The organism is Cupriavidus numazuensis (genome assembly GCF_905397435.1).
In the GTDB taxonomy this organism is placed as follows: domain Bacteria; phylum Pseudomonadota; class Gammaproteobacteria; order Burkholderiales; family Burkholderiaceae; genus Cupriavidus; species Cupriavidus numazuensis.
Map to the genome: position 1 here is coordinate 57,672 of NZ_CAJPVI010000030.1, position 55,333 is coordinate 113,004.

The following is a 55,333-nucleotide window of genomic DNA, read 5'->3' on the forward strand; positions in this document are numbered from 1 at the left end:
GCACTGCAGAAGACTTTCGGCCAAGCCGTGGTGGTCGAGAACAAAGCCGGCGCAGGCGGCCTTATAGGTGTAAGCGCAGCTGCCAAGTCACCTGCGGACGGCTACACACTGGTGATCGGATCGACCGGCCCATTCTCGGTCAGCGCGAGCCTGCTGCAAAGGATTCCATTCGACCCCGTAAAGGACTTCGTGCCGATCGCAAGGCTGGCGCAGATGCCAAGCTACCTCGTGGTCAATGCCAACGTGCCCGTGTCGACGGTCACCGAGTTTCTCGCCCTGGTCCGTTCGAAGCCCGGACGCTTCACGTATGCGTCAACCGGCAATGGCTTGTCACAGCATACCAACATGGAGTTGCTGAAGAGCATGGCCAATCTGTCTATATTGCCAGTGACCTACCGTGGCAGTGCGCCAGCAATCAGCGATTTGCTTGGGCATCAGGTCGACATGATGATCGAACTGGGCCCGCAAGTAATCCCGCACATCCGCGCCGGAAAATTGAAGGTACTGGCGACCACGAGTGCGACGCGTACCGAACTGCTGCCGAAAGTTCCGACTTTGGCAGAGAGCGGCGTTCCGGGATTCGAAGCCTACACCTGGTTTGCGCTCTATGCACCCGCAGGTACGCCACAGGCTATTGTGTCCAAGGTGCATGAAGCGCTGACCAAGGAATTCGATGGGCCTGAAATCCGAACTCGTTTAAGCGCCATCGGTGCGGAAGTTGCGCTGACATCGCCTACGGAGTTGGCTGCATTTCAGGCGGCCGAGACCAAGAAGTGGGCCGCAGTAATCCGGCAGGCTGGCATCAAACCTGAATGAGTTAGGGGAGGGACGAATGCCTGGGCCGCTTCATGGATTGAAGGTTGTCGAAATCGCCGCCATCGGGCCCGCGCCGTTCTGCGGGATGCTCTTGGCTGACATGGGTGCTGAGGTCGTGCGCGTCGATCGCAAAGGCGAAAAGCACCGCGCCAGTTCGGGCGATGCCGATGTGCTGCAGCGAGGCAGGCGGTCCATCGTGCTGGACTTGAAGCGTCCCAGCGCTGTGGATATCGTGCTGCAATTGGTCGAGCGCAGTGATGTGCTGATCGAAGGATTCCGTCCCGAGGTGATGGAGCGCTTGGGGCTCGGTCCCGACATCTGCCTTGCGCGGCAGCCAAAGCTTGTGTATGGGCGGATGAGCGGCTGGGGCCAGAGCGGCCCACTGGCACAAGCAGCGGGTCATGACATCAACTACCTCGCGCTCTCGGGAGCTTTACATGCGCTGGGTGAAGCAGACCGTCCCCCCACACCGCCACTGAACTTGGTCTCGGACTTCGGCGGAGGTGGGATGATGCTGGCGTTTGGGCTGATCTGCGCGGTCTGGGAGGCAATTCGCAGCGGCCGCGGTCAGGTGGTCGATGCGGCCATGAGCGACGGGAGCGCCTTGCTCATGGCCATGCTCTACGGATACGTGGCCATGGACCGCTGGGATCCCCAGTGTCGCGGAGTCAACTTTCTTGATGGGAGTGCTCCTTTTTACGGTGTCTATCGTTGCGCGGACGGGCGTTTCATCGCTGTTGGCTCAATTGAGCCGCAGTTCTACGCAAAGCTGCTCGCCGTGTGTGGGCTCTCGGCCGATCGGGAGTTCGAGGCACAATGGGACGCTGCGCGCTGGCCGCGCCTTAAAGGCAAGCTGGGTGAAGTATTCCTTCAGCGTACCCGGGACGAGTGGGTCCAAGCCTTCGCCCACGAGGACGCATGCGTCAGCCCAGTGCTGGACATGCGCGAGGCCCCTGCCCACCCGCACCATATTGAGCGACAGAGTTTCGTCAACTCTGATGGCTTGATACAGCCTGCCCCTGCCCCGCGCTTCTTGCGCACCCCCGCTGCTATTCCAGCGAAGCCCACCCCGCAGGGTGCGCAGGCGGATGAGGTTCTTGCTAGCCTCGGATTGGACGCAGAGCGAATCCAGACTCTCCGCGCGGAAGGGGTTGTTGCATAGCGCAATTTCAGCGCCGCCCGCGGGTGAGCGTCGAGCGTTGCTGATGAGCCGCCAGATTGGAAGGCGGCGGCTAGGCCATCGCGAGCGTAGGCCATGCACAACAGGCAACGTTGGCCTCGATCGTCGGCGGGTTCTCATCGAATTCGGGAGCAACTGATGCGGTGGACCGGACGACGGACTAGCAGAAAGGCACTTGCAGGGTTGGCTGCTTCCGGTGTCAAAAGCGCGCCCCTTCGCGACGGGCTCGCCGCGCCTCAATGGCGGGGCCAAGATGCTCTTGGCAACTGTCCGGACGGATCGCTCGCTAAAGACCTTCCGTTCCAGCTCGTACGGCCAAAAGTGCTGCAAAGTGTCGTTGGATGCGCATCGAGGAAGGTCGCAGAGCCGGCGGCCTATTGTTATCGAATGCGTATTCTAGAAAGCGGGGCGCAGAGATGGCGCTCAGCTCCTGCCCAGCCAGGTTGCGCCAGGCCAGCGGCCATCTTGAATCATGGCTTGGGTGAGCGCGGTCAGTTCGTTTGCTACCGCGCGTACAGCCAAGGAGTTGCGCCGCATCATCGATACGGCAAGTCCCGTGCGGCGCTGCAATTCTTCGCCCGCGATCGGTGTGGCTTTCAGGCTTCCGCTGTCAACTGCAGATGCGACGCTACCCATCGGCAACACCGCAAATCCGAGCCCCTGCTCCGCCATGGCTTTCTGAACGCGGGTGTCATTCGTCTCCGCGACGACATTAAGCTTGATGCCCCGGGCTTCGCTAGCGTGGTCAAGTATCAAACGCAAGCCACGGTAGAAGACCGGCAGGATCAGCGGCAGAGTTACGAGGCACTGCAAACCAATCGGAGCCTTGCCGAGGTCTTCCGAGCGAGGGCCTCCGACCAAACAGAGCTGTTCGACGAACAACGGTTGCATGTCGAGCTGGCTGGATGTCTTGTAATCCGTGAGCATGGCAAGTCCCACCTCGCCATTTTCCAGCCACTCCCGCAATCGGTCAGAATAGCCAGTGTAGATGCGCAACATCAGTTCCGGATGGCTGGCTCGCAGCGCTGCCACCAGAGGGGCTGCAATCAGTTCGCTCTGGCTGGTGAGAAGACCGAGATCTACCGTGCCACGGACAGCTCCAGGGCTTGCGACCACGATTTCTGTGCGGGCACCGTCAATTTCGCGCAAGGCACGCCGGGCGCGTTCGATGAGTCGGCTCCCGGCGTCCGTCAGTTCCATGCCGCGCGGCGTGCGTTCGAACAGCGGAGTTCCCAAGTCCTCTTCCAGCATCCGCAGCTGACGGGAGAGCGCGGGCTGTGCCAGGTGCAGCGTTTCAGACGCACGCGTAATGCTTCCGGTGTCGGCGATTGCCAGGAAGGCACGCAGCTGTTTGATGTCCAACTCAGGTCTCCTTGCCGCGAAGCTTTGCCGGGCGCATGGCGGTGATTTTACCAGTTCCGGTGCGGTATCGCCGCCGCAACTTGCGGCCCAAAGCAGAACATTCGAATACCAAATTGGAGGCCCCCTTTAATGAAACGCCGCACTTTCATCGCTGCCGCATGCGTTCCAGCTTTTGCTACACGCGCCAACGCGAATTTGTATCCAAGCCGACCGATTAAACTTGTTGTTCCAACTTCCGCTGGCGGCATTGCAGACTTCATTGCACGGAGCGCGGGCGAGGTCATGGCCCGTAGCCTTGGACAACCCTTTGTACTGGATAACCGTCCGGGTGGTGCCTCGACCCTGGCAGCCAATATCGTCGCGCATGCCAATGCTGACGGCTATACCCTGCTGATGGGTACTGAGTTCAACATGGCAACGGCCGCCTTGTTGCGCAAGGACATCGCGTATGACCCCCGGAAGGATTTGCTCCCAATTGGAGTACTCGCTAAGTTTCCGCTGGGGCTTATTGTCAATGCAAAACTCCCGGTGCGTTCGGTGCGAGAGTTGGTGAACTACCTGCGCGCGCGACCAGGCGCGGTGAATTATGCTTCCGCGGGCGCAGGCACTGCCTACCATTTAGCGGCCGAAATGTTCAAGGCGCAGAATGACGTGCAGATAGTACACGTACCGTATGCCGGCGGCGCACCGATGGCGACATCGTTAATCCGGCGTGACACCGAGGTGGCATTTGCCGCGCTCAATACGTATCTGCCCTTTATACGCTCCGGGGAACTGCGGGTGCTTGCCATTGCCAACGAAAGACGGATTCCTCTACTCCCGGATGTGCCTACGTTTGCGGAGGCTGGTTTCCCTGCTTTCGATGCAAGCATGCACTTGGGGCTTGCATCGCCGAGCGGAGTCGCACCCGACATCATCCATCGACTTCACGCGGCGTTAGCCAAAGTCTGGGCGGATGAGACATATCGCACTCGGATGGCGACTTACGGAATCGAGACACCAGCACCCCACACGCCGACGGAGTATGCCGAAAGACTGGCTGCGGAGGCGCGGCGCTGGCAAGGGTTGATAGCCAAGAACAAGATACGAATGGAATGAGAAGGCACCGGAACTGGAACGGCCTTCAACACCTTACGCCTATTACCGCAGTGGCACGACCAAGGCGTGATCATCAGGCACCTGGAGCTGCCATTCCGGGAAATACACCTCTGTCGAGTCAGTCCGGTTCACACGTCGACCATTCCAGCGGAGAAGCAAACCGCGTGAGGCTCGCAGTAGGTCACGCACTTGCACGGCCAGGCGTCAGCGCTGTCAGCGCCGGCCATCCGGCCGCGTCCACCAGCAAGGACCACCGGTCGCCTTGCGCCATTCTGAGTGCTCAGGGTTTCACATCTCCAAGGTAACGGCGACACAGAGCGCTGAAGCGCGAGCGCCATGCCGAATCTGTATAGGAGACCTCGCATCTTTCTATTGGACGCGACTGCTCGCCGGCGGCACGATTCCCCCGTAAATAGAAAAGTAAATCTGCAGGAGACACGTCCATGAACTTCCAGAAAGCCGCCAGCCTGGCAGGACGATTCGCATGCCAGCGTTAACCTTCGTGCAAGCGACCGGGGAGCGCAAGATCGTCGAAGCGCTTGTTGGCGAATCGGCCATGCATGCTGCCCGCCGCAACCTCGTTCCCGGCATCGTCGCAGATTGTGGCGGCGAGCTGGCATGCGCCACCTGTCATGTCGTTGTGGACGAACGGTGGCTCTCAGCACTCACGCCGCGGAGCGCCAGTGAAGATGAAATGCTCGAATGCACAGCCGAGGTTCCAACCTCTTGTAGTCGGCTGGCTTGCCAGGTTCGAATTTCTCTCGAGCTGGAGGGCCTTATTCTTCACATCCCGCGCTCGCAGAAATGAACGTCGCGAGCCTTCCGCTGTATCGGGCCATCGTTACGGTGGTGGCTACGCCATTGCTGAGAGCCGATAGAGCTCCGCAGTTGCAGTAATACCGCTGGCGGCTCCACGCCAGGTCCCATTGTCAAACTTCCCTACAAGTGTCCGCATGACCGACAACCTTTCTCTTGTTCCGGCGCGCTTTGACGTCGCTACAGACCGCGAGTACCGCATGCTAATCGACGGCGAATGGCTGCCTTCGGCAAGTGGTGAAACTTTTCGTTGTGTTGACCCCTATGAGAATCGTGAGTGGGGTCACGTACCTGCTGCGGGTGCGGCGGATGTCGACAGCGCTGTACGGGCCGCGCGGCGAGCGTTCGATTCCGACGGTTGGCCAAAGACGCCGCCGGCGCAACGAGCCGCGTTGCTTCGCCGACTCGCGGATCTGATCGAGCAGAATGCCGATGAGCTTGCACGCATCCAGATTCACGAGAACGGAAAGCTGATCGGTGAGATGAGCCGCGGCACTTTCATGCTCGGAGCTCACGCGCGGTACGTCGCAGGATTGGTCGAGAACCTGCATGGCCAGACCATCGATACCGGCTTTCCGAACATGAGCACGAGCACCGTGCGAGAGCCTGTGGGCGTCGTAGCGGCCGTGACGCCATGGAACACGCCTTTGGGCCTGCTTGCTTGGAAGCTCTTTCCTGCGCTCGGTGCCGGTTGCACGTTGGTTATCAAGCCATCGGAGGTGACCCCCACATCCACGCTACGCCTTGCAGAGCTCTGTATGGAGGCGGGCTATCCCAAGGGTGTCGTCAATGTCGTGACGGGCTTTGGCCAAACAGCTGGTGCCGCACTCGTTGCACATCCGGGTGTGGACAAGATCGCGTTCACAGGCTCGACGCAGGGTGGGCGAGCCATGCTGCGAGCGGCCGCGGACCGGGTCGGGCGCGTGACGCTCGAGCTTGGAGGAAAGTCCCCAAACATTGTCTTCGCGGATGCTGACCTTGACAACGCCGTGCACGGTGCGATGGCGGGCATTTTCGCGGCCACTGGCCAAACGTGCATGGGAGGGTCACGGCTCCTGGTGGAGGACTCCATTTACGACGAGTTCACGAGCAGGCTCGCGGTAGCCGCTGACTCCTTGCGCCTAGGTGACCCGCTTGACCCAAAGACCGAAGTTGGTCCCGTTGCCTGCCGAACGCAACTGATTAAAGTGCTTGAATACGTCGACATCGGCAAGTCCGAGGGAGCGCGCTTGCTGGCGGGTGGAGTGCGTGACGAAGGACTGGCAACAAGCCAAGGGTTTTTCGTCCGGCCGACGGTGTTTGTCGACGTAGAGAATCGATCGCGACTCGCACAGGAAGAGATCTTTGGTCCCGTCGTCGCGGCGATCCGATTCAAGAGCGAAGACGAAGCATTGGCACTCGCGAACGACGTTGATTTCGGACTCGCAGCCGCCGTCTGGACCCGTGACATGGCCCGTGCGCAGCGGATGGCGCACCAGCTACGCGCCGGAACCGTATGGGTCAACACCTACCGCATGGTCCATCACACGATGCCATTCGGAGGCTTCAAACAAAGTGGCTTGGGGCGTGAGTTGGGCCCCCATGCCCTCGACGAATACACCGAAACCAAGTCGATCTGGGTCGATCTGGGCAATCGGCAGACCTTCGGCCGTCGCTGAGGCGGTTCAACAAATCAAGGAGATAACTATGAGCGCCATCATTGATGCCGCCGCGCGAATTCCTAACCTCGCAAGTCAAGAGACCTTCGTTGCTGGGGTACCGCATGATGCATTCGATGCCGTCCGAGCTATGCCAGGGCTTTACTGGCAACCTGCGGAACGTGGCACGCTCAACGGAGGGTTTTGGGCTGTCACGCGAGCCAAGGACATCGTCGCCATCGAAAAGGACCCGGAGACGTTCACTTCGACGCTTGGACCGTGGTACCCGCTGACCGGCAAAAATCCGGAGAATATTCTCTGGAACGACCCGCCGAAGCACGGCGAATTGCGCCGCGCAGTGGCAAAGGCGTTTGGTCCACGCGTGGTAGCGAACTTCGACGATTGGGTGCGGCCGATTGTGGTAGAGACGCTGCAGGCGTACGTCGAGAAGGGTGGTGGCGACTTCGTGCCGGATGTCGCAGCGATGATTCCCTCACGGGTGATGGCTCGGGTCATCGGAGTGCCTCGCCAAGATGAGCTCCGCGTCGTGAAGTGGACATTCGATGTCTTCGCTGCCATGCAGGTTCCAGATGACGGGAAGACATTCTGGGCTGTGAACAATCCGATTCGAGACTACATGTGGGAACTGCGCGCGGCGAAGCTGCGTGAGCCCGCCGATGACATGGCCACGGCCTTAGCCCAAGCGAATGAACGGGGCGAACTGACTGAAGCCGAGTACCGTTCATTTACCAGCGTGCTGCTGCTAGCTGGCTTCGAGACCACGCACACCGTCATGGCACAGGCGATGCGCATGATCGTCGAAGATGCAGACGTTGCGCGAATGGCAGACGAAGCTGTCGCCGACGGAAAGACTGATGCTCTTGTCGATGAGTTCCTGCGCTACATCACACCGGCCATGAACATGGGCCGTGTTGCCACGCGAGATCTGGAGTTTGGCAACACGAAGATTCGAAAGGGCGACCTGATGCAGCTGTACTTCATCGCAGCCAACCGCGACCCGGAACTCTTTGGAGAGCCGCATCGCTTCAATCCGTCGCGCCCTGAGCGGAACCACATGGCCTTCGGGGGTGGCTGCCACACCTGCCTCGGAGGGCCACTCGCAAAGCTTGAGCTGCGCATCCTGTTCGAGGAAATGCACAAGCGAAGAATCCGATTGCGGCTCGCGGGTGAGCCGCGCCGTGGTCGCCAGACGCAAATCAATCAACTCCTGTCGCTCCCCCTTGCCTTGATCTGAGCCATGAAGACTTTGATACCCAAGGAGATAGCGCGCAAGCCCTATCTGCTAATCGGTGACGTGCAAGATGCGCAGTCGACAGTGGTCAGATGCTGAAATCAAGCCATTGATCGATTCGAAGTAGACTCTTATCGGCCTTTTTTCCGGAGCCTGCGAAGGACGGCGCGGAGGCTGTTGCTTCGAATCTCGATGAAGGGGCATCTGCGGTCGAAGCGCGCGCGTTAACTGCGGCATGGATACGTCAGAAAATCTCATGGTCACTGATTTTTCATCAATCGCGCGATCGAGCAAGTTCATCTAAATTGCCCGACACTAAAACGCAAAATTTATAGGAGCGATGATGCCGGAAATGCCCAAAAAGACCACACGCGCGATGCGAACACAGCGTGCTCGGAGGCTGTTTCTGGCGATTGCTTCGGGCGCTGCGTTGTATGCCGCAATGCCTGCATTTGCCGGCGAAGCGTTCCCTGTCCGACCGATTACTTTGGTCCTGCCGTTTCCCCCGGGCGGTGCTTCTGATACGCAATTGCGCGCGCTTGCCATCGCCGCAGCAAAGGACTTGGGACAGCCCATCGTTGTTGTTAACCGCCCTGGCAACGGAGGTACTATCGCGCCGGCTGCGATGGCACACTCTGCCGCCCCCGATGGGTACACCATCGCGCTGGCGGTACGCACGCTGCTGCGGTTGCCGCATCTTAGCAAGGTAAATTTCGACCCCCTGAAGGACTTCACATACATCATTGGCCTCAGTGGCTTCTCATTCGGTGTCGTGGTCGCAAATGACGCGCCGTGGAAGTCGCTCAAGGAGCTGATTGATGACGCACGTGCCAGGCCAGGGGCCATTACTTATGGCGCCAGCGGTCGGGGTAGCAGCGGTCATATTGCCATGGAGCGTCTGGCCCGGGCAGCCGGTGTGCGTCTCAATTTTATTCCCTACAAAGGAACGGCTGAAGAGGTCAAGGACCTGTTGGGAGGACATTTGGCGGCTTACGCCGATCCCGGCTGGGGCTCGATGCTGGAGTCGGGGAAGGTCAGGGTACTTGCAACGATGGGAGAGGTGCGCCTGAAACGGTGGCCGCAGGTTCCCACCCTAAAAGAGCTGGGCTACGACATCGTAGTGACCTCTCCCATTGGATTGATTGGCCCGCGCGGTATGGACCCTTCCGTGGTGGCGCGACTGCACGACGCCTTTCGCAGGGCCATGGTTGACCCGGCCTACATACGCACTATGGAGCAGAACGATCAGGTGCAGGAGTACCTCGGCAGCGATGCCTACACGAAGTCTGCCGCGCGTGAATTCGCCCGGGAGAAGGCCGTGGTGCACGAATTGGGAATCACACTGGAATGAGCAAAATGTATCTCACCCAAGGACTGCACAGGGCCGCGCAACGAGCGCCCGAGAAACCTGCAACGATATTCGCGGGGCGTCAACGCACTTTCCGCGAGCTAACCGGGCGGATTGCTCGTGCAGCGGCAGTGCTGCACAACTTGGGGGTGCAACCGGGAGACCGCGTGGCCATCCTTGCCCATAACTCCGACGTCTACGTCGAATTGTTACTTGGGATATGGTGGGCAGGTGCTGTCGCTGTTCCTGTGAACACTCGGTGGAGCGTCTCGGAGGTTGTTTACTCGCTGTCCGACTGCGGGTGTGAAGTGCTCTTCGTAGATGACGCATTCGTGGATCAAGTTGATTCCATTCGAGCTGGATCGGACGCGCTGCAACGGATTGTCAAAATTGGTAATGACGATGGCACGGCGTCCCTTCCAGCCTACGAGTCGCTTCTGCAAGCTTCCGAGCCGCTCACCGATACGCGGACGGGAGGCGACAAGCTGGCCGCTATTCTCTACACCGGTGGCACGACAGGCTTTCCCAAGGGGGTAATGCTCTCCCATAGCAATTTCTGGTGCGGGGCAGTATCGCGGTTGGCCGAGACATTCAGTCCTCTCAATGGCGTGGCACTCTTTGTATCGCCATTTTTTCACGTCTCAGGGCTGTTCCGCTTGGTGATGCAGATCGTTCTGGGCGCCACTAACGTCATCGAACCCCAATTTCGGCCGGAATCGGTGCTCGACGCCTTCGAGCGATACGAGGTGACTGATGTGGTGTTGGTCCCGAGTATGGTGCAAATGCTGCTGGATCACCCGTCCTTTGACGCCGGGCGACTGCGCAGCCTTCAACGCATATCCCACGGCGGGGCTCCGATGCCGCCAGCGCTGCTCGATCGGGCAATGGAGCTATTGCCTGATGTCGGCTTCTGTAGCTCCTATGGCATGACCGAGACTTCAGGGGTGGTCAGTGTTCTCGGCCCGGTCAAAGCAGCCGACCGGCAGCGCTTAGGCACTGCTTTGCGTTCGGTAGGGCAAGCAGGGTTGGGCGCCGAACTGCGAATTGTCGATATTTACGATAAGGACCTTCCGCCAGGTTCCGTGGGCGAGGTAGTACTGCGGGGACCCGCGGTGATGCAAGGCTATTGGAATAAGCCCACGGAAACAGCCGCAGCGCTGAAGGACGGCTGGCTGCATACCGGTGATGCCGCCTGGCTGGACGAAGCAGGGCACATCCACGTTGTGGACCGACTGAAAGACATGGTCATCACGGGCGGAGAGAACGTTTATTCGGCAGAGGTGGAAGCGGCCCTGATGACACACAACGCTGTCGCCGCTTGCGCAGTTATAGGCGTACCAAGCATTCAGTGGGGCGAGTCGGTGCACGCAGTGATCGTGTTGCGCCCGGGTGCGATGGCGGATGCGGATGAGTTACGTGCGCACTGCCGAACACGTCTGGCCGGATATAAATGCCCCAAGAGCGTGGACTTCGTGCCGAGCCTCCCGCTTTCTGCCGCCGGCAAGATCTTGAAGAACCGTCTTCGGGACGAGTACCTCTCGCGTGCGACGGCCTGAGTTTCTATCAAAGGAAGAGAGAATGACCCTTCAGCAACGAGCCGTCCACGTCGTGGGCGTAGGCATGATTCCGTTTACCAAGCCTGGCACAAGTGAGCCGTATAACGTCATGGGCGCCAGGGCAACGCAGCTCGCCTTGGCCGATGCTCGGCTTAGTTATGACTTGATCCAGCAGGCTTACGTGGGGTACGTCTATGGTGACTCTACGGCAGGCCAGGCTGCCCTATACCAGGTTGGGCTCAGCGGAATCCCCGTTTTCAACCTCAACAATAACTGCGCAACGGGCTCCAGTGCGTTGTTCCTTGCGCGCCAGGCGGTGGAGAGCGGTATGGTCGAGTGCGCATTGGCACTCGGCATGGACCAGATGGTGCCTGGCGCCCTGAAGGGCGCTTTCGATGATCGCCCATCGCCGATGCAGAGATTCGCGGACACGATGACTGCACATCAGGGCTACGAGACCGGGACACCGCGTGCGGCCCAATTCTTTGGCGGGGCCGGTCGCGATTACATGGCGCAGTATGGTACGCGACCCGACACATTCGGACGGATTGCAGTCAAGGCTCGCCAGCATGCGGCACGCAACCCGCTGGCCGTGTTCCGCCAAGTCTTAACGCTAGAAGAGGTGATGGCCTCGCCTATGGTGTTCGATCCCCTCACACGCTATCAGTGCTGCCCTCCGACGTGCGGAGCCGCTGCAGCCATCGTGTGTTCAGGGGAATTTGCTCGCAAGCACGGCCTGGATACGAGCGTAGTGATTGCGAGCCAAGCTATGACCACCGACTCGCCGGCGAGCTTCGAGAGCAACGACATGCGCAAGTTGGTGGGCTACGACATGACCGCCGACGCGGCTAAGCAGGTATACGAGGCAGCCGGAGTTGGCCCCGAAGACGTGGATGTCGTGGAGCTACACGACTGCTTCACGGCCAATGAACTCATCTCCTACGAGGCGCTCGGATTGACTCCGCCCGGTACCGCCGAGAAGTTTGTGCTGGACGGCGACAACACCTATGGCGGACGGTATGTCGTCAATCCGTCAGGGGGCTTGCTGTCCAAAGGACACCCACTTGGGGCCACCGGCCTCGCGCAGTGTGCTGAACTCGTGTGGCAACTTCGTGGCCGAGCCGAGGACCGCCAGGTGCAGAATGCGCGGATCGCACTTCAGCACAACCTGGGGTTGGGTGGTGCCTGTGTCGTGACGCTTTATCAGAGGCAGTGAGGAGGCTGAATGATTGACAAGCGTTTCATTGGGCACGCCTTGGCGCCATTCTCAGTTCCCGTGGAGGCAGGTCGCCTCCGATTCTTTGCAAAGGCCACGGCACAGACTGATCCCGTCTACTTCGACGACTCGGCCGCGCGAGAGGCCGGTTACCCTGGCCTGCTGATACCGGCAACTTTTCTGTTCTGCCTGGAGATGGAGGGACCGAATCCTAGCGCTGTCCGCGACCTGCTCGGCCTAGATTACCGCTACTTGCTGCATGGGGAGCAAGGCTTCAGATACCACGCCATGGCGTATGCGGGTGATGTGCTCACGTTCGAGCCTCGGATCGAAGATATCTGGGACAAGAAGCAGGGCGCGCTTGAATTTGTAGCGCGTGCGACGCGCGTCACGAAGCAGACGGGCCAGCATGTCGCAGACCTGCGATGCGTCACGGTTGTACGTCACCCATCAGGAGGCCAGGCATGACGGCGAGCGATTCAGTTCAAGGCAGTTGGCAACTTCCGGATTTCGAGCCGGAACCCGTTTCGCGTCTCGCGCTAGCTCTCTATTGCGGCGCCTCGGGAGATCATAATCCCATTCACGTCGATCAGGACTTTGCCCGCGCAGCCGGAATGGGTGATGTCATCGCGCACGGCATGCTCTCTATGGCCTGGCTGGGGCAAGTGCTCACTCGCTGGGCACCGCAGGAGGCGATTCGCAGCTTCCGCGTTCGCTTTGCCTCTCTGACTCGAGTAGGCGAGCGTATTCGGTGCAGCGGCCGTGTCCTTGAGGTGGTGGAAGAGGAAGGCACGCGTTTTGCCCGTGTCGCCTTAACGACAACGAACCCGGAAGGTGAGGTCAAGCTCGAAGGGGAGGCGCTGGTCGCGCTCAGTTTCAGGGAGGCATTATGAGTACGAGCCGAAGCGTACTGTTCGACGTCCGTGAGGGCATCGCAGAGATAGTCCTGAACCAGCCAGAGCGCCGAAATGCACTCGACCCGTCGATGCGCGCTCAGCTCGTCGATGCCGTTCAAGCGATTCGGCGTGATCAGCAGGTTAGGGCAGTCATCCTTACTGGTGCCGGTGGCCACTTTTGCGCCGGCGGGGATCTTCGTGCGCTCGCAACAGCTGGTCTTGACAACGAGGGCTGGCTGCGTCGTTTCCAGGACATGAATGACTGGGTGCGCGACCTGATCTCGCTTGACCGACCAGTGATCGCAGCTGTGGATGGGATGGCGACTGGTGCAGGACTAAGCCTGGCGCTGACTGCGGACCTGGTATTGGCAACTCCGCGCGCGCGTTTCAGCGCATCGTTTCTTCGCGTAGGCCTCGTGCCAGACTGCGGATGCTTCTATACGTTGCCGAGGGTAGTCGGAGTGCAACGTGCCAAGGAGCTTATGCTGTCTGCACGAGAGATCGGTGTGCACGAGGCGCTTGACCTCGGGATTGTCATGGAGATTGTGAGTCCCGACGAGTTGAATTCACGCGCTCGCGTGATTGCGAGCAGCTTCATCAAAGCGTCGCCCCTGGCGGTCAGCTTGATCAAGCGCAATCTCTCCCCGCAAGGGGGCGAACTTGGGGCGCTATTGGATGTAGAAGCGCAAGCCCAAGCACTGGCGATGGGCAGCGCAGGCCATCGCACCGCAGTCAACCGCCTACTAGAGAAACAGGCCCCCCCCTTTAACTGGCCCGCCGCTCAATGACTGCGGCCGGCAAGAACAGGAATGATCGAAATGGAAAAGACACAGGGCGCTGAGCGCTCCGGACAACGCATGCTGGAAGGCAAGGTCGCGATAGTCACCGGTTCGGGCGGCGGAATCGGGCGTGATATTGCATTAGCCATGGCGCGTGAAGGGGCGCGGGTGGTTGTGAATGACGTCGGCGCATCGCTCAGTGGCGAAGGAACGGACGATGGGCCGGCTCAGGCAGTCGTGAATGAAATTCGGGCACTGGGTGGGGAAGCCGTGGCTAACACCGATAGTGTGGCCGATGCAGCTGCGGGCCAGCGCATGGTGGCGTGCGCTCTTGACTCCTTTGGCCGCGTGGACGTGGTCGTCAATAACGCGGGAATCCTGCGGGACGGCTTCTTTCACAAGATGGGCGACGACCAGTGGGATGCTGTCATCAAGGTCCACCTCTATGGCAGCTACCACGTGAGCCGCGCGGCTGCCAACCATTTTAAGGAGCAAGAGTCTGGCTGCTTCGTTCACATGACTTCTACCTCGGGTCTGATTGGCGAGATCGGCCAGGCCAACTATTCGGCTGCGAAGATGGGAATTGCCGCGCTGTCCAAGTCAATCGCACTTGACATGCGCAGGTTCAACGTGCGCTCCAACTGCATTGCTCCCTTTGCGTTCAGCCGGATGATTGCATCAATGCCCACGGACACGCCGGAGCAGCGTGCCCGAGTCGACCGCCTGAAGGAGATGACGCCCGCAAAGATCGCGCCGCTGGCAGTTTGTCTGGCGAGTGATGCTGCGGCCGATACGACGGGACAGATCTTCGCCGTGCGCAACAACGAAATTTTCCTCATGAGCCAACCGCGACCTGTCCGCTCGGTCCATCGGGGAGAGGGGTGGACTCCGCAAGCTGTGGCGAGCCACGCGCTGCCTGCCCTCCGGGCGCAGTATCACACCTTGGACCGATCGGGTGATGTGTTCAGTTGGGATCCGATCTGAACGCCTAGAGCCGTGATTCGCAGAGCATCTCGAGAGCCCCTAATTGATATCGGTGGCGTGACCGCGCTTTGGGGGCATCGCCTTCCTCGCCGGTATCGCCTTCAGCGTCCGGCGCGGGCGAATAGGTGGAGGGCGGCTCATTGGAAGAGGATGCTCTGCACGGCGAACCGAACCCCCTAAGCCACCTCCGGCGTGGCCGGGGGATCGTGGAGAACACATGAACGCGAAAAGACAGTTGAGCCGCCGCATGCTGCTCGCGCTTGGTGCCTGGTCCGCGATGAGGCCCGCTTTTTCGCAGATAGCTCCTTCCAGAGCTGGAGTGACCAAGATCATCGTTGGATTCCCTCCTGGACAGGCCACGGACATCGTGGCCCGGCTATTGGCGGCACAGTTGAATACTGTCACTAGCACCAACTACATCGTGGAGAACAGGCCGGGCCAAGGCGGTAGTATTGCCATGGGGAACCTGGCCAAAGCATCTAACGACGGCTCGGTGATGATGCTCTCGCACATGTCAGCGGTCGCCACGAATCCCCATCTCTACAAAAGCGTTCCCTATGATTCGTTGAGAGACTTCGAGGCTGTCGGTCTGGTGGGTGACTTGCCTTTCGTGTTGGTTAGTCACCCGTCGTTGCCGTTCACCGATGTGAAAGGCTTAGTCGAATATGCCAAGAGTCATCCTGGAAAGCTTATGAACGCCTCTTCCGGGAATGGCACAGTCTCCCATCTGGCGATGGAGGAGTTCAAGCGTCGTTTAGGACTCGACATCGTCCATGTGCCATACAGGGGGAGTGGCCCAGGCCTCACGGACGTGGTGGCGGGCGCGGTGCCGATAGCTTTGGAAACGGCGGCAAGTGTCCGGAGCTTTGTGGAGGATGGTCGATTGAGGGCTCTCGGTTCCGCTTCGCCTTCGCGTTTGGGAGGAGCACTTTCAGTCCCGACACTAGACGAACAAAGTTTCACTGGATTCCATGCATCAACGTGGCTGATGATGCTGTATCCAGCTGGCACGCCGAAGGGATTGGTCAACTCGACCTATGGCGCCATCCAGAGAGCCATGGGAACACCCCAGATGCAGAAAAGGCTGCTAGCAATGGGGGTTTTGCCGCGCCAAAGCACGAGTCCGGCAGAGGCTCAAGCTTATATTGCGGCCGAATACAAGAATTGGGGCGAAGTGGTGCGGCGCAGTGGGGTCAAGTTGGACTGAGCGAGCCGATTAGAGGTGTCTCACGTCCTTATGGCCTGCTTCATCGGCCATCGCTCCATTGTCGCGAGCGTCTTTCTGCCTTAGTGGACCAGCCCCCTCGCGCGCGCTCGCTGCCAATGAAGCTGTTTGGGGTTCATGGAGGGGCGTGCAAACGGCCCACTAAGACGTCGTTAGACACCAACAACCCCGGCATGAAGAGCACTGAGATGCAGTTGGGCAGGGGGCTCTGGTGCGCACCGATCACGATGTCGTAACAGACCGATGGAGCCGTTCGTGGAGCACGGTTCTGCTGCATGCGTGAAGATGCCCGCATCAAATTCGCGCGGCGTGTTCAAAGGTGGCGCTACCGTCTTAGCCAACACTAAGAGACCGTTTCAGAATGACCCAAGGGGGGCCGTTAACCCTTTAGGAAAGCTATTCACGTTGGCCATCTGAACAACTGGAACCGAGATGAGCGCGCCAATCGTTGATTAAGAGCTGCGGGCACTGACGGAACCTCCGCTGACACAGCCAAAACCTTGACGCTACGGCTCATTGTCAGGCGCCGGACCGAACAACGATAGTGGTCTGGGCAAAGTCCGCTGGGTTGTCGAACGCATTCATCCCGGCATCCCATCATCCGTCGTCTTCGCGTCGCTTCGAACGTCGGACAGACATTCATGGATCCTAAAACTCGGCTGCAGGAACTACATCAGGCTAGCTCGGTCGTCTTTTCCGAAGCCGTTTATCAGTTCTCATTCGAATTCTAATTTTGTTATCAATAAAAAGGGAGACACCGTGGAAAAGTTATTCGCTCCAGCTATCCGGCTGATGGAGAAGCTGCCGACCAGCGGCAAAGCCATCATTGTCGTTCTGCTCTTTCTCACTCCTTTAGGCACTGGACTTTATTTCGCTTTTGATTCAAGCATCGACCAAATTAGCTCCGCGCGTTCGGAGCTCGTCGGCTTTACGATTTCCGAAACTGCTCTGGATGCTATGCGAGAGGTCCAGATTCGCAGGGGAACCATGGCAGCAATCTTGGCCGGCAATGACGCATTTCGCGCGCGCTTTGACAATGCCGACGTGCAAGCTGCGAAGCATTTTGCGCGACTACTGGACGCCGCGCAGCGTGCTGGCGACGCCGCAACCGAAAATGAAGCTTCTGCGTTGGCTAACTCATGGGGTCGCGTTCAAAAGCTGGGACTTTCCGGAGATGCAGAACGACTATTCACCTCGCATACGGGCCTTGTGAGCATCTTGCGCAATTTCACATCTGACGTTTCGAGGCGATTCTCACTTGGCATTGATCCAGGGAAGCATTCGAATTTCCTGGCCGATCTATCATTCTCCTCGGTACCAAAGCTAGTTGAAGCGGCAGCGCTTAGTCGAGGCATTGGGGTCACTGTCGTGAGCGCGGGAAACTTCAAGGATCCGGCTCAACGCAATGAGATGGCTGAGTTGGCCGAACAGATAAGAGACGGACTCGCTGCTGTGCGACGTGATGCGAGTCGGGCAATTCTGGTAGCTCCTGAAAGGCGAAGGGAGATCGAAGAAGCATTGCGCCACCTCGCTCCTTTAGATAACTTTCTCGCGCGTGAGAAGTCGGAGCTCATCGAGTCGGAGTCGATTTCCATTAATCCAACGGCATACTTCGCCGCCGCTAGCGAGGCCATTGATGGCTTGTCAGTGGCCAGCGAGGCATTTGAGAAGCTGATGCGCGAAAATATTGAGCAGCGCGTGACGCAAGCTACGACTCGGGTATGGTGCTTGGCACTTGTCACAGTGCTGACACTTGTTCCGGCGTTGTACCTGACTGCTGGATTTGGCCGTGGAAGACGTCAGGATGTAAATGCGATCGCTGATCTAGTTAAGCGAGCTAATAGCGGAGACCTCACTGGGCGTATCACAGTCGCAGGGAAGGACGAGCTCGCAGAGATCAAACGTCTCGTCATGACATTGCTTGATACATGGGGCGCAATGGTTCGCACAACTAAGACGGGGGCCGCGAACGTCCTGGCCGCTGCCACTCAAATTGCTGAGGGGAACTTGGACTTGTCCCGACGCACGGAGGCGCAAGCTGGCGTACTTGAGCAAACCGCGGCAAGCATGGAGGAAATACTTGCGACCGTACAGCAAAACTCAGCCAGCTCTCATGAGGCCCGCAGGCTCGCCGAGGAAGCAGTGGCGCTCGCAAGAAAAAGCCGCGACATGGTATCGCGCGTTTGCGACACGATGACGGAGATTCGAGGTGACTCCAAGCAAATCGTGGACATGGTTGGACTCATCGAAGGCATCTCCTTCCAGACAAACATCCTCGCACTTAACGCTGCCGTAGAGGCTGCTAGAGCGGGAGAGCACGGGAAAGGCTTCGCTGTAGTAGCAGCTGAGGTTCGCAGCTTGGCTCATCGAACCGATAGCTGCGCAAAGGACGTTAAGGCGCTAATCTCGCGGTCGGGTGACCGTATTGAAGCCGGATATACCTTGGCTATCGACGCTGGAGAGGCCATGACCGCCCTAGAGAGCGCTGTAGGCCAGGTACGCCTTATTACCGAAAGCATCAGCACCGCGTCGTCCGAACAAAGCGCTGGTATTGCTCAAGTCACCCAGGCGGTATCCCAGATGGACACGGTTACTCAACAGAATGCGGCCCTAGTCGAACAAGCAGCAGCGGCCGCGGAAGCGCTGCAGAGTCAGTCAAGCCGCATGGAGCGAAGTGTCTCCTCTTTCCACATTGGGGCATCCGCCCCCGCTTGAGCGAGCAGGGCACTTGACGTTCCCCCGTCCCTTGCCTGTGGCGCCGGCGTGCCGGCCGGTAAGGGAGGGTCTCCGCTCGCTCGGTCGCAACGTCCGAAGAGGCCTCATCGACTCCCGCACTCAGGATGGGCAACGAGGTAGAAAGTGTCCTTCAGCATCAGCTCGCCTCACAAGCCTGAGGCGAGGCGCAGGGATTCGGAGGCGCGCGTAACGTCGGTCGCCCCGGCTAGCCGGCTGGTCCGTAGCCCGGCTCTGGTAAGAAGCTAAGTCTTCGTTACGCACGGGATCGCCGTTTCGCGAGTGTCTCTTACGCAGCATCTAAGTGGATTACACCAGCGTGAGTTTGTCTCACGACCGGTGAGCTTTCTTGGGTTGTGCGGAAGAGGTGGACGCACGACACTTTCACTCATGAAAGCCGCTCCCTTCGAATACGTCCGCGTCGAAAGCGTCGACGAAGCACTGAATCTTCTGTCCCTTCACGGTGGTGACGCAAAGCTCATCGCCGGTGGACAGAGTCTTGTTCCCATGATGGCTATGCGGCTCGCTAGGCCTGCAGTGTTAGTCGACATTGCAAGGCTGAACGAGCTGAAGGAGAGTCTTGTCGATGGCCGTTTCGTGACGCTTGGCGCGGGTGTCCGGCAGCGTTCCGTGGAATTGGATTCAACGTTGTATGAGTCGCTGCCACTGGTGCGCGACGCGCTGCGTTGGGTGGGACATATCCAGACGAGAACCCGCGGTACTGTGGGTGGCAGCCTGGTACATGCCGATCCTTCCGCCGAATTGCCGCTGGCGGCAGTCGTGCTGGGCGCGACGTTCCGAGTGCGTAGCCTGGAAGAGGGCGAACGCCGGATTCCAGCATCCGAGTTCTTCCTGGGGCCAATGTTCAACGCCTTGGGTGAGCAGGAATGCCTCATAGACATCGAATGGCCAGTGTGGAGCGGGCCGGGTGTGAAGACGGCCTTTGAGGAAGTCGCAATGCGGCATGGTGACTTCGCCATGGCATCGGCCGCATGTCAGTTGCAGCTTGATGGCGATGGTGTTTGCCGCCGAGCTGCCCTTGGCTTGGGTGGCGTCGATGGGACACCGCTGGCCTTCCCGGACATCAGCGCAGGGCTTGAAGGCTACAAGGTCAATCAGGACATCGCCCGCGAGATTGCGCAGGCCTGCGTGGCGCGAATTCAGCCGGCGTCGGACGTGCACGCCGATGCGGACTATCGGCGACATCTCGCTGGAGTTCTGCTTACGCGAGTGATTCTCCAGTCCGCTGGGCTGCTGCACGCCGAACATTGAAGAAGACGATAGAGCAATGACACTACCCAAACTCGTCAACGTCGAGATTAAGGTCAACGGGGTGATCCAGTCCCGGGATATCGAACCTCGCACGACGCTGGTTGACTTTATACGCGAGCACTTGAACTTGACCGGGACCCATGTGGGTTGCGAGCACGGCGTCTGTGGCGCTTGCAGCGTTTTGCTCGAAGGCGAGCCAGTGAGGTCTTGCTGCATGTTTGCTGTGCAGGCAGACGGGCTTTCCGTCACCACCGTCGAAGGGCTAGCGCCCGAACGCGGGTGCCTCAGCAAACTGCAAGATGCATTCTGCGAAACCCACGCACTGCAATGTGGCTATTGCACTCCGGGCATGCTCATTGCCTGCCACGCGTTGATCGAGCAGCATCCTAAGCCTGACGAAGCACAGATACGTGATGCGATCGGGGGCAATCTGTGCCGTTGCAGCGGTTATAAGCAGATTGTTGACGCAGTCAAGCTTGCGACTTCGCAGGAGGGCGATTGCTCTCCGGTGGGAAGCGCCTTGGCTGCGCAAAAGAAGACGGATACTGTGGGGGTGAACCATGGCTGAGCCGAAGCACGCCGCCTACCAGGGGTTCCGCTACATCGGAAAGCACCGCCGCGCGGTGGAGCACCGCCGGTTTGTCACCGGGCAAGGACGCTATGCGGCCGACATCCAGTTGCCCCGTCTTTTGCACGTGGCCATCGTCGCAAGTCCTCACGCCAGTGCCAAAATCCTGTCGATTGACGCGTCGCAAGCCCTGGCGGTTCCCGGCGTCCATGCGGTGCTGACCGGTGAAGACCTCAATCCGAACATCGATCCAATGTTGCCCGGCGTGGATGCGCCCAGCGTAACGCGGTTTCCTCTCGCCAGCGGAGTCGTCCGCTATGCCGGCGAATGGGTGGTTGCGGTCGTCGCTGAGAGCCGTGCACTTGCCGAAGATGCCAGTGAACTCGTCAACGTTGTGTACGAGGAAACGCCGCACGTTATTGACCTCGAAGGAGCGCTCGATCCTGAGTCACCGTTGGTTCATCCGTCTCACGGGTCGAACACAATCTGGCAACGAAAGTTTGTGTGGGGCGATGTCGATGAGCACTTTGCCGCAGCACAGCACCAATTGAGCTATCGCGTGCGCTGGGCACGCAACTCGACGGTACCCATTGAAACTTTTGTCGCGACTTGCTCGTGGAACGATGCGACGCAGATCCTGGATGTCTGGGCTTCTATCCAGATGCCCAAATACCCTGAGCTGCTGGCCAAGTGCCTGCGCTTGCCAGGCAATGGCGTTCGAGTGCACTACGACGTTGATGTCGGCGGTAGCTACGGGGTTAAGCGCGGCCTCAAGCACACCATTCTGGTGGGCTACCTTTCGCGCATGCTGGGTCGGCCCGTGCGGTTTATCGAGGATCGGCTTGAGAACATGCGCGGCGGTGATATGCAAGGGCCAGATCGCCAGTTCGATGTGACGTTGGCTTTCGATGGCGACGGTACCATCCGCTCGATGCGCATGCGCGCGGTGGACGATATTGGTGCTTACTCGGGCCGAGCGCCATTGCAATTGGGCAAGCCCGTTGGGGCCATCGTCGGGCCCTACCGTATCGCCAGTGCGGAGTATCACGCGATCTCGGTGATGACGAACAAGACGCCCCAGGAGGCTGTGCGCGGCTTCGGGCAAGCCCCCACCAACTACGCCCTTGAGACTGGCATAGACAAGGTAGCGCGTCATCTTGGCATGGACCGCATTGAATTGCGGCGACGCAACCTGATTGGCAAGGACGAGTTCCCGTATCTGATTCCGAGTGGTACTTACTACGATTCGGGCGACTACGAGACGGTGCTGGACCGCGCGCTGGAGGCAGCATCCTGGGACGAACTGATTAGGCAGCGGGATGCCCTTCGTGCCCGCGGCCTCTTGGCCGGCATTGGGGTCAGTACCTGTCTGGAACCATCAGGTGGCAACTCGGCGTTCGAGCCTCTGTTCAATCCGAAGAACAAGACGACCACCTGGATGGACTCATGCTTGGTCCGTATTGATCTCAATGGTGCAGTAACAGCGTTGATGGGTACGTCCACTTCGGGACAGGCGCACGAAACGCTTGTCTCTACAGTAGTGGGGGAGGTACTGCAACGCGAGCCGGACTCGATTCGGGTGCTGCATGCGGACTCGCTTAACGCACTGCCGTCGAACAGCCCGGTGGGTAGCCGTATGGCTATCATGCTTGGGGGAGCTGCAGCCGGTGCAGCGAAGATCCTGAAGGCCAAGCTGATGCGCATTGCCGGGCACAACCTTGGTTGCCCAGAGAGTGACCTTGTCTATGCGGACGGGCATGTGTCGGTCGGAGGGGACGAGAGCCGAAGCCTGCGGTGGGAGACTCTGGTGGAGATTGCCCACCGGTACTACCACCAGCTTCCTCCCGGCATGGAGCCGGGCTTGCAGGAGAAGTTCGTCTGGGAAGTGCCAACCGGAGGCCAACTACCGACGGAGGACGGTCGGGTGCAGATGTATCCGTGCCACTCGTTCGAGTCGCACGTCGTGCTGGCGTCGGTTGATCCGAAGACCGGCGCAACGACGCTACGCCGCTACGTATGCGGCCATGACTGTGGCGTGATGATCAGCCCTGATGTGGTGCACGGCATGACGTACGGCGGCATCGCGCACGGCATCGGCGCCGCTTTGATGGAAAAGTTCGCCTTCAGCGAGAACGGCCAACTGCTCTCGGGCACTTTCATGGATTACTTGCTGCCCAGCGCTCAGGAGGTGCCAGACATCACGATCGTCGATCACTGCACGCCATCACCGCTCACGGAGTTTGGCCAGAAGGGTTCGGGCGAGGCGGGCTATTTGGGAAGCGCAGCGGCCATCGCTGGAGCGCTAAATGATGCGCTGTCGATCATTGGGGCATCGATCGACGCGTTGCCGATGACGCCACAGGCGGTGTGGCGGGCCATCCAGTCGGCGAGCAATAACAGGAGTATGAATTGACATCGGAAATTGAAACTCGGGTTCTACGTGGGCCTGTCGGCGATATCGCAGCCCATTTGCAGGGACCCCTGCGGGGACAAGTTGTAGTGATGAGCCACTCCATCCTGTCGAGCAGCATGATGTGGGAGCATCAGGCAAAGTTGCTCGCCAAGCAGGGCTTTCGCGTGGTGCGGCTCGATACCCGTGGACATGGCGGCTCCTTCAGCGACACGAGCACTTGCACCATGGACGCCCTGGTGGACGACATCGTCGTGGCCATGGATGCGCTGGACATTGCGCACGCCCACTATGTCGGGCTGTCGCTGGGTGGGATGACCGGCTTCGGGCTTGGCATCCGCCATGCGGATCGGCTTTTGAGCCTGTGCATCTGCGATGCGAGAGCCGATGCACCTCCGGCGTTCGCGGCCCCCTGGGACGAACGGATTGCCGTTGCGCAGAAGGAGGGTAGTTGCGCACCCCTGGCCTCGCCGACTATTGAGCGTTGGTTCGGCAAGGCATTTGTCGAGTCCTACCCCGCCATCGCGAATCGCTTTCTCGATACGGCATCCAAGGTGCAGGTGGCCGGTTTCGTGGCGTGTGCACGGGCGATTCAACAGCTGAACTATCTGGGGGACGTAGGCAGTATCGCCTTGCCGCTCACCATGGTTGTCGGTCGCAACGATGCGCAGCTTCCACAAGCAATGCTCGAATTGCAAGGTCTAATTCCTGGCTCGGTCCTCGAGACGATTGACGGCGCTGGGCATCTGCCAAACATCGATCAGCAAGCCGCTTTCGATGTAGCTCTACTGCGACATTTTTCCCGTGTCGCGCAATAGGCTCCCCCCTAACTTTAAAGAGAACGTAGCATGCATGAACATCTGAAGATCGAACAGGACGGAAGGATCCTGCGTATCACGCTGAACCGGACCTCGGACAACGGCGTCTCGGACAGCATGGCCGCAGCCCTGTCCAAGGCCGTGCTGAGTGCCCATGAAACTTCCGACGTAGTGCTTCTGCGTAGTGCAGGTCCTGACTTCTGTACCGGCCGCATCCGCGACGCAGGGACAACGCCGCCCGCTACTGAGGCCTACGAGCGACGCCCGGAGTACGACTCGATCTTTAATAGCTACAAGGCCATCCGCCAAGCCCAGGTGCCGATTGTCGGTGTGGTGGAGGGGCGGTCGATGGGTTATGGCACCGCAATCGTATCGCTCTGTGACGTCAGCTTCGCCGCGGACACCGCCACGTTCAATATTCCCGAGATGGGCCACAACGTGATGCCCACCATGGTGATGTCGGCTGTCTATGATCGCATGAACCGAAACGCGATCCTCTGGATGACCTATTCGACTGACTTCATCGATGCGCAACGTGCAATGAGCTATGGGCTCGTCAGCACAGTCGTACCAGAGCAAAGCCTGCAAGCGGAGGTCGATCGCTTCATGGATCTCTTGCTCAGCCGCCCGCGGCCGGCAATTCTGGGTCTGAAGGAATACCTGCGCGTCGCGCCGAGGATGGACGACCAAGGGGCGATCGACTACGCGCGTACCCTGCATTCCATGGTCAACACCGCAACGGCGATGAAGAAGGCACATTGAATGACGTGTGAGCCGAATAGGCTAAGCACCGAAGAGATATGAACATTACTGGCCAACAAACCATTGCCGCGACACCCCAACTGGTTTGGGATGCGCTTAATAACCCCGAGATCCTCAAGCGCTGCCTACCCGGTTGCGAGTCAGTCGAGAGCTCGACGGCGGGCGAGTTCCTGATTGTGATGGCCGCGGCAGTCGGTCCGCTGCGGGCTCGTTTCAAAGGAACCCTGCGCATGACCGAGGCGAAGCCGCCGGAGTCCTGCGTCATGGTTTTCCAAGGTGAGGGGGGGGCGGTCGGATTTGGCAAGGGATCGTCGACGGTAAGCCTTGCCGCTGTGGCAGGCGGAACAGAGCTTGAATACACTGCAAAGGCTGAAATCGGCGGCAAGCTGGCGCAGGTCGGATCGCGATTGGTCGAGACAGTGGCTCGTAAGCTGTCGGACGACTTCTTCAAGGCATTCCGGCAACAACTGTCGCCAGCACCGTTGGCTTCGGTGCCCGCTCACGAATCGGTCCCGTCCACCGCGCCGCGGGACACAGAGGGTGCTGGATTTTCCGTTGATCGTCTGGCGGGAACTGGCGTTCCGCCCGAGGCGGCCATTGAGGCGGAAGCATCCGCGGCGGCAATGGTGAAGTTGGCCGGGGCGATAGCACCGGCGACCCAGTCTGAACATACGAACTCCAGCGCCAGGTCAGTATTGGTTCCAGGCTGGTGGCTCCTGGTAGCTGCTGCTTTCGGTTCGCTGGCGTCGCTTGCGGGAGGTTGCTGGTTACGCTGATAGGACTTGGTCGCGATTCACTGGCGTGTTGGAACGCACGCGAAGCGCGGGCAGGCTTGAGAGGCGTCGCCATTGATGTGCCGGAGCGGGCCTGGGGGGGCGGACTGGGTGCCGGGTACCATTGCAATGCTCGTTCGTGTTGCTTTCACGACAGCGGCAGCGGTGGCATTCCGGTCGGCTTGGGCCGGAAGAGCGCATACCTTGGCGCAGTAGTGCCTTTTTCAGGTGGACTGAGGATCCGGATAAAAAAGAGAGTCGGAGAGCCGCCAACCTACCGCAGCCCGGTTTCGCCCCGTGTTTGCCGAGCATGGGGCTCAGAAGAACGCCCGCTGCATTTGCATGAACCGCGGTTAGCCTAATCAACGCGCTCTTCAATATGGAAAACCTCGACTTAACTGTTCTCCGTACCCTTCGTGACTGGCGGCTTACAGGACGGCGGGCGATACTAGTTACCGTGGTACGCACCTGGGGTTCCTCGCCGCGACCAATTGGGTCAACCCTGGCACTCAGAGATGACGGAGTAGTAATCGGCTCCGTTTCGGGTGGATGCATCGAGGATGATCTTATAGACCGCTACACAAGTTGTAACCACAAAGGGCAGCCGATCTCCGTCACCGCGCCTACCATGGTGCGCTACGGAGTAAGCGCTGATGAGGCCCACCGCTTTGGCCTCCCCTGCGGGGGTACGATGGAATTGTTGCTGGAGCCGAATCCCGATGGCTTGTCGCTCGCGGATTTGGTCACAGGCTTAGAAGCCGGTCAATTGATACGGCGGCGGATAGATCTACGCGACGGCAAGGTCACGCTGGAGACAACTGGTGAACCGGAGGAACTGGCTCGTTCCGCTGACAGTCTTACAAACACCTTTGGTCCGGAATACCGGATGCTCCTAATTGGCGCAGGTCTACTGACCGAATACCTGGCCAGCATGGCCATCGCCAATGGCTTCACGGTTACGGTTTGTGACCCACGCGCGGAGCATCGGGCAACGTGGTCTATGCCAGCGGTAGCCGTACTTGCCGGTATGCCAGACGATGTCGTTGCGCAGTTTCGGCTCGATCGACGCTGCTGCGTAGTTGCCCTGACACATGATCCGAAGCTTGATGATCTGGCGTTGCTCGAAGCGCTCCACAGCGATGCGTTCTATGTCGGGGGAATTGGCTCGAGACGCAATTGTGCCGCGCGGCGCCAACGCATGATTGAGTACTTTGACGAAACCGAGGAATCACTTGCCAACCTCAGAGGCCCCATTGGCCTGTACATTGGCAGTAAGACTCCATCGGAGATTGCCACGAGCGTGATGGCCGAGATTCTTGCCGTAAAAAATGGTGTGATAGTGCCGCTGGAGATGCAAGTGGCCAAGGCGAAGGATTACCAGGCAAATGTAGAGCGAGAGGGCGCATTGACGCCGCTTTGAGATTCAGCAACGAGAATATCGAATCCCCTTTTTGTGATCACGTCGTCGGCGCCATTTTTTGCAGAATGCTGAATGGCTATCATGCAAAGTCAAAGTAAGACATTCCGGGAGACGTCTCTCACCTTGGCAAGCCTCCGAAAGGAACTCCAGGAGATCACCAAGTTAGTGCATCACCACGCCGTTGAGCGGGCTAGCGGTGACCAGGAAACTTACGTAGCGCATGTCACCGCTCTGCTCGACGAGCTATTTGAACGTTCCGATGCACAAGGGCGCGTTATATGTTTTGCAGCGGGAGTGGCGTTCGGGCTGTCCCTACGCCACCTGGCGGAACGGTGTAGAGAGGCGGCAATGCATACCGGATCTGACGCCGTCAGGATACTCTACTGGACAGCCGTTCGTCGCATACACGGGTCAAGGCGCTGATTCGAGACGTTGCTTCTTCAGTCACCCAATCTCTAAAAAGTTGAAAAGCTTTGCTTTCGGGTCTGGATGTCGGCCATATTAGGTAGTATCCGATTTCGCTACGCGCGACCAAATCGAATGGCGCGACCAAGGATCCATCTGCAAGGTTTTGACGCACATACGCGTGCTGTGCGATTGCAATACCGGCGTGGTCGATTGCCGCTTGGATGGCCAACGATACGTTACCGAACTTTAGATTGTGCGGCGCGTTGAAATCTCGTAAGCCGGCTCGCATTAGCCATGTATGCCAATCGTCAACGCGCCGTACAGAATGCAGCAGGGTAAATCTCCAGAGGTCCTGAGGAGCAATATGGCCTCCTGCCGCGTCAAGGAGCTTTGGGCTGCAGACTGGCAAAGGCTCGTCGTCAAAAAGGCGGATACCGGAAGTCCCCTGTGGTAGTTCATTGCCAACATACGAGCCCATATCATAGTCCTCTTGCCCGAAGTCGAGTTCGCGAAAGCTTGTCAGGATGAGGATGTCTATTTCTGGATGTGCGCCGTTAAATCGGGCTAGACGAGGCATTAGCCATCGCTCGGCTAACGATGGTAGGAGGCGAATCTTTAACGACGCAGTGCGTGGCTTGCGGGCAAGAGCATCTAGTGTCACGCTAATACGATCAAAGGCCTGGGTTAGGTGAGGTATCAATACTTCCCCCGCATCAGTCAATCCAATCGAGCGGCCAACGCGTCGAATCAACTCAACCCCGATTTGGTCTTCAAGGTTCTTTACCTGCTGGCTAATTGCGCCGGGGGTCACGCACAGTTCGTCGGCGGCCTTCGAAACGCTAAGGTGTCTTGCAGTCGCTTCGAATGCGCGCAAGCCAAGTAACGGTAGTTGAGAACGATTCATTGAGTTGCAGAACTCGCATAGTTGATCAGCAGCGGTGGAATTGGCGCCCGCCTTCGGGAAGTTCGCCTCCCAACCCGCTAACTCGAAGGCCTACCCCAATGGCTTGTTGCTTGCCTTAAAAGTGCCCAATGAGTATCTTGTGATGGCTATCTCCCTAGGCGGCTGTCGGCGTCCCATCGCAGCGATCACCCAACCCTGATAGCTCCTCAGACCTGCAACAGTTTAGTATAGCTAAATCACTAGCGCACAAATTCTGCATTGTCCGACGGGGCACATGGCTGTAGCGTTCTGGAAATGGAAAGGCACTGCTTGTCCTCCTTCACACCCAGATAGAATTTTTAGGGAAACTAAACAATGGAGCGTCGTCGCAAGTGCTGCTTTCACCTTGCGTTGTGCAAAAGGGAAAGCGGTTGGATTGCTCCGTCCGCGGGTCGAGTATGAGCTTGGTGCCAGATACCTCTGGCCTGGCGAATCGTCATGTGGCCAACGGTCAACCTCCTAGTCCAGGCTCATCCGCGGTGCTAAAGCCAAATGGGCAAGGTGAGGAAGAGGTGGAGCGTACCATCGGTGTTGTATTGGCTAGACGTCCTAGCGATCAATGAAGTTCGCATAGTGTCTGGCATGGCGCCGATTTCTGCACTCGGTAGCGGACTACTATAGGAGACAAGGTGGACCAGATATCTACTCCATACTCGTACTATCGGGGCGGGACAAGCAAAGCTGCGATCGTGCTGCGGAAGGATCTTCCGACGACCAACGATGCTGAGTTAAAAGCATGGATATTGGCCGCATACGGTTCGCCAGATCGACGTCAAATTGACGGCATTGGCGGCGCCGACATCCTTACAAGCAAATTTGCGGTGGTTGGACCTTCTAGCCGTCCAGATGCAGATGTGGATTACACATTCTTTCAGGTTGGCATCGACAGTTCAAAAGTTCTCACCGACCTGAACTGCGGGAACATTTCCGCTTCCATCGGGCCCTTTGCGGTTGATGCTGGGCTAGTGCCAGCAGTAGAACCCGTAACGCATGTACGGATACACGCCACAAATTTCGGAAATATTATTCACGCGTCCGTCCCGGTTCGGGACGGACGTGCTCAAGTTATTGGCACACAACATATCGACGGTGTACCAGGGTATGGCGCTCCAATTGCTCTGGATTTTAGGGAAACCGTTGGCGGGAAGACCGGAAAATTGTTGCCAACCGGGTCTGCATTTGACCGAATTGATGTTCCAGGAATCGGCCAGATGGATGTGAGTATCGTCGACTTGGCTAATCTGGTTTGCTACGTGAAAGCCGAAGATGTCGGTCTTGCCGCTAGCGATAATGTTGCCGATTTGATTGGCGACACCGAGTTGATGGACCGAATCGAGGGCATACGGCTGGCTTCCATTGTTGCGCTTGGCATGGCGCCAGACAAGGACTCGGCTGCTAGGCAGGGACTTGCTACACCCTGGGTATCCGTCGTTGGAGCGCCTGCGAATTGGCCTGATTTTGCAAGCGGCGAAACGCACCTTGCCAGCGAGTGCGACATCTCTGCGCGACTATTCAGTCGCAGGAATATGCACAAAGCATATCCGGGGACAGGTAGCGCGTGCTTGGCCGTTGCTGCGGAAATTGCAGGATCCATCCCACATCAGATGGCATCCCGGAATCGGTCGGCCGGTGACCCGCTTAGGATAGGCCATCCATGTGGTGTTCTCACGGTCAGAGCCAAAATCGGACCAAAAGTCGCGGGGCAACCAACTGTAGAAGAGGCAAGCTTGATACGTACCGCGCGGCGTATTGCGGACGGAAACTTATATGTGCCTGTCGACAAACTTCCGTGGCTACGTGTAGTTCAAGAATGATGTGTAGATATCGAAAGAATTTATTGGAATTAAGATGAATAAGGTATATCGTATTCAGGTATTTATCGGAATTATTCTGGCTACGTGTTTCAGCTTCGCCGCTGCGGCATACCCAGAGCGTCCTATTCGGATGATCGTCCCCTATCCGGCCGGTGGCATCGCAGACAATGTTGCGCGACGTTTGGCGCAGGAGATGGGTGCGTCTCTCAAGCAGACGATCATCATAGAGAATAAGCCGGGCGCAGACGGAATTATTGCCGTAAATTCGTTGAAATCATCGTCGGCGGATGGATATACCATCTTGATGGTAAGCGAGGCGCTGACCAGTTTGAATGGACTCGTCTATAAAAAGATCTCCTATGATACGTTTAAGGACATGGTTCCGATCGGTAAAATAGGAAATGTTGCGATTGTGCTATCGATATCGCCAAGCTTACCTGTGGACGATGTTTCTGGGCTCGTAAGCTATGCCAAAAAGAATCCAGGGAAGTTGAATTATGCTTCCTTGGGGAAGGGGAGTATTTCGCATCTCGCCGCAGAAATGTTGAAGGCGGAAGCTGGTATTGACGTGGTGCATGTTCCATATGCTGGTGGAAGTGCGATCCAGTTGGCGAAAATGAAGGGCGATATTCAGTACAGTTTCGGCGTATTAGGGTCTGACATGGAATATATTAAGAACGGGCGTTTGAAGGCACTTGCCGTGGCATCGGCACGTCGCTCATCGCTTGCTCCTTCGATTCCCACGTTGGCCGAGAGCGGATTTCCGGACTTTGACCTATCCTCAACAATTGGATTAGTGGCTCGAACGGGAACGCCGCAAGCCGCTATTGATCGGTTGAATGCATCGCTGAACTTGGTGTTGAAGGACCGCAATTTCGTTAACCGCCTTTCTGGATTGGGATTCGAAGCCGCGCCGCCGGCATCTCCCCAGGTCTACTGGGACGAGGTAACCATGCAATACTCGGTCTGGGGAAAATTTGTGAAGCGCTTTGGTTTTAAGATTGAATAGGACGATCCTGGCGTTTGCGTGAGCATGCTCAACCCGATTGGAGTTGGGCGAGCATCGATGGCTAGGCAGTAGTTCCCAGGAGGGGGCCCCCCGCGGCATAATAGATGTCGCCCCGATAGAATTTGAACCCTGGGGGGGGCGACCATCGCCGAGACGGTCGCCTACTATCGCGAGCGAAACATCGGATTGGTGATGTTCACGGTGGATTGCGAGGCGCAACTGGGACGCCGGCGCATTCCGAACGAGGAAATCGCACAGGCGGCTCGCGAGAACAGCGACATGATGGTCGCCTTTGCCAGCGTCGATCCACACAAGGGAAAGATGGGTGCCAGGGAGGCGGAGCGCCTGATCCGCGAGGAAGGTGTCAAGGGCTTCAAGTTCCTCCCGACCGTGCAGGGCTACCATTCCTACGACAGGATGGCCTGGCCGATCTATGAGGTCATCGACCATTACAAGCTGCCGGCGATCTTCCACACCGGTCACAGCGGCATAGGGTCCGGCATGCGATGCGGCGGCGGGCTTAGGCTGGCGTATTCGAATCCGACGAATTTGGATGATGTTGCCATCGACTTTCCGGACATGCAGATCGTCATGGCGGATCCCAGCTTTCCGTGGCAGGACGAGGCACTGAGCGTGGCCACACACAAGCCGAATGTTTGGATCGACCTCAGTGGCTGGAGTCCGAAATACGTTCCGAAGCAACTCGTGCATACGCCAACACCTTGCTGAGGGATCGAGTCCTATTCGGAAGCGACTATCCGCTGATTACCCCTGAGCGGTGGATGCAGGATTTCGAGCAGGCGGGCTTCAGGCCCGAAGTCATGCCAAGGATTTTGAAAGGTAATGCGGTCCGGCTGCTTGGCCTTGCTGAGTGATGGCGGTATTGCACGTGCGTATTGGCGGTGAGGGTTGCCAAGCTCGCCGAACAAGCCGCCTGTGGCTATGGGCAGCAATGCCGTTGCGGCGCGGAATGTACTCGGTCAGAACCGCTTCTTCAACGTATGCGACCCGTACGCGTGGACTTGGGATGCCCGGTAGCCTGCATGCTAAGTTCTGCGTACGGGTTTCTACCGATCGAGCCGTTCGGCTTTTAGGTCAATACTGTTGACATGAGAAACGTAGACATCATCAATTCCTCCTCGCGCGACGTCACAGAAGGCGCAATGCCGCCCGAGGCGCTTCCTTCACCGTCGCTCACAACCGGATTGCAAGTATTGGAGGCCATCCGGGATGGCCGCATGCCAGGATCGAGCATCTCGCACACTATGCCAATGCAGCTGACACACGTCGGCAGCGGCGAAGTAGCGATGATGGCCATGCCCGACACACGGCATATGAACCCATCCGGTATGGTGCACGGCGGTTTCGCAGCGACCTGTATTGACAGTGCTGCAGCACTGGCCCTGTTCTCATCGCTCGACGCGACGACTCCATACTCTACCGTCGACCTCAACATCACGTATGTAAGACCGCTTGCGCAAAACACCCAATACGTTGTGACTGGCCGTTTGAAGGAACGCACGAAGAGCTTGGGGCTTTGCAGCGCGGAAATCCGCGATGTCAACGACAAGTTGTATGCGTTGGGATCGGCTACGTTGATGATTAAGGCGAACTGAGCAGAACTTTTCGCTCATTGGCGGCCCATCCACCGTTAGGTGAATCACGCTCAGTGCTGAGCTAAATCAAACCATTCGGGCGAGCGTGATCATAATCTTGCGCCACGCTTTCTGTTCGGCGGCCGAAACGTTTGCTAGCGCGGCTTGCATGGCAGCAGCTTCTTGCCTTGAGGCAAGCAGTTCAATCTCCGCACCTTGTGACGTCAGGGACAGGATCTTCACACGATGCTCGATCTCGTCCCGTCTTGCTATGACATACCCCGCTTCCTGAAGGTGCTTCAAGGGGCGGTGTAGGGCCTGCTTTGAAACACCGAGAAGTTCGACGAGTCCGCCAACTGAAAGCCTCTCCGAGCGGGCGATCGCGTAGAGAATTCGGTGATGAACCCGAGTCAGTCCATAAGTCGCGAGAAGCTCATCCGCTTTCACGACAAGTCCACGGAACGCGAAATGCATGAGCAGTAGTGCACCATCGTCCGGATGCAACTGGCGCATTCCCGCTTTCGCAATGGAAGGAAGGTCGAAGATTGGATTGTCTTGTTTCATCGCAGGCACGTCATGAGAGCACGTTCATTTTAAGGCCGCTTCGGATCGCCGAATGCATTCACTGCAGCGATCTTGATGTCATCGAGTCGAGCCCCATCTTGGCTCAAAGCCCGGAGATGGAACTCTTGAAGCTGATCGCGTTCACGTGCCTGCGATGGCAATTGATCCTAGAGCGGGTCCAGTAGGACAGGCGGATCTTCAGGTTGGTTTCAATACCCGCAGCCGCAGAACCTCGATACTCGTGCGGCTCCGACTCTTACGAACCCCGGCCGGCCCTCTTTGGGAGTGTTGAGCCGGCAATCAGAATGCCGCTTATTATTTCATGCTGCGGATTGCGATTGCCGGTAGCGCCCAGGAGTTTGTCCAACGATCCGTTTGAACGCGGAATTGAAGGCCGCCTCTGAACCATAGCCGATGCTTTCGGCGACCGAAGCTATGCTTTTCCCTTCTCGCAGCGCGGCGCCCGCTTTTGCGATACGCCAATCGGTCAGATAATCGATGGGCGTCATGCCGACTAGCGTCCTGAAGCGCTCGGCAAACGTCGTGCGCGACATGGCCACCGCCGCCGCGAGCTCATCGACTTTCCAACGCCGGGCTACGTCCTCATGGATGAGGGCAAGGGCGGTCCCGATTTTTGGATCGGCCAGCGCGCCAAGCCAACCCGGCGTATGCGCTCCCGACGCCAAATATTCGCGCAGGACTTGCACAAGTACCATGTTTGCGAGGCTGGCCGCGGCAACCGATGCGCCCGGGCGGGGCCTCTCCGTTTCAAGTCGCAGCAGATCGAGCACGGTCCGCAGCGCCGGAGCCGTTTCAGAAGCAGCCGGAATATGGATAAGCGGCGGCAAGGACTTCAGCAAGAGTTCGCTGGTATCCGCGTCGAAGACGAAGCGACCTCCGGCTGCACTGACCTTCTCCCCGCATCGGCCATAACGCACGATCCCGTCTGCGCAAAGGTTCGTGGCAAGCACTTCACGGCCGTCGACAGGAGGAAGGGAAGGGTCGCTTCCAGTGCAATACGCCTGCCCTTGAGTCAACAGATAAAAATCGCCCGCCCTCAGCTCGACGGGCGGGGCGCCGTCTTCGAACCATAGCCAGAAAGCACCTTCCAGGACGCCACCGAACTTGATGTGTTCATAAGCAGAAAAGCGCAGCGACCAGGCGCCATGCACTTCCAGCCGTGCCGACAGCACGCTCTCGACTTTGAGCAGGTGAAAGACATCCGAGAGCGGGTCCATCCGAATCCGTACGATCGATAAATAAATACGTTGATTCGATTATAGATTAGACGGCCCGGCTAGACGAACATGGGATGTGCAGAGCGTGCGGGGGTTTGATGATTCTCGCCCGTTGGACAAGCGATGAGGAAAATATCATGTCGACAATCAAGGACAAGGTCGTTGTCATCACCGGTGCAAGCAGCGGAATCGGCGAGGCAGCGGCCCTGCTACTGGCGGAGCGCGGGGCGAAGGTGGTGCTGGGCGCACGTGGGGAGCCTCGGCTTCGCGACCTCGCCGATCGAATTGCCAAGGCGCGGGGACAATGTGCATGGGCATGCACGGACGTTAGGCGGCGAGAGGACATATCCCAACTCGTAGAACTGGCATGCGAGCGATTCGGTCAACTCGACGTGCTGATCAACAACGCTGGCGTCGGGCCGATTTCTCCTCTCGACGAGCTGCGCGTGGACGATTGGGAAGACATGATCGACGTGAACATCAAAGGCGTGCTGAACGGTATTGCAGCGGCGTTACCGCTCTTTCGTACGCAGGGCTTCGGTCACTTCATCAATACCGCGTCCACCGCCGCTCATCGCATCGCGCCGAACATGGCAATCTACGCCGCAACCAAGAGTGCCGTGCGCGTGATCTCGGAGGGGCTAAGGCAGGAGGCGGGAGACAAGCTGCGTGTCACGGTCATTTCACCCGGCTTCACGCGGACGAACTTTGCAGAGTCGGTCACCGACCCGGAAGCCAAGGCGCAAATCTCCGCCTCGATGGATAAATTCGCCATGCCGCCGGATGCCATTGCTCGGGCTATTGCGTTTGCAATCGAGCAACCGGCCGATGTTGACGTGGGCGAGATTATCGTCCGCCCCACGGCGCAGGGGTAGGTTGCTGCCGCCGCAGCCTGCATTATCCGCGATGGCTGGTAGCTGACATTTCAACAAATTGGTCGGGTCTTTCGCTTTGGCCGATGCGACGGGCATCGTCGACCTGTGAACGGCCGGAACCTGAAAGAAGCAAACACCTGGATGACAAGTCCACGACACTAACGGGACGGCTCTTCATGGCCCGTAGGCGCCGTCCGCGCTGCGCGGACGAGGTTACCGCCTCGAACTTCGGTTCCCGACCCTCAGCATTCTGCCGTTCGCAGAAAATTGAGCGGCCGGTTTGAGCATTCAATCGGCCGCCCGGTCCAGACCAGAACTCAGATCGAGCGACCACGCCAAAAAGCGGCACGGGTTAGCGTCTGGCGCTCACGCTTGATCCGGGCAAAGTTGGCAGGCTCGCGCCTCATGACAGAAAACCTGCGTTACGCAAGGCCTCCTCGGCGGCCTCATGGTCCTGGGCAGAGGTGCCGCCGGAGATACCGATGCCACCCACCAAACGCCCTTGATGCATGATGGGTACACCACCGCCCACCGGCATCAGGCGAGGATGGTGGGCCAGCGGGGCCACGGCGGGCTCGGCCATGTACTGGTTCCATTGATGCGTGGCCATGCCGAACGAGGCGGCGGTCCAGGCCTTGTCGATCGCCACGCTTGCAGTCAGAAACGGGGCGGTGTCCGCGCGCTCGAAGGCGCGCAGGTGGCCTCCTGCATCGGTAATGGCGATGGTCGCGGCGAACCCGCGCGCTTCACTGGCGCGGCGCGCCTCCGCCAGCAAGGCTTGTGCGGCTTCCAGGCTGATCGTTGCGGTGGTGACGACAGGGGATGTCATGGTGGGTTCCTTGTCAGATTGGCTCAGGGATTAGCGACTACGACTTTGCCGATCATGTTGCCGGCTTCGACCAGCGCATGCGCCTCGATCAAGCCCGCAGCGTTGATGCCATCAATGCGCTGGGTCAGGGTGTGCTTGATGTCGCCGCGATCGACCAGTTCGGCCACGCGGCGCAGCAAGGCGTGTTGTCGGGCGATGGTGTCGGTGGTGAACTTGGCGCGGGTGAACATCAGTTCCCAGTGAATCGAAATGGATTTCCCCTTGAACGGTCCGATGTCCAACTCCACCGGGTCGTCGATGAGGGCGAACTGCCCCTCGGGGCGCAGCACAGTGGCGATCTGCGGCACGTAGAGGGCGCTCTGGTTCAAGCCGACCACATGGGTGACGTGTTCGATGCCGAGCGCTGCCAATTGAGGCGCCCAAGGTTGCCGGTGATCAATGACGTGGTGCGCGCCATGCGCCAACACCCATTCACGGGTTTCCGGCCGCGAAGCCGTGCCGATAACGGTCATCCCCGTCAGCGTGCGCGCCAGTTGGGTCAGGACGGAGCCGACGCCACCGGCAGCTGCGGTGATCAGCAGTACGTTGTTGTCGGTCGGATCGGCAGCCTGAACACGTAGACGGTCAAACAGCAATTCCCAGGCAGTGATCGCTGTCAGCGGCAGCGATGCGGCTTCCGCGAAATCCAGCGATGCCGGCATGGGACCGACGATGCGTTCGTCCACGGCATGCAGTTCGCTGTTGCTGCCAGGCCGCGTAATGTCGCCGGCATACCAGACACGGTCACCTGGCTTGAAGCGGGTGGCCAACGGTCCGGTAGCGCGGACAATTCCCGCTGCGTCCCAGCCGGCGATACGCGCGTGTCCCTCGGGAATGTCTCCGCCCCGCCGGATTTTGGTATCGACCGGGTTGACGGACACCGCTTTGACTTCCACCAGCAGGTCGTGGTCGCGCAGTTCAGGCGTCGGCGACTCGATGTCTTGCAGCGCCTGCGGATGGCTGATGGGATGGTTCCGATAGAAGCCGATGGCTTTCATACAAGTGCTCTCCAGGGAATGCATGAAGGCCATGGTATCTTTCTGCAATATGCAGATAAACAAGCGACGCGCCCAAACACTTTCGGCATTCCAATGAAAATCATCCGCCTCGATGACGTGCAAATCTTCGTGCACACGGCCGACGCTGGCAGCTTCTCGGAGGCGGCACGCCAACTGAACATCGCGCCAGGGCAGGCAAGTGCGTCCGTGCAGCGACTCGAAAAGGCGCTGGACGCCCGCCTGTTCACACGTTCCACGCGCAGCATGCAACTCTCAGAGGCTGGGGAGCGCTACCTGCCGCATGCGCGGATCATGGTTGGCGCGCGGGAGCAAGGCGAACAGGCTCTGGCCGGCGGTCGGGAAACACTATCCGGTCCGCTGCGGCTATCTGCTCCGTCCGATTTCGGGAGAAATCTGCTACTGCCGTGGCTCGACGTCTTTCAGCACCAGCACCCCGGTTTATCGCTGCACCTGAAGTTGAGCGACCGGGCGGCCGATCTTATCCGCCAGCCGCTGGATTTCGCGGTGCGCTACGGGGCGCTGCCGGATTCATCTCTTCTGGCTATCAAATTGCTCGACAACAACCGACGTGCGTTGTGCGCTGCACCGTCGTACATCGAACAACATGGCGCACCGGCCAAAGTCGATGACCTGCGGCGACACAACTGCCTTCGGTATATCTGGAGCGAGCAGATCCATGAACGCTGGCGCTTTACCCTACCCGGCGGCGACCGCACCGTGGCGGTCACAGGGAATCGCGTCAGCGACGATGCCGATGCGGTGCGTCGCTGGGCGATCGCTGGTGAAGGCCTGATCTATAAATCGCGACTGGATCTCGTCAACGACCTGAAGACCGGACGATTGGTAGAGATATTTCCGCAGGATTATGGCGAGCCAGCGCCACTGCATTTGATTTGCGCTCACCGTGCGCAACTGACGCCCGCAATTAAAGCGCTGAGTGCCTTCCTACGGGAACGCTGCATCGCCCTGCTCGCAAGCTACTCCATGGAAGGCTCGCCATCCAAGTAACACAGTGCCCACTGACTCATGCTGAATCTTGATCGGCGCGAGGCTTCTTCAACGACTTCAACAACAACACTGTTGAAGATCAGAGATCGTGCGACTGGTGCTCACCATATGCGCGACTAATTACACGGGCCCAAAGCTCTGATTTCTATCCGGATTTCGTCCGCAAGTACGCTTTTCGGCAGTTGCGGAAAGGCAACGCCAACGCCATGAATGCTCAGCATTTGTGAGACTACGTCGAACTAGCCAAAATCGCAGCTGCTTCGCAGCGCGTGCGAAACGCCCCACAGGAACGCTGTTTTGCATTGAAAAGCTACAGTCGCATCAATGATGAGCGTGAAAAAGCCACGGTCGCATGAATGATGAGCGCGGGTCGCACGAATTACGATCTTCAACAGCACGATCAGCGTTCTCCGGAGAATGCCAGAAAACACAATTAACCGACAGGCTCACAAACCCCGCAACCGATAGAGCCAGCAGGGCCAGGGGTTTGCTGTCAGCGGCATTCCCCGCCTACACGGGCCATGAGATGGAGCTCCACTGTGCAGTCACCGAAGACGACCTTGCTAGCAGCAACAATTTGCCTACCCGGCCCACGGCCAGGCTTGCTCAGGTTGTAGTCGGTCCTTCTTTCCTTGCCCGCTTCTTAGCAGCCGGCGCCCGCGGCCCCGCGCTTGGCAGCCGGGCACGGGGTTCCCATTCCGCAGCGACCATTTCACGAGCGGTTTCGCGCAACAATTCCCGCAGCCAGACAATGGCCGGATCGCTCTCCTGGTACTTCTGCCATTGCAGGTGCTCGGAGAATGCAGGCAGGTCGATCGGGCACGTCACGCGCCGCAGGCCAAATCGCTGGGCCATCTGTTCAGCCAGCCGCGTGGGCAGGGTCGCAATGCGGTCCGTGCCCGACAAAAGCGCTGGGACAAGTGTGAAGCTGGGTGCGATAACGTCTTGGCGCCGGGTGCGCTTACCCGTGGCGATCAGCCGTGAATCGAAGGTCACGCGCCGCCCGCCGCCCCATTCCACGCCGATGTGGGCCGCATCGAAGTAGGTCTCGACCGTCAGGCCATCCTGTCCGACGGTGCTGTCGGCGCTGACGAGGCAAGAGAACGTGTCCTCGAACAGCGGCTCGGACGGGTGCCCCGGCACCATGGCAAACTCCGGCGCGATCAGCAGCTCGGCCTCGCCGCTCTCCAGATGCTCGGGCGTCTGCGGGCTGATCGCGCGCAGGTCGAACTGCATTAGCGGGGCCGCTTCAGCCGCGCGCCGGATCACCTGTGACAAAAAGACGCTGATCACGTAGTCGGACGACTCGATGATGAAGCGGCGCGTCGACGTGGCCGGGTCGAAGGACGGCCGCGCCCGCGTGATGGTCTGGATCTGCAGCAGTACATCACGCACCGGCTTCCTGAGCCCCAGGGCCAATGGCGTCAGCACCTGAGTCTTGCCGACGGCCACCAGTAGGTCGTCCTCGAAATACTCGCGCAGCCTGGCGAGCGAGCAGCTGGTGGCGGGCTGGCTCAGGAACAGCCGCTCCGCGGCCTTGCCCACGCTACGCGTCGAAAGCAAGGCGTCGAGCACCACGAGCTGATTCAGGTCCAGTTTGTTGAAGCGCATGGGCGATCTTTGATTCACCGAATGGATGTACCGAATTTAAACAATAAATTTTGTAAATGTCATCATCGGGCCAATAATCCGACCCACACGGCGACGCAGGCCGGGACCAACGAAAAGAAACGGAGACACACAGTGATTCGAGAGCCTCTTAGAGAGCCCGCCAGAGCGATGCCCCAATGGGGCTTGGTGGCCACCCTGACGCTGGTGACGATGCTGGCGCAGATCGACAAGAACATTCTTGTGCTGATGGTCGGCCCCATCCAGCGCGAGTTCGGCGTTAACGATCTCCAGATCAGCTACCTGATTGGCGCTGCCTTCGCCATTTCGAATATCGCGGTGGGGCTGCCGGCGGGCTGGCTGGCCGATCGCTACAACCGCCGGGTGATCGTGGCGGTGGGTGTGCTGGTGTGGTCGATCGCGGTGGCCGCCAATGCCGCGGCTGTCGCGTTCATCACGCTGGTGGTCGCGCGCATTGTGGTGGGCGGTGCTGAGGCGCTGATTCCGCCCTCGTCATACTCGCTGATCCGTGACGGAGTTGACGACCAGCGGCGCGCGCGAGCGCTGTCCGTGTACACCATGGCCCTGATGCTGGGCACCGGTCTATCCCTTGTGCTTGGCGGCCCCATGCTCCATTGGATCGCATCGGCAGGCATCCGGACCATTCCGTTGATCGGGCCGGTACCGCCCTGGCAGATGACGCTGTTCCTGATCGGCATTGCCGGGCTTCCCGTGGGCCTGCTGATCTTCCTGTGTCGCGATCCGGGCCGTCCATTGAGCGAAGCCCATGGCGGCAAGCCGAGCACCAGGGCCGCGCTCCGGCATCTCGCCGACAACAAGTCCCTGTTCTTGCCGCTGGTGGCCTTTGCGGTTTGCAATGCCATGATCACCTACGGTCTGGGTGCGTGGATCCCGACCATCGTGGCTCGCCGCTTCCAGCTTGGCATGGGCGAGATCGGACTGATCCAGGGCGGCCTGCTACTCACCATGGGGCCGCTGGGGCTGTGGCTCGCAGGCCTGGCCATGGATGCGCGCGCTTGCGCCAATCGGCTTTCCGGCGTGGCGCTGGTTGGCATGGTCGTGAGCATCGCCGTGCCCTGCCTCGGGGTCATGCTTTGCGTGGCTGGCACGCCGACTGCCTTCTGGCTGCTGGACGCCATGGTCGTGCTGTTCTCATGGACCTTCATGGCCGTCACCTCGACCATCGTGGCAAGGACGGTGCCGACCACCGCGGTCGGGCTGGTCATGGCGATCGTGCTGGTGCTCAACGGGCTCATTGGGCAGGGCCTCTCGCCCACCCTGATCGCGTTGGCGGGCAAGCATGTCTTCGACGCCCGCTCGGATGCCCTGGCGCATGGCATGGCCCTGGTGTTTGCCTGTGCCGGCGTGCTGGCGGTGGCGGCGTCAGGCTGGATGTACCGGTCATTGCTGCACGCCGAGGCGGAAGGCGGGCTGTCCGCCACCCCTGCGCAAATCCCCTCCCGCTAGTACCCATCCCATAGACGGATTGAAGAAGCCGGCTGTCAACCGACGGCCGCGCAGGGCGGCGTGCGCCCGGAAATATCGAGAAAGAAGACTCGGAGACACAGGAATGAGGAAGGCAGCTTTGTCGCTGGTCAGCGCCACCATGTTGGCGGCCGGCCCCCTGCCCGCAAGGGCCCAATCGTCGGTCACGTTGTCGGGCCTGCTAGGGACCGGCGTGTCCTACACCACCAATGCCGGCCCTGGCGGGGGCGGGCAGTTCCAGCTCAGCGGTACCCATGCCGTGCCCTTTATCGCCATGTCCGGCAAGGAAGCCATTGACAGCGACATGGCCGCGATCTTCCGGATCAGCAAGTATGTGTTCCTGGATACCGGTAACTCCACGCCGTTCGAGAGCTATGTCGGAGTGAGCTCCAACGCCCTGGGGACCATCACGCTGGGGTCCACCTATGACCTACTGGCCGACCTGGTCCCTCTCACCTCCGAGCGCTACACGTCGCTGCTGGCCACGCACCCCGGCAACTTGGACCGGACCGTGGGCAACGCGCTTAACAGCACCGTCAAGTACAAGTCGCCGCTGTTCGGCGGACTGCAGTTCGGCGCCATGTACGCGTTTGGGAACGCCAGCTCTGCAACCAATACCGGGCGCGCTGTCGGCGCCGAAGTCAGCTACTCCAGCGGCCCGATACAGGGCGCTGTGGTCTGGGAGTCGGTCAACGGCGTGCCCTACGCACCGGGCCAGAAGTTGGGCATCACGCGACTGTATGGGATCGATTTCAGCAGCAATCCCACCGCCGCGATTCTGCAGAACCAGAACACGGCTAGCGCTGGCATTGCCTATGTCGATCACGGCTGGCGCGTAATGGGCAACTACAGCTATACGCGCCTTGAAGCCGCGGGCGTTAGGGAGACCGCTCAGTCGATCGATGTGGGCGCGTTCAAGTACGTCACCGCACAACTGCGCGTTGGCGGCGGCTATTCCTACACCACCCTCGATCCGTACCAGTGGCACCAGTTTCACGCGCATCTCGACTACGCCCTGTCCAAGCGTACCAGCCTCTATGTGCTTGGTGTGCTCCAGGTTGCCGGCTCCGGCCAGCTTGCGGTGATGCGCAACCAAGCGCCTGCCACGTCTTCCCGCCAGATGGTGCTGGAAGCTGGCATGACCCATCTGTTCTGAGTGGAATCACTGGGCTTCGCCCAGGTTTCGGCCAATGCCGTTGAAGGAGAAAATGCAATGCAGTGGGATGTGATCGTAGTGGGCGGCGGGCCTTCCGGCCTGACCATGGCGGCGGAGCTGGCCGGGTCTGGTGTCAGGACGCTTGTGCTGGAGCGCCGCACCGATGGTGTCCAGTCGCGCGCCGGCACCATCATGCCCCGCGTCCTGGAGTTGTTGGATGCGCGCGGCATCGCGCATCGGTTTATCGAGAAGACGCGCGCGATCTCGAACTATCCGTTCCGGCCCTCGCATATCTGGGCGGGCTTCCATCCGATCGACTGGAAGCATCTGGAATCACGCTTCGGCTTCACGCTGGGACTGCCCCAGAACCACACCGAGGAAATCCTCGGGGCCTGGGCCGCGGAATGCGGAGCGGAGATTCGGACAGGCATGGAAGTCCTTGACGTCCATCAGTCGGACGACGCAGTCGAGATCGATGTCCTGGATGCGGCGGGAACCGTCGCCACGTTGCATGCCCGCTATGCGGTCGGCGCGGATGGCGGGCGCAGCGTCGTGCGCAACCGGCTCGGCCTGCCGTTCGAGGGGCACTCCGGCACCTTCCGCGGGATTGTCATCGATGCGGAGCTGCATGCCCCGTGGCCCGGTGGCCGCGTCAATGTCGACAACGAGATGGGCTGGGTGCGCGGCTACGTGTTCGGCGACGGGGTCACCCGCTTCAATATCGTCCACCGCGACCGGCGCCACGCGCCGAAGGACGAGCCAGTCACGCTGGAAGAAGCGCTGCAATGCATCCGCGATGTGCACGGCACCGACTACGGCATTCGCTCCTTCCGCTGGGCATCCCGCTTCGACGACCAGATGCGCATGGTGTCCAGCCTGCGCAAGGGACGCGTCTTCTTGGTTGGGGAATCGGCACGCATCCATTACCCGGCCAGCGGCGTAGGCATGAACTTCTGCCTGCAGGACGCCTTCAACCTGGGCTGGAAGCTGGCCAACGTCGTCAACGGCGTGGCGGACCCGTCCACGCTTGATACCTATGATGCGGAGCGGCTGCCGGTCATGCACGCCCTGCTCGAGAGCGTCAAGGCGCAGTGCGCGCTTCAGTTCAACTTCGAGCCGGACGCGGTGGCGCTCAAGCGCCGCATGCAGGAACACATCATTCCGCTGCCCGATGTCCAGCGCAAGCTGGTCCTGGAGCTGAACGGCCTGGAGGCGCCCTATCCGCGCGCGCCCGGCAGTCATTCGCTGACGGGGCAGCGGTGCCCGGACCTCGACCTGCTCCTGCCGGACGGCAGCGCCGTGGCGGTGACGCAGACGCTTAGGGAACGGCGCTTCGTGCTGCTCGACCTGGAAGGTTTCAGCCGGCAGTTCGCGGCGCTGAACCTGTCCGGATGGCCGGTCACCGTGCTGGCTGCGCGCGCGGCAAGGATTCCCGCGTCGATGGAAGGTGTGAAGGCACTGTTGCTGCGCCCGGACGGCTACGTAGCCTGGGCCGCAACGGACGTCGCGCAGGCTGCCGAGGCAGAAGCGCAACTGGCGAAATGGCTGAAACGGTGAAGCGATGAACGAACGACGACTGCTGCTTACCGGGGGCTGGATTCTCAGCATGGATCCGGCGATCGGAGATCTACGCCAGGGCGATATTCTGATCGAAGGCGACCGGATTGCCGCCGTGGCCCCGCGCATCGAGGCCCCCGAGGTCCAGCGCATCGACGCGGCCGGCATGATCGTGCTACCCGGCTTTGTCGACACGCATCGCCATACCTGGCAGAGCTGCGTCAGGCACCGCTATGCCGACATCGATCCGCAGATCTACTTCGCCGAGATGCTGGGGGCCACCGGCGCGGCATTCCGGCCGGATGATGTCTATATCGGCACCATGCTGGGCGCGGTGTCCGCGTTGGACAGCGGCATCACCACGATGCTCGACTGGTCACACGTGCAGAACTCTCCCGAGCACGCCGATGCCGCGGTTCTTGGCCTTCGCGATGCCGGCATCCGCGGCATATTCGCGCACGGCTGGCCGTTGGTCGAAGGCGCCTCATGGATGTTCGACAGCCAGCGCGGCCACCCGGAGGATATTCGCCGCTTGCGGGAACGCTACTTCTCGACCGACGACCAACTGCTGACGCTCGCGATGGCGGCACGTGGCCCGGAAATGGCGTGCCGCGAGGTCTGGCTTCGCGATCTGCGCCTGGCGCGCGAGCTGGGCATCCGCTCATCCATCCATATGGGCGCCTATGCGCGCAACGGGACCGCAAGGGGCATTGCGCAGATGCATGAAGCGGGCGTGCTGGGCGATGACCTAACCTTCGTGCATTGCTGCTGCTCTGGCGAAGATGAGATCGCCATGATGGCTGACGCCGGCGTAAGCGCGTCGCTCGGCGTACATTGCGAGCTGAATGCGCAGGGCATTGGCGACCTCCCGCTGGACCGGATGCTTGCGGTTGGCATCCGGCCCAGCCTGAGCGGCGACACCGAGACCAAATGCTCGGGTGACATGTTCACGCAGATGCGCCATGCCTTTGCCTACTACCGCTCCTGGATGGGCGGCAACCATTCGCGTGTGGCCAATGCACCGGCGACGCTGTCGATGCGCGATGTGCTGGAGTTCGCGACCGTGGCGGGAGCCAGGGCCAACGGCCTGGACCACAAAGTCGGCTCGCTGACGCCAGGCAAGCAGGCCGATATCGTCATGATCCGCGGCGATGACCTGAACCTCGCGCCGGTGTCGGATGCCGTCGGCGCGGTGGTGCTGGCGGCGCATCCGGGAAATGTGGATACGGTGTTCGTAGCGGGCCGCACGGTCAAGCGCCATGGACGCATGACCGGTGTCGACGTGGACATGCTGCGCCACCGCGCAGCAGCATCTCAACACTACGTGCTCGGTCTGCGATGAAGACGCGCACCATGTCCGTCCCGCTCGATCCGGAACTGGCGGCCATCGTCGCGGCAATGCGCGAGGCCCGTGCTCCCGCTCCGTTCTCCGGGCCTCCGGAACACGCCAGGGAGCGCATGCGTTCGGCCATCCTCGCGGCGCGCGCGCGCACGCCGCTGCCGGAGGTGGGGGCCATCGAGGATGGCATCGCCGTCCATGACGGCCAGCGCGTCCCGGTTCGGGTCTACCGTCCCCGCACAGCGTCCGCCATGTTAGCAACCGTGGTCTTCTTCCACGGCGGGGGCTTTGTGCTGGGCAGCGTCGAACTGATGGACGATATTGCGCGCAAGCTGTGTCGCGATCTCGATGCCGTCGTCGTTTCGGTCGACTACCGGCTGGCACCCGAGCATCCCTTTCCCGCTGCGCACGACGATGCGCTGGCCGCAACCTCATGGGCCATCCGCAACGTTTCCGCGCTTGGCGGAGATCCCGCGCGGATCGGCGTGGCCGGCGAGAGCGCGGGGGCCAACCTAGCCGCGTCGACTGCGCTGCTGCTGCGCGACCAAGGCGAAACCCTGGCGGCGCAGCTGCTGATCGTGCCGGGGGTCGACCTGGCCCGCGACACGCAGAAGCTTGAAGCCGCGCGCGGCGAATTCCCCATGTTGTCTCCCACTGACCTGCGCGACATCTCGCGGCTGTACATGGGTGAACGCGCCGCACTGGCCGGAAGGTTCCCGCCGTCGCCGATGCATGCCGTCAATGTTCACCGCCTGCCGCCGGCGGTGGTGGCGGTCGCCGGTCATGATCCCCTATGCGAGGAAGGCACGCGCTATGCGGCCCGACTTGAAGCGGCGGGCGTACCTGTCTGCCTGCTTCGCTTCGATGACATGTTCCATCCGTTTTTCGGCTTCTTTGAGGCCTCCGCGTCGGCGCGCCGCGCCAACAACGCCATCTGCCACACCTTCAAGTCGTGGCTCCATCAACATGCCAGCCCCACGTCAACCTGACGGTGCAGGCAATACCCCAGTATCAATCGGGAGATCGCAGTGCGTTATGTTTCGTTTTTCAAAGATGGCAAGAAGTACCTCGGCATTCGCGAAGGCGAAGTCATTCGTGTCCTCGGGCAGACCACGCTGGAAGACCTGCTGTCGCGCGGCGTCAATTTGGACGCATACGGCCGCGACGAGGCTAGCGGGGAAACGGTCAGCGCCGCAGGTATCACATACCTGCCGCCATTGTCACGTCCGCCGAAGATCATCTGCGTGGGCCTGAACTACGCCGACCACACCAAGGAAAGCCCGTACGATCAGCCCGACTATCCGACACTGTTCTTCCGCGTGCACACCAGCCTGGTCGCGCACGGCCAGCCGCTGGTGCGCCCGGCCGTGGACGACTGCGCGGGGCTCGATTTCGAAGGCGAAGTGGCAGTGGTGCTCGGCAAGGGTGGCCGTCATATCCGCAAGGAAGACGCGCTGTCGCACGTGGCGGGCTACTCGCTATTCAACGATGGCTCCGTGCGCGAATACCAGTTCAAGGCACCGCAGTGGACGGTCGGCAAGAACTTTGACGGCACCGGCGCGTTCGGCCCCGATCTGGTCACCGCCGACGAACTGCCGCCCGGCGCGCGCGGCCTGCTGCTGCAGACCAAGTTGAATGGCCAGGTGGTGCAGTCGGCCAGCACCGACGACATGATCTTCGACGTCGAAACCCTGATCGCGATCATCTCGCAAGCCATCACGCTGGAGGCAGGCGACGTGATCGTGTCGGGCACGCCGGCCGGCATCGGCTGGGCGCGCGAGCCCAAGCTGCTGATGAAGCAGGGCGATGTGTGCGAGGTGATCGTCGAGAAGATCGGCACGCTGTCGAACACGATCGTCGACGAAGTGAAGTAAATCCTCAGAACCGACCGCCGGCGAGGCGAACTCCGCAGCCGGCGGCAACCCCGGAGACAGCCATGCCCGACACCAAGGTGGCAGGCCCGCGTGCGGCCGTACATTCCATCGACCACTTCGCACTCAACGTCCCGTCGATCGCCGATGCCGCCCGCTTCTACCGAGCGTTCGGCCTCGACGTGCGCGAGGTCCGCAACGGTGACGAACTGGAGTTGCGCGCCACTGACGGGCATCGCTGGGCGCGCATCCTGCCCGCGCCAGCCAAGTCCCTCGCCTACCTCAGTTTCAATGGCTACGAGCGCGACTTCGACATGCTGGCGCGGCAGATCGAGGCGGCTGGCGCCGTCCCTGCCCACGCACCGGAAGGCGCGGACGGCGGCGGCATCTGGTTCCACGACCCGGACGGCAACCTGCTGCAGGTGAAGGTCGGGCCCAAGACCAGCCCCAGTGCGAAGGCGCCGCACGTGACGGTGGGTGCCGGCGCGAATGCCCGCGGCGCGGTAACACGGTCGCAGGTAGAGACCGTACACCCGGACCGCCTGTCGCACGTACTCCTGTTCACGCCGGACGTGCTGCGCGCGATCGACTTCTACGCGCGCGCCATTGGCCTGTGCCTGTCCGACAAGTCGCTCGACATCATCGCCTTCACGCACGCGCCGCACGGCAGCGACCACCACCTTGTGGCCTTCGCCAAGAGCAGCGCGCGCGGATGGCACCACGCCGCCTGGGATGTGCGCGACGTCGACATGGTCGGCCAGGGCGCCGCCCAGATGGCCGCGGCCGGTTACACGCGCGGCTGGGGCACGGGGCGTCACGTACTCGGCTCGAACTACTTCCACTACGTGCAGGACCCGTGGGGCTCGTTCAACGAGTATTCGGCCGACATCGACTTCGTCGCCCCCGGCCAGCCGTGGCCTGCCGGCGACTTCGCGCCCGAGGACTCGCTGTACCAGTGGGGTCCTGACGTGCCCTCCGACTTCATCCGCAATACGGAAGCGCCGGGCGCGTCCGCACGCTAGCGACAGCCGTGAAGTGTAATAAAAGCGGGTCTTCCGCAATTTGTGTGACGACGGCGAATTTGCGTCGAGGACCCTTGCCCCTTGTCGTCGAGATGGATCCAGGGCATCCACTGCTGGCCGTTGCCCGGCCGGCCGCCGAAGCCCAGTCGAAAAAGCGGCAGCAGCCGCGTCAGCGTGCCGCCCCGTGCCACTAGCACCGGCGCGGTGCGCAGCAGCGCCACACGCACGCCCCACTGGCGCGCTCGCTCAGCTTCTTGTTCCCAGGCAACGCACAGGCGGCGGCCGAAGTCGGCGTTTCCCGGCACGCTGTCTTCGGCCAGCCATTGGTCGCCACCGTCGCCATACCAGCCGATGGCCGACCCTGACACGAGGACGCGCGGTGGTGTGGCTTGTTGGCCCATCCAGTCGACCAAGGTGCGCGTCAGGTCGATGCGGCTGCGCCACAGCACATCGCGCTGGGCCTGGGTCCACGGGCGATCGGCAATCGGCGCGCCCGCTAGGTTGACCACGGCGTCCAGCGGTGCGCTGCCGTCCAGCGCTTGCAACGGTGCGATGCTCTGCGCGCCGCTGCACAGGCGCTGTGCCTTCTGCGGGTCGCGGCTCCAGACCCAGAGCGCGTGGCCTTGGCGCTGTCAGTGCTGGCAAAGGGCTTGGCCGATCAGGCCGGTGCCGCCGGTGAGCAGAATGCGCATGGAGTTCTTCCTTTCAAATGTTGCGGGGGTTACCGGTCCCCGGGCAGCGGTGCACGCCGCGTGGTCGCGCCACGTGCACCGCGCACCCGCTCAAGGCGCAGGAAGAATCACCTTTTCCAGCACATGAATGACACCGTTGGATGCCAGCACGTCGGTTGCCACAATGTTCGCCTGACGCCCTCGCTGGTCGGTGATGGCGAGAGCCGGGCTGACCGTGAAGGTTTCACCCTCGACAGTCTTGATTGGCGTATTTACCGGCACGTCGGCTTTCAACACGAGGCCTGGGACCACGTGGTAGGTCAGTACCTTGGTCAGCAACGCCGTGTTGGCCAGCAATTGCGCCTTGGTGAGCCCCAGCTCAGTCAGCAGCGACGCAAAGGCCGCGTTGGTCGGTGCAAAAACCGTGAAGGGCCCGGGCGCGCTCAGTGTGTCGGCCAAGCCTGCGGCGGTCACAGCCTCCACCAGAATGCTGAAATCCGGATTGGCGATGGCGGTTTGCACAACTGTTTTATCGGCTGGCAATAGCACCTTGTCGGTGGCATGGATGACACCATTGGACGCCGCAATATCCGCCTGAACGATTTTGCTTTTGCGATTGCGCCCATCCGTGATGATGAGGTCTGAACCTGTCTTGTCAATCTTGAAATAGCCCCCGCCGACTGGATTAATGGCTTTTCCCAGCGACACTGAACTGCTGTTTACCTGGCCAGCAACCACGTGATATTTGAGGACCGCGGTCAACAGCGCCTTGTTGGAAAACAACTGGTCCTTGCTGATGCCAAGCTCGCCTAGCAGGGCTGAGAATGCGGCATTCGTCGGCGCAAAAACAGTGTACGGCCCCGGTGCCGCCAAGGTATCGGTCAACCCTGCGGTTTGAATGGCCTCCGCCAGAATGCTGAATCTGCTGTCACTTTGCGCCACTTGCACAACGTTTCCGGGTGGATCGTCGCCGCCACCGCAGCCGGCAATGAATGCAACAGTCAGGACAGTCAGCAACTTCTTCATCCAAATTGACATGGTGCCTCTCCTTGATTTTCAAGAAACAAAACACTGTGGAAGTGATGTTCATTTCCTCATCTGTTGCCTCCTGTCTATCAATCGAACACTGCATCTGCCTGTTTGAAGGACGGTCGTAGATCAGAGACTGGGCTCGGGCACGTGAGACGACAGCACCGGGTCGTGCGGGGTGAGCACCAGCGGTGCATGGTCGGGCACGCCCAAGTCGGGCTTGAAGCAGACGACGGTGTCGGCCATGGCCAGCCTCCGCTCAGAGTGCCGGGTCCCGGCGCTCGTGCGTCACCCATATCAGGGCCGAGGTATCAACACCCAGCGACCGCGCCCGCGCCACGATGGCATCGCGCTGCACGACAGGTAGCTGCTTGTCGCGCGCCAGAATCCAGCAGTAACTGGTGTCTGGCCCCAGCACGAGCGCCCAGCGGTAGTCCGGATCCAGCGCGGCCACGTGGTAGCCGCCGTAAAACGGCCCGAAGAAGGACACTTTGAGAGAGCCGGTGGTGGGCGCGCCGGTGAACGACGCCTTGCCAACGGCTTCGCGCCACTGGCCTGTGGCGGGTGCATAGCCGCGATTGACCACGCGCACGCTGCCGTCAGTCAGCGCGGTATAAGTGGCCGATACATCTGTCATGCCGCGCTCGAAAACGTGGTCCAGCCGTGCCAGTTCATACCAGCGGCCCTCGTAGCGCTGTAAGTCAAAAGGCGTGACAGCGCTCACGTTCGGCGGAGGGCGGGTGCTGGCGCAACCGACCGCCAACAGGGCAGCGCACGCCAGCAGCAGTGCCAGCAAGCCCAGTCGCTGGCGGCGTGAAAGGGAAGAAAACGCCTTGCGATGCGTGCGCGAACAGATGAGCATGCGAAGCCCTCCGCGAATTCAGTGGGCATGGCGCCATTGGGTTACCAACGGTTGCAAGCCGGACAAATGCTGTACGGCGCTGATGCCCGCAAGCGGTTTTTGGTACAGGGCGTTGCACGCGCCGCCTACCCACAGCGCAGTGGCACTCGGCAGTTGCACGCGCAGCTCGCGCAGGTTGGCATGCACGACTGCCGCCTTGTGGACGTTGCTGAAGCTCAGGGCTACCACGTCCGCCTGATGTGCCTGCGCGGCCTGGACGATGTCGGTCACCGGCGTCTGCGTGCCCAGGGAAACGCATGCGCAGCCCTCCAGCGCCAAAAGCGCTTCGACCATCAGCAGCCCCAGGCTGTGCTGCTCCTGCGGCAGGGTGGTGAGCAGTACCTTTGGACCTTGGGGAACGGGTTTCAGCGTCAGCGAGGCGATGGCATGGCGCAACACGCCGGTGAGCACTTCGGTGTACAGGTGTTCCTCAAAAACCTCGAAGCGCCCTTGGGCCCAGGCATCGCCCACCGCAGTCGTCAGAGGTGCCACCAGATCAGTCACGAAAGGCGCCAGACCCATGCGCATCTGGGCATGGCTTAGCCCGTGCCGGAGCGCCCGGGGATCATGCGTGGCAATCGCGTTAAGCAACTCATCCTGCAAAGCATCGGGCTCGTTGTTCGACAAGTTTGTCGTGGACAAAACGTCTGACGACGCAGGGGTGTGCTGGGTCAGCAGAGCCTGTAACTGCGCAGTGTCCAGGCCCACTACCTTGTTCGGCCGCATGCCGGCATCCAATAGCCTGCGGATCAACTTGAGCTGCTGCACCTGCGTGGCGCTATAGAGCCTGTCACCCGAGGAATCGCGCGAAGGCGTGGGGAATCCGTAGCGCCGCTCCCATACGCGCAAGGTGTCTTTGCCCAGTCCGGTCTCGCGCTCGACGGAGGCGATCGGCAGGCCGGCATCAGGGGATCCAGACGATGTCAGGGTAGTGGGTTGTGTCAGGGTATTCATGGTCAACGAACTCTTTGAACATAATTGTCTAAGACAAAAATGATTTTGTCTAGTATATTGCTGCACAAGTGCAGTGCACCGGGCAGCACCAGCAACCACTACGGAACAAGGCCATGAACGTCGCAGCCATCGGATCGGGCCTGGCGCGCAACATCGACGCGGCGCAGCTGCTCGGCGAGTTCGATTGCCACCACGCCGGCCCCAGGGAGCCAGGGTTTCGCGGTAGCCAGTACGCTAGCCGTGCCTATCGAATAGCCGGCGCATTCGGGATGCAAGTCTCGATGAGTCGGCGTGCGAACGCCTGGGGCAACGCGCCCATGGAGAGCTTCTTCAAGACCCTGATGGTCGGCTATGACAGTCGGCGACGCCTGCGCACATCTATCGACTACCTTGCCCCCGTCGACGACGAAACCCGGCGCATGGCTGCATGAGTTGCTGTATGCGGAGCCGAGGCACGATCAGTCGAGAGGCAGCTGTGCCGACGCGTACCGCAACTGCGCCAAGCCGCAGCAAGTCGAGGTCGTGGGCCGGCAGCTCAGCATCGCAGTTCACCATTACCAACGTTCTTTTAAACGCCATTAGCCGAAATGAACATCGAGAACATGACAGTCCGAGCCAAACTGTTCTTTGCCTTCGCCACGCTGGCCGTGCTGATCGCCCTGGTCGCAGGATTGGCGGTCAAGTCGCTGAACGACGCGAACGATCGCTTCGCGAGCTTCGTTCAGGGCTTCAACGCTCAATTGCTGCTGTCCTACGAAGTTCGCACGGCCATTGAGCGTCGTGCCATCCTGGCGCGTGACCTGGTCAACGCCGCCACGCCGCAGGACCGCGCGACCATCAAGGCGGAGGTCACGACGGTACACGACGACGTGCAGACCCGAATCGCCAAGCTGACGAAGAGGGCCGCCGAGCCTGGCGTCTCCCGGGAGGCTCGCACTCTGGTGGCCAAGATTGCCGAGGTGGAGACGAAATATTCACCCGTGGCGCTAGGTATCGTCGAACTGGCGTCGCAAGGCAAGCGCGAAGAGGCCGTCGCCAGGATGAATGCGGATTGCCGGCCCTTGCTGGCCGCGCTGATCCGTGCGGCGCATGACTACCGTGACTTCACGAGCAAGCAATCGGAAGATCTCGTCACCCAGGCTGCCGCGGACTACGCGATGCAGCGCAACCTGCTGCTCGTGGGTTGCCTGGTGGTCTTTGCTGCTGCGGTGATGGCCGGGGTGCTGATCCCCCGCAGTCTGACACGCGCCCTCGGTGCGGAGCCGGCACAACTTGGGGAAGTGGCCAAGCGCGTGGCGCAAGGCGACCTCTCGCCGGTGGTCGGCGCCTCAGCCGCACCGGGCGGCAGCGTGCTGGCGTCGCTGGGTGAAATGCAGTCCAGCTTGTCCCGGATTGTCGGCCAAGTGCGCAGCAGCAGTGACAGCATCGCCACCGGCACTACGCAGATCGCCAGCGGCAACGCCGATCTGAGTCGGCGCACCGAAGAGCAGGCCGGTAACCTGCAGCAGACGGCGGCGTCCATGGAGCAACTGTCCGGCACCGTGAAGACCAGCGCCGAGATCGCGCGCGAGGCCAATCAACTGGCTTCGCAGGCCGCCGAAGCGGCCCGCGTGGGCGGCGACAAGGTCGGCCAGGTGGTGGGCACGATGCAGGATATTTTCCAATCGTCCAGGAAGATCGCCGACATTATTGGCGTCATCGACGGCATCGCCTTCCAGACAAACATCCTGGCGCTCAATGCCGCTGTGGAAGCCGCGCGGGCGGGCGAGAAAGGACGCGGCTTCGCGGTGGTGGCCGGCGAGGTACGTACCCTGGCGCAACACAGTGCCCACGCGGCCAAGGAAATCAAGAGCCTCATTGGCGCCAGCGTCGAAAAGGTCGAGGCCGGCACGAAGCAGGTCGACGAGGCCGGCATATCCATGCACGAGATCGTTACCCAGGCGCAGCGCGTCAGTCAAATGATCAGCGAACTCACGAACGCAGCCGCTGAGCAGTCCGAGGGCATCTCGCAGGTAGATGCTGCGGTACAGCAGCTCGACCAGATGACGCAGCAGAACACCGCACTGGTGGAAGAGACCGCCGCAGCGGCCGAGAGCCTGCGACATCAGGCCGAACAGCTGACCCACGCCATGAGCCAATTTAAGCTCGACGGCGTGGTCGCGAAGGTCAGCGCAACTCGTGCCACTGGCGAGCGACGAGATGACGCAGAAGGCCATTACCGATTGGCAGCACTGGCAGGACCGAGGCTATCAGTTCTGACATCAGATCGTCGGCCGTGAGCCATAGCATCCGCAGCCCTCACAACGCCAACGACTTGCCGGAGCATTACTCCCAGGTCAATACGGGTTCCGCTGACGGTTACTTCATGGCGAACGGTTGCCGCGGATGCAATGGTGTCGTTGGGACTTCCTGCGATGGACCCGATCTCGACCTGGATCTTTGACATGGCTTTCTGGCATGACTCGTAGTCGGCGACGTCGAGCAGGTAGCCCAGTATATGCCGTCTCTGCGCCGCAAAGCGTGTCACAGCGTCGAAAAATGGTCGCCGACCAGGTACAGAAAGTCGAACACCTCCGGTTGGGCGAGCTGTTCGGCTTCGGTGACGCGACATACCAGGGTATCACCGTTTCAATCGCCTCGAAGGCCGCGGACGAGCGGAGGCATGATCTCGGGTCGATCTGGCGCACGTGGATCGCATGCACGAGCAATGGCTGTCCGGCCTGTCCGAGCGGGCGTAGCCGCTGCGCGTCAAGGCCGGCAGGCGCCGAATGCGATTTACCTGTTGTATTTCGAGGACGAAGGCATCGGGCTGGGCTTCGAGGAAGCGGTGGTGGGCAGCGAGGGGGGATGCGTGGCGGGCGGGGGCTCTTCGAGACGGTGACGGGATTTTTTGCCAATGGTTTCGCGGTCGACGAATTCGATGCGGCAGCACAGGCTTTCCTCTCGGTGCAGGACAACATCCAGCGCATTCTTACTGACGTGTGCACCAAATAGTGCGTAGTGCGTTATGTGGGCATGAAGACAAAAACTGATGCCCGAAAGTTGGATGGAGCCACGCAAGCCCACCTGAGAAAGCTGGTGGTGGAAGCGGTGCGTGGAGGGATGACACAAACCGGCGCGGCCTCGACGTACGGCGTAAGCCTGCGAGCAGTCAGCAAATGGATGAAGCTGTCCAGGGAAGGCGGCGCACGGGCGCTGAAGCCTGGCAAACGGGGCCGCCGCCCTGGCGGCGGACGGCTGAACGCCCAGCAGGCCGCTCGGATTCGTGGGCTGATCGTGAGCCGGATGCCGGACCAGTTGGCGATGCCGTTCTACCTTTGGACACGCGAGTGCGTCGCGAGTCTGATTAAGCGGGAATACGGCGTCACGGTTTCGTCGACGACGGCCGGGCGCTATCTCAAGGCCTGGGGCATGAGTGCCCAGAAACCGGTGCGCCGTGCCTATGAACGAAACGATG

At 60.4% G+C, this 55,333-nt stretch carries 46 protein-coding genes and 4 pseudogenes (1 of these 50 running past the window's edge); 39 read left to right on the forward strand and 11 right to left on the reverse strand.

Annotation, left to right across the window (positions count from 1 at the left end; genetic code table 11):
* Together KHO41_RS22790 and KHO41_RS22795 are read left to right on the forward strand one after the other, a co-directional pair.
* Positions 1-816: the 3' portion of a Bug family tripartite tricarboxylate transporter substrate binding protein gene (locus tag KHO41_RS22790; protein WP_211955554.1), read on the forward strand. The gene continues 153 nt to the left of window position 1, outside the view; the window shows 816 of its 969 coding nt (coding positions 154-969); its start codon lies beyond the left edge, outside the window; its stop codon occupies positions 814-816.
* Between the two features lie 16 nt (positions 817-832).
* Positions 833-1,978: a CaiB/BaiF CoA transferase family protein gene (locus KHO41_RS22795; RefSeq protein ID WP_211955555.1), complete on the forward strand. Its 1,146-nt coding sequence runs from the start codon at positions 833-835 to the stop codon at positions 1,976-1,978.
* Positions 1,979-2,419: 441 nt separating this feature from the next.
* On the opposite strand, the gene KHO41_RS22800 is transcribed toward KHO41_RS22795, so the two are convergent.
* Positions 2,420-3,358: a LysR family transcriptional regulator gene (locus tag KHO41_RS22800; protein WP_211955556.1), complete on the reverse strand. Its 939-nt coding sequence runs from the start codon at positions 3,356-3,358 to the stop codon at positions 2,420-2,422.
* 129 nt (positions 3,359-3,487) lie between these two features.
* On the opposite strand from KHO41_RS22800, the gene KHO41_RS22805 reads away from it, so the two are divergent.
* From KHO41_RS22805 to KHO41_RS22900, 20 genes are all read left to right on the forward strand, one after another.
* Positions 3,488-4,456 (forward strand): Bug family tripartite tricarboxylate transporter substrate binding protein, encoded by a 969-nt coding sequence (locus tag KHO41_RS22805; RefSeq protein ID WP_211955557.1) that lies wholly within the window; start codon positions 3,488-3,490, stop codon positions 4,454-4,456.
* 484 nt (positions 4,457-4,940) lie between these two features.
* Positions 4,941-5,264 carry a 2Fe-2S iron-sulfur cluster-binding protein gene (locus tag KHO41_RS22810; protein WP_211955558.1) on the forward strand — a complete coding sequence of 108 codons (324 nt, stop codon included), beginning with the start codon at positions 4,941-4,943 and terminating at the stop codon, positions 5,262-5,264.
* A 145-nt stretch (positions 5,265-5,409) separates the two neighbouring features.
* Positions 5,410-6,930, forward strand: a complete 1,521-nt coding sequence (locus KHO41_RS22815; RefSeq protein WP_211955559.1) for an aldehyde dehydrogenase — start codon at positions 5,410-5,412, stop codon at positions 6,928-6,930.
* 28 nt (positions 6,931-6,958) lie between these two features.
* Positions 6,959-8,164 (forward strand): cytochrome P450, encoded by a 1,206-nt coding sequence (locus tag KHO41_RS22820; RefSeq protein WP_211955560.1) that lies wholly within the window; start codon positions 6,959-6,961, stop codon positions 8,162-8,164.
* A 349-nt stretch (positions 8,165-8,513) separates the two neighbouring features.
* Complete coding sequence (locus KHO41_RS22825; RefSeq protein ID WP_244873973.1) at positions 8,514-9,512, forward strand: Bug family tripartite tricarboxylate transporter substrate binding protein; 999 nt, start codon at positions 8,514-8,516, stop codon at positions 9,510-9,512.
* A 5-nt stretch (positions 9,513-9,517) separates the two neighbouring features.
* The gene (locus tag KHO41_RS22830; RefSeq protein WP_211955561.1) at positions 9,518-11,065 is read left to right on the forward strand and encodes a class I adenylate-forming enzyme family protein; all 1,548 of its coding nucleotides are present in this window, start codon (positions 9,518-9,520) and stop codon (positions 11,063-11,065) included.
* Positions 11,066-11,087: 22 nt separating this feature from the next.
* Positions 11,088-12,281, forward strand: coding sequence for a lipid-transfer protein (locus KHO41_RS22835; RefSeq protein WP_211955562.1), 1,194 nt, complete (start codon positions 11,088-11,090; stop codon positions 12,279-12,281).
* A 9-nt stretch (positions 12,282-12,290) separates the two neighbouring features.
* Complete coding sequence (locus KHO41_RS22840) at positions 12,291-12,749, forward strand: MaoC family dehydratase N-terminal domain-containing protein (protein ID WP_211955563.1); 459 nt, start codon at positions 12,291-12,293, stop codon at positions 12,747-12,749.
* Positions 12,746-13,174, forward strand: a complete 429-nt coding sequence (locus KHO41_RS22845) for a MaoC/PaaZ C-terminal domain-containing protein (RefSeq protein WP_211955564.1) — start codon at positions 12,746-12,748, stop codon at positions 13,172-13,174. Before KHO41_RS22840 ends, KHO41_RS22845 begins: the two co-directional genes overlap by 4 nt.
* Complete coding sequence (locus KHO41_RS22850) at positions 13,171-13,965, forward strand: enoyl-CoA hydratase/isomerase family protein (protein ID WP_211955565.1); 795 nt, start codon at positions 13,171-13,173, stop codon at positions 13,963-13,965. Before KHO41_RS22845 ends, KHO41_RS22850 begins: the two co-directional genes overlap by 4 nt.
* 69 nt (positions 13,966-14,034) lie before the next feature.
* Positions 14,035-14,940, forward strand: coding sequence for an SDR family NAD(P)-dependent oxidoreductase (locus KHO41_RS22855; protein ID WP_211955600.1), 906 nt, complete (start codon positions 14,035-14,037; stop codon positions 14,938-14,940).
* Between the two features lie 217 nt (positions 14,941-15,157).
* Positions 15,158-16,147, forward strand: coding sequence for a Bug family tripartite tricarboxylate transporter substrate binding protein (locus tag KHO41_RS22860; protein WP_211955566.1), 990 nt, complete (start codon positions 15,158-15,160; stop codon positions 16,145-16,147).
* Positions 16,148-16,924: 777 nt separating this feature from the next.
* Entirely contained in the window at positions 16,925-18,880 is a 1,956-nt protein-coding gene (locus KHO41_RS22865; protein WP_211955567.1) for a methyl-accepting chemotaxis protein, read from the forward strand.
* Positions 18,881-19,288: 408 nt separating this feature from the next.
* The gene (locus KHO41_RS22870; RefSeq protein WP_211955568.1) at positions 19,289-20,170 is read left to right on the forward strand and encodes an FAD binding domain-containing protein; all 882 of its coding nucleotides are present in this window, start codon (positions 19,289-19,291) and stop codon (positions 20,168-20,170) included.
* A gap of 16 nt (positions 20,171-20,186) precedes the next feature.
* The gene (locus KHO41_RS22875; protein WP_211955569.1) at positions 20,187-20,738 is read left to right on the forward strand and encodes a (2Fe-2S)-binding protein; all 552 of its coding nucleotides are present in this window, start codon (positions 20,187-20,189) and stop codon (positions 20,736-20,738) included.
* Positions 20,731-23,151: a xanthine dehydrogenase family protein molybdopterin-binding subunit gene (locus KHO41_RS22880; RefSeq protein ID WP_211955570.1), complete on the forward strand. Its 2,421-nt coding sequence runs from the start codon at positions 20,731-20,733 to the stop codon at positions 23,149-23,151. The genes KHO41_RS22875 and KHO41_RS22880 overlap by 8 nt, the downstream gene beginning before the upstream one ends.
* An 89-nt stretch (positions 23,152-23,240) precedes the next feature.
* Entirely contained in the window at positions 23,241-23,966 is a 726-nt protein-coding gene (locus tag KHO41_RS22885; RefSeq protein ID WP_211955571.1) for an alpha/beta fold hydrolase, read from the forward strand.
* A 30-nt stretch (positions 23,967-23,996) separates the two neighbouring features.
* Complete coding sequence (locus KHO41_RS22890) at positions 23,997-24,728, forward strand: enoyl-CoA hydratase/isomerase family protein (RefSeq protein ID WP_209761500.1); 732 nt, start codon at positions 23,997-23,999, stop codon at positions 24,726-24,728.
* Between the two features lie 38 nt (positions 24,729-24,766).
* Positions 24,767-25,504 (forward strand): SRPBCC family protein, encoded by a 738-nt coding sequence (locus KHO41_RS22895; protein WP_211955572.1) that lies wholly within the window; start codon positions 24,767-24,769, stop codon positions 25,502-25,504.
* Positions 25,505-25,880: 376 nt separating this feature from the next.
* The gene (locus tag KHO41_RS22900) at positions 25,881-26,921 is read left to right on the forward strand and encodes an XdhC family protein (protein ID WP_211955573.1); all 1,041 of its coding nucleotides are present in this window, start codon (positions 25,881-25,883) and stop codon (positions 26,919-26,921) included.
* Positions 26,922-27,291: 370 nt separating this feature from the next.
* Here the strand turns inward: KHO41_RS22900 and KHO41_RS22905 are convergent, their stop codons facing one another.
* Entirely contained in the window at positions 27,292-28,233 is a 942-nt protein-coding gene (locus tag KHO41_RS22905; protein ID WP_211955574.1) for a LysR substrate-binding domain-containing protein, read from the reverse strand.
* Positions 28,234-28,901: 668 nt separating this feature from the next.
* On the opposite strand from KHO41_RS22905, the gene KHO41_RS22910 reads away from it, so the two are divergent.
* From KHO41_RS22910 to KHO41_RS22925, 4 genes and pseudogenes are all read left to right on the forward strand, one after another.
* A complete protein-coding gene (locus KHO41_RS22910; protein WP_211955575.1) occupies positions 28,902-30,086 on the forward strand; it encodes a PrpF domain-containing protein in 1,185 nt (394 codons plus the stop codon).
* A 34-nt stretch (positions 30,087-30,120) separates the two neighbouring features.
* Positions 30,121-31,095: a Bug family tripartite tricarboxylate transporter substrate binding protein gene (locus KHO41_RS22915; RefSeq protein WP_211955576.1), complete on the forward strand. Its 975-nt coding sequence runs from the start codon at positions 30,121-30,123 to the stop codon at positions 31,093-31,095.
* A gap of 141 nt (positions 31,096-31,236) precedes the next feature.
* Positions 31,237-31,970: pseudogene (locus tag KHO41_RS22920) on the forward strand (amidohydrolase family protein); the annotation flags it as partial.
* 234 nt (positions 31,971-32,204) lie between these two features.
* Positions 32,205-32,711 (forward strand): PaaI family thioesterase, encoded by a 507-nt coding sequence (locus KHO41_RS22925; RefSeq protein ID WP_244873974.1) that lies wholly within the window; start codon positions 32,205-32,207, stop codon positions 32,709-32,711.
* Between the two features lie 66 nt (positions 32,712-32,777).
* Here KHO41_RS22925 and KHO41_RS22930 read toward each other — a convergent pair whose 3' ends face one another.
* Positions 32,778-33,254 carry a MarR family winged helix-turn-helix transcriptional regulator gene (locus KHO41_RS22930; protein ID WP_211955577.1) on the reverse strand — a complete coding sequence of 159 codons (477 nt, stop codon included), beginning with the start codon at positions 33,252-33,254 and terminating at the stop codon, positions 32,778-32,780.
* A 320-nt stretch (positions 33,255-33,574) separates the two neighbouring features.
* On the reverse strand, positions 33,575-34,492 hold the full coding sequence (locus KHO41_RS22935) for an AraC family transcriptional regulator (protein WP_211955578.1): 918 nt from the start codon (positions 34,490-34,492) through the stop codon (positions 33,575-33,577).
* Positions 34,493-34,629: 137 nt separating this feature from the next.
* On the opposite strand from KHO41_RS22935, the gene KHO41_RS22940 reads away from it, so the two are divergent.
* On the forward strand, positions 34,630-35,367 hold the full coding sequence (locus KHO41_RS22940; protein ID WP_211955579.1) for an SDR family oxidoreductase: 738 nt from the start codon (positions 34,630-34,632) through the stop codon (positions 35,365-35,367).
* A gap of 403 nt (positions 35,368-35,770) precedes the next feature.
* On the opposite strand, the gene KHO41_RS22945 is transcribed toward KHO41_RS22940, so the two are convergent.
* A complete protein-coding gene (locus KHO41_RS22945; RefSeq protein WP_211955580.1) occupies positions 35,771-36,196 on the reverse strand; it encodes a GlcG/HbpS family heme-binding protein in 426 nt (141 codons plus the stop codon).
* A gap of 23 nt (positions 36,197-36,219) precedes the next feature.
* Entirely contained in the window at positions 36,220-37,233 is a 1,014-nt protein-coding gene (locus KHO41_RS22950) for a zinc-binding alcohol dehydrogenase family protein (RefSeq protein ID WP_211955581.1), read from the reverse strand.
* A 99-nt stretch (positions 37,234-37,332) separates the two neighbouring features.
* Between KHO41_RS22950 and KHO41_RS22955 the strand changes: the two genes are divergently transcribed.
* A complete protein-coding gene (locus KHO41_RS22955) occupies positions 37,333-38,262 on the forward strand; it encodes a LysR family transcriptional regulator (protein ID WP_211955602.1) in 930 nt (309 codons plus the stop codon).
* Between the two features lie 606 nt (positions 38,263-38,868).
* Here the strand turns inward: KHO41_RS22955 and KHO41_RS22960 are convergent.
* Positions 38,869-39,873 (reverse strand): LysR family transcriptional regulator, encoded by a 1,005-nt coding sequence (locus KHO41_RS22960; RefSeq protein ID WP_011295978.1) that lies wholly within the window; start codon positions 39,871-39,873, stop codon positions 38,869-38,871.
* A gap of 186 nt (positions 39,874-40,059) precedes the next feature.
* Between KHO41_RS22960 and KHO41_RS22965 the strand changes: the two genes are divergently transcribed.
* From KHO41_RS22965 to KHO41_RS22995, 7 genes are all read left to right on the forward strand, one after another.
* Entirely contained in the window at positions 40,060-41,358 is a 1,299-nt protein-coding gene (locus tag KHO41_RS22965; protein ID WP_244873978.1) for an MFS transporter, read from the forward strand.
* 103 nt (positions 41,359-41,461) lie between these two features.
* Positions 41,462-42,532, forward strand: coding sequence for a porin (locus KHO41_RS22970; protein WP_211955583.1), 1,071 nt, complete (start codon positions 41,462-41,464; stop codon positions 42,530-42,532).
* A 57-nt stretch (positions 42,533-42,589) separates the two neighbouring features.
* Positions 42,590-44,089, forward strand: coding sequence for an FAD-dependent monooxygenase (locus KHO41_RS22975; RefSeq protein ID WP_211955584.1), 1,500 nt, complete (start codon positions 42,590-42,592; stop codon positions 44,087-44,089).
* Between the two features lie 4 nt (positions 44,090-44,093).
* The gene (locus tag KHO41_RS22980) at positions 44,094-45,431 is read left to right on the forward strand and encodes an amidohydrolase family protein (RefSeq protein ID WP_211955585.1); all 1,338 of its coding nucleotides are present in this window, start codon (positions 44,094-44,096) and stop codon (positions 45,429-45,431) included.
* A 116-nt stretch (positions 45,432-45,547) separates the two neighbouring features.
* Entirely contained in the window at positions 45,548-46,417 is an 870-nt protein-coding gene (locus KHO41_RS22985; protein WP_244873975.1) for an alpha/beta hydrolase, read from the forward strand.
* Positions 46,418-46,456: 39 nt separating this feature from the next.
* Positions 46,457-47,302 (forward strand): fumarylacetoacetate hydrolase family protein, encoded by an 846-nt coding sequence (locus KHO41_RS22990; protein ID WP_211955587.1) that lies wholly within the window; start codon positions 46,457-46,459, stop codon positions 47,300-47,302.
* A gap of 62 nt (positions 47,303-47,364) precedes the next feature.
* A complete protein-coding gene (locus KHO41_RS22995; protein ID WP_211955588.1) occupies positions 47,365-48,321 on the forward strand; it encodes a VOC family protein in 957 nt (318 codons plus the stop codon).
* Positions 48,322-48,401: 80 nt separating this feature from the next.
* On the opposite strand, the pseudogene KHO41_RS23000 reads toward KHO41_RS22995, so the two are convergent.
* The 4 genes and pseudogenes from KHO41_RS23000 to KHO41_RS23015 form a co-directional block, all read right to left on the reverse strand.
* Positions 48,402-49,013 (reverse strand): annotated as a pseudogene (locus KHO41_RS23000) (TIGR01777 family oxidoreductase); the annotation flags it as partial.
* A gap of 90 nt (positions 49,014-49,103) precedes the next feature.
* Entirely contained in the window at positions 49,104-50,030 is a 927-nt protein-coding gene (locus KHO41_RS23005) for a fasciclin domain-containing protein (protein WP_211955589.1), read from the reverse strand.
* Between the two features lie 250 nt (positions 50,031-50,280).
* Positions 50,281-50,883 (reverse strand): lipocalin family protein, encoded by a 603-nt coding sequence (locus KHO41_RS23010; RefSeq protein ID WP_211955590.1) that lies wholly within the window; start codon positions 50,881-50,883, stop codon positions 50,281-50,283.
* Between the two features lie 18 nt (positions 50,884-50,901).
* Positions 50,902-51,876: a MerR family transcriptional regulator gene (locus KHO41_RS23015; protein ID WP_211955591.1), complete on the reverse strand. Its 975-nt coding sequence runs from the start codon at positions 51,874-51,876 to the stop codon at positions 50,902-50,904.
* A 221-nt stretch (positions 51,877-52,097) separates the two neighbouring features.
* Here KHO41_RS23015 and KHO41_RS23020 point away from each other — a divergent pair.
* The 4 genes and pseudogenes from KHO41_RS23020 to KHO41_RS23035 form a co-directional block, all read left to right on the forward strand.
* Positions 52,098-52,307, forward strand: a pseudogene (locus tag KHO41_RS23020) (IS3-like element ISBvi3 family transposase); the annotation flags it as partial.
* A 156-nt stretch (positions 52,308-52,463) separates the two neighbouring features.
* Positions 52,464-54,155 carry a methyl-accepting chemotaxis protein gene (locus KHO41_RS23025; protein ID WP_244873976.1) on the forward strand — a complete coding sequence of 564 codons (1,692 nt, stop codon included), beginning with the start codon at positions 52,464-52,466 and terminating at the stop codon, positions 54,153-54,155.
* Between the two features lie 568 nt (positions 54,156-54,723).
* Positions 54,724-54,849 (forward strand): annotated as a pseudogene (locus KHO41_RS23030) (type VI secretion system baseplate subunit TssE); the annotation flags it as partial.
* A gap of 42 nt (positions 54,850-54,891) precedes the next feature.
* Positions 54,892-55,333: helix-turn-helix domain-containing protein (locus KHO41_RS23035; RefSeq protein ID WP_211955592.1), on the forward strand; the 442-nt coding region annotated here is incomplete at its 3' end.

What these genes read in the sequence shown, in the direction of transcription:
- KHO41_RS22795 (WP_211955555.1), top strand. Translation starts at nt 833, where the DNA reads ATGCCTGGGCCGCTTCATGGATTGAAGGTTGTCGAAATCGCCGCCATC.
- KHO41_RS22805 (WP_211955557.1), top strand. Translation starts at nt 3,488, where the DNA reads ATGAAACGCCGCACTTTCATCGCTGCCGCATGCGTTCCAGCTTTTGCT.
- KHO41_RS22810 (WP_211955558.1), top strand. Translation starts at nt 4,941, where the DNA reads ATGCCAGCGTTAACCTTCGTGCAAGCGACCGGGGAGCGCAAGATCGTC.
- KHO41_RS22815 (WP_211955559.1), top strand. Translation starts at nt 5,410, where the DNA reads ATGACCGACAACCTTTCTCTTGTTCCGGCGCGCTTTGACGTCGCTACA.
- KHO41_RS22820 (WP_211955560.1), top strand. Translation starts at nt 6,959, where the DNA reads ATGAGCGCCATCATTGATGCCGCCGCGCGAATTCCTAACCTCGCAAGT.
- KHO41_RS22825 (WP_244873973.1), top strand. Translation starts at nt 8,514, where the DNA reads ATGCCCAAAAAGACCACACGCGCGATGCGAACACAGCGTGCTCGGAGG.
- KHO41_RS22830 (WP_211955561.1), top strand. Translation starts at nt 9,518, where the DNA reads ATGTATCTCACCCAAGGACTGCACAGGGCCGCGCAACGAGCGCCCGAG.
- KHO41_RS22835 (WP_211955562.1), top strand. Translation starts at nt 11,088, where the DNA reads ATGACCCTTCAGCAACGAGCCGTCCACGTCGTGGGCGTAGGCATGATT.
- KHO41_RS22840 (WP_211955563.1), top strand. Translation starts at nt 12,291, where the DNA reads ATGATTGACAAGCGTTTCATTGGGCACGCCTTGGCGCCATTCTCAGTT.
- KHO41_RS22845 (WP_211955564.1), top strand. Translation starts at nt 12,746, where the DNA reads ATGACGGCGAGCGATTCAGTTCAAGGCAGTTGGCAACTTCCGGATTTC.
- KHO41_RS22850 (WP_211955565.1), top strand. Translation starts at nt 13,171, where the DNA reads ATGAGTACGAGCCGAAGCGTACTGTTCGACGTCCGTGAGGGCATCGCA.
- KHO41_RS22855 (WP_211955600.1), top strand. Translation starts at nt 14,035, where the DNA reads ATGCTGGAAGGCAAGGTCGCGATAGTCACCGGTTCGGGCGGCGGAATC.
- KHO41_RS22860 (WP_211955566.1), top strand. Translation starts at nt 15,158, where the DNA reads ATGAACGCGAAAAGACAGTTGAGCCGCCGCATGCTGCTCGCGCTTGGT.
- KHO41_RS22870 (WP_211955568.1), top strand. Translation starts at nt 19,289, where the DNA reads ATGAAAGCCGCTCCCTTCGAATACGTCCGCGTCGAAAGCGTCGACGAA.
- KHO41_RS22875 (WP_211955569.1), top strand. Translation starts at nt 20,187, where the DNA reads ATGACACTACCCAAACTCGTCAACGTCGAGATTAAGGTCAACGGGGTG.
- KHO41_RS22880 (WP_211955570.1), top strand. Translation starts at nt 20,731, where the DNA reads ATGGCTGAGCCGAAGCACGCCGCCTACCAGGGGTTCCGCTACATCGGA.
- KHO41_RS22885 (WP_211955571.1), top strand. Translation starts at nt 23,241, where the DNA reads ATGAGCCACTCCATCCTGTCGAGCAGCATGATGTGGGAGCATCAGGCA.
- KHO41_RS22890 (WP_209761500.1), top strand. Translation starts at nt 23,997, where the DNA reads ATGCATGAACATCTGAAGATCGAACAGGACGGAAGGATCCTGCGTATC.
- KHO41_RS22895 (WP_211955572.1), top strand. Translation starts at nt 24,767, where the DNA reads ATGAACATTACTGGCCAACAAACCATTGCCGCGACACCCCAACTGGTT.
- KHO41_RS22900 (WP_211955573.1), top strand. Translation starts at nt 25,881, where the DNA reads ATGGAAAACCTCGACTTAACTGTTCTCCGTACCCTTCGTGACTGGCGG.
- KHO41_RS22905 (WP_211955574.1), bottom strand. Translation starts at nt 28,233, where the DNA reads ATGAATCGTTCTCAACTACCGTTACTTGGCTTGCGCGCATTCGAAGCG.
- KHO41_RS22915 (WP_211955576.1), top strand. Translation starts at nt 30,121, where the DNA reads ATGAATAAGGTATATCGTATTCAGGTATTTATCGGAATTATTCTGGCT.
- KHO41_RS22925 (WP_244873974.1), top strand. Translation starts at nt 32,205, where the DNA reads ATGAGAAACGTAGACATCATCAATTCCTCCTCGCGCGACGTCACAGAA.
- KHO41_RS22930 (WP_211955577.1), bottom strand. Translation starts at nt 33,254, where the DNA reads ATGAAACAAGACAATCCAATCTTCGACCTTCCTTCCATTGCGAAAGCG.
- KHO41_RS22935 (WP_211955578.1), bottom strand. Translation starts at nt 34,492, where the DNA reads ATGGACCCGCTCTCGGATGTCTTTCACCTGCTCAAAGTCGAGAGCGTG.
- KHO41_RS22940 (WP_211955579.1), top strand. Translation starts at nt 34,630, where the DNA reads ATGTCGACAATCAAGGACAAGGTCGTTGTCATCACCGGTGCAAGCAGC.
- KHO41_RS22945 (WP_211955580.1), bottom strand. Translation starts at nt 36,196, where the DNA reads ATGACATCCCCTGTCGTCACCACCGCAACGATCAGCCTGGAAGCCGCA.
- KHO41_RS22950 (WP_211955581.1), bottom strand. Translation starts at nt 37,233, where the DNA reads ATGAAAGCCATCGGCTTCTATCGGAACCATCCCATCAGCCATCCGCAG.
- KHO41_RS22960 (WP_011295978.1), bottom strand. Translation starts at nt 39,873, where the DNA reads ATGCGCTTCAACAAACTGGACCTGAATCAGCTCGTGGTGCTCGACGCC.
- KHO41_RS22970 (WP_211955583.1), top strand. Translation starts at nt 41,462, where the DNA reads ATGAGGAAGGCAGCTTTGTCGCTGGTCAGCGCCACCATGTTGGCGGCC.
- KHO41_RS22975 (WP_211955584.1), top strand. Translation starts at nt 42,590, where the DNA reads ATGCAGTGGGATGTGATCGTAGTGGGCGGCGGGCCTTCCGGCCTGACC.
- KHO41_RS22980 (WP_211955585.1), top strand. Translation starts at nt 44,094, where the DNA reads ATGAACGAACGACGACTGCTGCTTACCGGGGGCTGGATTCTCAGCATG.
- KHO41_RS22985 (WP_244873975.1), top strand. Translation starts at nt 45,548, where the DNA reads ATGCGTTCGGCCATCCTCGCGGCGCGCGCGCGCACGCCGCTGCCGGAG.
- KHO41_RS22995 (WP_211955588.1), top strand. Translation starts at nt 47,365, where the DNA reads ATGCCCGACACCAAGGTGGCAGGCCCGCGTGCGGCCGTACATTCCATC.
- KHO41_RS23005 (WP_211955589.1), bottom strand. Translation starts at nt 50,030, where the DNA reads ATGTCAATTTGGATGAAGAAGTTGCTGACTGTCCTGACTGTTGCATTC.
- KHO41_RS23010 (WP_211955590.1), bottom strand. Translation starts at nt 50,883, where the DNA reads ATGCTCATCTGTTCGCGCACGCATCGCAAGGCGTTTTCTTCCCTTTCA.
- KHO41_RS23015 (WP_211955591.1), bottom strand. Translation starts at nt 51,876, where the DNA reads ATGAATACCCTGACACAACCCACTACCCTGACATCGTCTGGATCCCCT.
- KHO41_RS23025 (WP_244873976.1), top strand. Translation starts at nt 52,464, where the DNA reads ATGAACATCGAGAACATGACAGTCCGAGCCAAACTGTTCTTTGCCTTC.